This is a genomic window from Enterobacter cloacae complex sp. IR5412 (assembly GCF_049237385.1).
Lineage (GTDB): Bacteria > Pseudomonadota > Gammaproteobacteria > Enterobacterales > Enterobacteriaceae > Enterobacter > Enterobacter intestinihominis.
Map to the genome: position 1 here is coordinate 222,056 of NZ_JBMKHQ010000003.1, position 57,510 is coordinate 279,565.

Consider the following 57,510-nt stretch of genomic DNA (forward strand, 5'->3'; position numbering starts at 1 on the left):
CTCAGCAAAACCGCATAAGGAGCGACGATGAGCAACGTTGAAACCATAAAAGTGGTCCCGGCACGTTATCCGCTGCGCGCTGCTGGCGCCGTGGTGGCGCTGTTTGTGCTGGCGGTCGTGATCCAGTCCGTGGCCTTTAATCCGCGCTGGGAGTGGGCGGTATTTGCCCGCTGGTTCTTTGACCCGGTGATCCTCGAAGGCGTCGGACAGACGCTGCTGCTGACGTTGATAAGTACCGTACTGAGCGTGGTGATTGGCGGCATGCTGGCGCTGGCTCGGCTCTCGTCATCATGGCTGTTGAACAGCCTGGCGTGGGGTTACATCTGGCTGTTCCGATCGCTGCCGCTGATCGTGGTACTGATTATCCTCTATAACTTCTCCTATCTCTACGACACGCTCTCTCTCGGCGTGCCTTTTACCGGCATTACCTGGGGCAGCTTTGAAACCATCAACGTTCTCGGGCAGTTTTCTACCGCCATCGTGGGGCTGACGCTGGTGCAGAGCGCCTATACTGCGGAGATCATTCGCGGGGGCTTCCTTGGGGTCGACCACGGTCAGTATGAGGCGGCCGCTGCGCTGGGTCTGCCGGCGTGGCGTCGCACCGTGCGCATAATTCTCCCCCAGGCGCTGCGCACCATCCTGCCGTCCGGGTTTAACGAAATCATCAGCCTCGCCAAAGGGACGGCGATGGTTTACGTGCTGGCGATGCCGGAACTGTTCTACACGATCCAGATGATCTACAACCGCACCCAGGAGGTGATCCCGCTGTTGATGGTGGGGGCCGTCTGGTATCTGGTGATCACCACCGTACTGTCTGCCATCCAGCATGTTATTGAGCGTGGACTCGCCCGCAGCGAGCGCCGCTCCGCCGTAAACCAGAGCCGGGCGACCAGCCGCGCGCGTTCCGTCACCACTTCGTCAGCACAGGAGCCCGTTCATGCAAGCCTCTCCTGAAGGACACATTTCCATAACCGGCGTCAGTAAGTTTTTTGGCCGACATAAAGCGCTCGATAACGTCACGCTTGAGATCCCACCGGGCTCCGTGACGGTGATCCTCGGACCCTCTGGATCGGGAAAATCGACGCTGCTGCGCACTATTAACCATCTGGAGCGCGTAGACGAAGGCTTTATCCAGATTGACGGGGATTACATCGGCTATCGCCGTCAGGGTGACAAACTCTACGAGCTCAAAGAGAAAGAGATCCTCAAACAGCGCGTCAACGTTGGGTACGTGTTTCAGAACTTCAATCTTTTTCCGCATCTTACGGTGCTGGAAAACCTGGTTGAAGCACCCATCGCGCATAAAAAGTTCAGTAAAAAAGAGGCTATTGAAAACGCCTACAGCCTTCTGGATGTGGTAGGTCTGCGCGATAAAGCCGATGCCTGGTCGCGTCACCTCTCCGGCGGCCAACAGCAGCGCATTGCCATTGCCCGCGCGCTGGCGCTGCGCCCGCGCGTGATGCTGTTTGATGAACCAACCTCGGCGCTGGATCCGGAACTGGTTGGCGAAGTGCTGGACGTGATTAAAAAGCTCGCCCGCTCCGGCACTACGCTGGTGGTGGTCACCCATGAGATCGGCTTTGCACGGGAAGTGGCGGACCAGGTGGTATTTATGGTCGACGGTAAAATTGTGGAGCAGGGCAGCAGCGACGACGTGTTAAACCGACCGTCGCATCCGCGAACGCGCCAGTTCCTCTCAAAAGTGCTGTAAGGAGCGCAGATGAAATATGGACTCCTGGCGGGGCTGGTCTTCACGACAGCGAGCCACGCCAGCATTGATTTAAAGGCCAACGAACAGCCGCTGCCAGTGACGGTTGATCAACAGGCAGTGGCGAAAATCCCGGCGAACTATAAATTTGTTGAGCCGGGTACCCTCACGGTGGCGATTTCAGCCCTGAATTCTCCGCCGCTGGCGCTGCTGGCCAGTGATAACCGCACCCGTATTGGCAGCGACCCGGATATCGCCCGGTTACTGGCGGGCAGTCTGGGGCTGAAGCTGAAGCTGGTGCCAACGGCGTGGGAAGACTGGCCGCTGGGGATCACTTCCGGGCGCTATGACGTGGCGTTGGTGAATATCGCCGTCACCGAGCAACGTAAGGAGAAGTTCGATTTTGCAACCTATCGCGTCGATTCCCTGGCCTTCTCGGTGAAATCCACCAGCAACGTACAGTCGATCACCAGTGCGAAAGATCTGGCCGGTAAAAAGGTGATTGTCGGGTCAGGCACCAATCAGGAACGTATTCTGCTGGGCTGGAACGAAGAGAATAAAAAGGCCGGACGCGAGCCTGCGTTGCCGGTTTATCTGACCGACGACGCCTCAGGCAATCTCTATATTCAGTCCGGCAGGGCGGATGTCTTCTTTGGACCGCAGTCCGTTTCGGCCTACAAAGCCGCGTTAACCGGCAAAACCCGCGTCGTGGGATTAGGCCCGAAGAAAGCCTATGTCGCCACCACAACCAAAAAAGGCAATGGGCTGGTGTATGCGTTGCAGGCTGCGCTGGACGGTGCGATTAAGCGCGGGGATTATCAAAAGGTGCTGGCGCGCTGGGGGGAAGCGGGCGAAGCAGTGACGTCTTCAGACGTTAATCCACCCGGGATAACCTACTAATGGTGCTCTATACCCTAAATAATTCGAGTTGCAGGAAGGCGGCAAGGGAACGAATCCCCGGGAGCGTACATAAGTACGTGACTGGGGTGAGTGAATGCAGCCAACGCACCTGCAACTTGAAGTATGACGGGTATACACTTAGGGTTTTCATCCCTGAGGAGGCAACATGATCAAACTCTATGGCGTACCCGGCTGGGGATCGGCAATCAGTGAGGTGATGCTGACTCTGGCAGACATCCCGTATCAGTTCGTCAACGTGGATGGGTTTGACCAGCCCGGCCCGCAGCGCGAATTGCTGTTGAAACTGAACCCGCTGTGCCAGGTGCCGACGCTGGAGCTGGAAAATGGGGCGATCGTGACGGAAACCGCGGCGATCGCCCTGATGGTGCTCGACAGACGACCCGACCTCGCGCCGCCCGTTGGGCAGGCCGAGCGCCAGCAGTTTCAGCGCCTGCTCATCTGGTTTGTGGCGAACGTCTATCCCACCTTTACGTATGCAGATTACCCGGAACGCTGGGTGCCTGATGCCCCGGAACAGCTGAAGAAAAACTGTATTGAGTACCGGAAATCCCTCTATCTGTGGTTTGACAGCCAGCTCAGCGCCTCGCCTTATGCCTTTGGCCAACAGCTAACGCTGCTTGACGTCTATATTGCCGTCGTGCGTACCTGGGGGCCAGGTCATGAGTGGTTTACCACCAACGCACCTAATATCACCGCCATCGCGGATGCCGTCTGCGCGTTGCCAGAACTGCACAAGGTGCTAAAAGCTAACGACATAATCTGATAACGTGGAACGCTAACCTATAAAAGGAGCCCTGCCCATGCCTCACGTTGATATCAAATGTTTTCCACGCGATCTGACTGACGAACAAAAAACGGCCCTGGCGGCGGATATCGCCGAAACAATAGTCCGTCATCTGAACAGCAAAGATCGCTCAATCTCCGTGGCGCTTCACGAAGTCCAGGAAGCTGACTGGAAGGCGCAGGTCTGGGATACCGAGATTGGACCTAAACTGGATGAACTGATTAAGAAGCCCGGCTATTCGATGTAACTCGCCTGCCGGGTGGTGCAGTATCACCCGGCGATCCCCGCCTTTCATTCCTTTCGCAAAAATCGATAATAAACAGCACAACGTTTCCGCTACAATTCACTCCTCCAAACAATATTCGTTAAATCAGCAGGTAAGCACTACAACTGCACCAGATTAAGTACAGATAGTAAAAGGATAATTTTTTCATGACAAAATTACCTCGGTTTTCACTCGCCTTTATGCATCCTCGTTACTGGCTCAGTTGGGCAGGCATTGCTGCGCTCTGGGGCACGGTTCAGCTTCCGTATCCGCTTCTGTTAAAAGCAGGGCACGGACTCGGGCGTCTGGTCATGCGTCTGCTTCCACGCCGCGTGGAAATCGCCAGACGAAATCTTGAGCTTTGCTTTCCGGAGATGAAAGAGGGTGAGCGCGAGCGTTTGCTTGAGCGTAATTTTGAATCGGTTGGAATGGGCGTCATCGAAACGGGCATCGCGTGGTTCTGGCCTGACTGGCGCGTGCGCAAACACTTCAGCGTGACCGGCTACGAACATATGGAACAGGCAAGGGCGCAAGGAAGGGGCGTGGTGCTCATTGGCATGCATTTTCTCACGCTGGAATTAGGCGCACGCATCTTTGGCATGCTCAACGCGGGTATTGGCGTCTATCGTCCCAACAACAATGCATTGCTCGACTGGCTACAGACGCGCGGTCGTCTGCGTTCCAATAAAACCATGCTCGACCGTTACGATTTGAAGGGCATGATCCGCGCGCTTAAGCAAAATGAGATCCTGTGGTATGCCCCGGATCACGACTATGGAAAAACGAATAGCGTGTTTGTGCCGTTTTTTGCCGTCCCGGACGCCGCGACAACTGCCGGGAGCTATATGCTGGTGAAGAGTGCCAGACCGGCCGTGATCCCGTTTGTACCACGCAGAAAAGCAGACGGCACAGGGTATGAGCTGATTATCCTGGACGATATTAGCGATACCTTGCAGGGAGGCGATAAAGTGGCCGTGGCTACGCAGATGAACAGGGCGATTGAGCGTGCGGTGATGATGGCACCCGAGCAATATATGTGGCTGCATCGTCGCTTCAAAACGCGTCCTGAAGGGCAACCGGACCGGTATGCGCGAAAAAAACAGGTCCAGTCCTCAGTCAGAACTTTCTCTGCCAGCGATATGTCGGATCGGTCGAGTATCCAGCAGTAACACAGGGGGCGGATGCCGTTGCGCTCCGCCCTTTATAAAATCTGCGCCGCTGGATAGAATTACCGCATCCACCTTGTCGGGATGCAAAATATGACCGGAAGAGTCGACTATCACCTTGAAAAATATCTCCTCACCGAAGTCGCCGAGCCAGAACGTCTGACCCGCCAGTGGGCAGAAGTGATGCGCGAGTGTCGCGAGCAAAAATCCGGTGCGGAAGAGCGTTTGCGTCTCGCGCTGCTGAATGTGGATTATGTGACCAGCTTTGAGCTTCCCTTCCGGTTACTCCTCACCCGCGCCCCGCAGTTGATTGATGGGATCAGAAATGAGTTCCAGCTCAGTCAAAAAAATGTCCTGTTCAATGGCAAGCGGTTTGGCTGCGTTTACAGCCTTAAACAGGACCTGGAAGGCGTTCCTGACGAATTTACCTATCACCTGAAAACGCGAATCCAGCGAAGCGACAGCACTGGCGGAAGTGAAGTACCTTACCGGCAAATTGCACAGCAGGTGAAAGCGCCCAGGGAACGACTCAAACTGGCACTCGAAAATGGACTATCTGTAACGGCGCTCGACGGGCTTTTCTGGTTTGGCATTCAGCGTATCGCGGCCGATGTGCAGAGGCTAAGAAAAACGGGCACGAGGATTGTGACGTCAGAGACTGAGGTGTTTGATACGCTAACGATGACAACCCGGCGGATCCCTGTCTACAGCCTGACGCAGCCGGAATGAGCCTCGGTCGCTGAATCGTCGAGCGTCTCAGAGAAAACAAAAAAAGACGGTAAGCTCTTTCTCAGATATACCGTGCTTCAGCAACGCTTTCATTGACATTATGCCCCTTAGAAAGAGGGGCGTTTCACGCGATGGCATTGCTACTCAGCAAATGCCCGCAATGCCTCGCCATCAAGACGATAGCGTACCCATTCGGACTGCGGTACCGCGCCGATGCTCAGATAAAAATCAATTGCAGACTGGTTCCAGTCAAGCACGCTCCATTCCAGCCGGCCGCAGTGACGTTCCACTGCGCATTGCGCGATATTTTTAAGCAGTGCTTTTCCCGCACCCTTGCTGCGGTATTCCGGGGAGACATACAAATCTTCCATATAGATGCCGTTGCGGCCAAGCCAGGTGGAATAGCTGGTGAAAAAAACGGCATACCCCACAGCATGGCCTGCATATTCGGCAACCAGCGCTTCGGTTTTACTGTCTGCACCAAACAGCGTTTTACGGATTTCGTCCGGCGTGGTGACCACTTCTTCTGGCGCTTTTTCATAGACTGCGAGTTCGTAAATCATATCGTATATTGCCGCTGCATCTTCAGGTCGCGCCTGACGAATCGTAATGCTCATTCCTTTCCCTTTATCTTTGTTTGTAGTTGATGGGGATAAGCATAAAGGCTAATGTCAGAAGAATTAAGTGCAATGAAATCAATAAATGATGAATATTATGCATCCAGCCTTAAGGCGCCTTGATTTAAACCTTCTGCCGGTTTTTGACGCGATTTATCGCCACAGTTCCGTTCGACTTGCGGCAGATGAGCTGGCGATGAGCACCTCGGCGCTCAGCCATGCCCTGTCACGGCTGCGTGTTTCGCTCAACGACCCGCTGTTCTACCGGGAAGGACATCGAATGTGTCCCAGCGTCTATGCCACCCAGCTTGCGCCAGTTATTGCATCGGCCCTGAAATATCTCGACCAGGAGCTGTCGCCGCAGCCGGAATTTGATCCTGCTATTAGTACAGCGTGTTTGCAGATCGCGATAACGGACTTTACCGCGTTCTGCATATTCCCTGCGCTCATGAATACGCTTCAACAAGCGGCGCCTGGCTTGCGTCTGGAATTACGATATTTGCCGCACAGCCCGGCGTTGACGGAATTACTGGCAGGCGAGGTGGATCTGGCCCTGGGATTCAGCACCATTGAGGATCGCCGGTACCCGGAGCTGGAAGAGATCAGCTGGTTCGAAGATGAATATGTGGTGATTAGCAATGCGAGCCGGAGCGCGCTCACGCTGGAGGATTATCTCGCCGCCCGGCATCTTGTGGTTACGCCGTGGAATGAGAAGCAGGGGGTGCTGGATTTGCAGCTGGAACGCATGGGTTATACCCGACACATTGCGATCAAAACCCCGTCTATGCTCAGCGCCCCGTTTGTTATTGCAGAAAGCGATCTGCTGATGGCGTTACCTCGATTCGCCGCTGAAAAGCTGCTGCCAGCTACCCGTATTAAAATTTTTGATTTACCGTTCCACATCAGTCCGTTTGAAGTAAAAATTTATTCGCACAAGCGCAGCGGGAAACGAGGCGTCACGAACTGGCTCAAAGCTACGCTGCGCGCGCTGGCCGAAGGGCAACAGTCAGAGCGCTTATGATTTCGACTGTAACAGGATCGCCATCAGCCCCGGAAAGCGGGCGTCCAGATCTTCTCTTCTCAGTGAAATCATATTCTCGCGCCCCTGCGGGCGCTGCCAGATCACGCCGCTGTCGCGCAGTACACGCCAGTGGTGAGTCATGGTTGATTTCACCACCTCGTCCGGGCGCAGCGCGTTGCAGCTCAGCTCACTGCCGTCGGCCAGCCGTCGAATAATCGCCAGCCGCAGCGGATTGCCGAGGGCGAATAGCACATTTTCCAGCAGTATTTGTTCTGGTTCCGGGTGGTTTGGGATCATCGTTTTCCTGCGTCTCGCGTGAGATTGAGCTATATCAACAATAGGTCAACCGTTAAAAAATAGTTCGATAATACTCGTACAATAGGACTATTATAACAAACGAACAAACTCGCGACTATCCTGGTCGTCACAAACCCGTCATGAAGACGTAAGGAAATATCATGCCCCGACCCATTCCACTCGAACGTTATCGCAACATCGGTATCTCCGCGCATATCGATGCGGGCAAAACAACCACCACTGAGCGCATCCTGTTTTACACCGGGATGAGCCACAAGCTGGGTGAAGTACACGATGGCGCGGCAACCACCGACTGGATGGCGCAGGAGCAGGAGCGCGGGATCACCATTACGTCGGCGGCGGTGAGCTGTTTTTGGCCCGGCATGGACAGAGGCTTTGAACCGCACCGCATCAATATTATCGACACCCCCGGGCATGTGGATTTCACCATTGAGGTGGAACGTTCCATGCGTGTGCTCGACGGCGCGGTGATGGTTTATGACTCCGTCGGCGGCGTGCAGCCGCAGTCGGAAACCGTCTGGCGTCAGGCGAATAAATATCACGTCCCGCGTCTGGCATTCGTCAACAAAATGGACCGCCCGGGTGCGGATTTCTTCCGCGTGGTGCGGATGATGCAGGAGCGGCTGAAAGCTAATCCGGTCCCGATTGTGATCCCCGTGGGCGCAGAGGAACACTTCACCGGCGTGGTTGATCTCATCAAGATGCGCACCATTCTTTGGGATGATGCGACCCAGGGCATGGCGTTCACCTACGCGCCGGTGCCCGACGATCTGCTGAGCACCGCCCAGACGTGGCGAGAAAAAATGGTCTCGTCTGCGGCAGAAGCCAGCGATGAGCTTATGGATAAGTACCTTGAGACGGGCGAACTGGATGAAGCTGAAATCATCAAAGGGCTACGGATCCGGACGATCTCCGGTGAAATACAGCCCATGCTGTGCGGCAGCGCTTTCAAGAACAAGGGTGTGCAGCGCATGCTCGACGCGGTGATTGAATTGATGCCGTCTCCACTGGACGTGCCCGCTATTGATGGGGTAGACGAAGATGGACAGCACGCCGAGCGCCACCCAAGCGATGATGAACCATTCTCTGCGCTGGCCTTCAAGCTGATGAGCGATCCGTACGTCGGACAGTTGACCTTTATTCGCGTCTATTCCGGCATACTGCGCAAAGGCGACGCGGTTTATAACCCGGTGAAGGGCAAAAAAGAGCGAATCGGGCGCATCGTGCTGATGCATGCCAACGACCGCCATGAGGTGGACGAGTTGCGCACAGGGGATATCGCAGCCTGTGTCGGGCTGAAAGACGTCACCACCGGTGACACGCTGACCGACCCGAATGCGGTGATCACCCTTGAACGGATGGAGTTCCCGGACCCGGTTATTTCGCTGGCGATTGAGCCGAAAACCAAGGCCGATCAGGAGAAAATGGGGATCGCCCTACAGCGCCTGGCGGCGGAGGATCCGTCTTTCCGTCTGCACACGGACGAAGAGTCCGGTCAGACCATTATCTCCGGGATGGGCGAACTGCATCTCGAAATCATCGTTGACCGCATGAAGCGTGAGTTTGGCGTTGAGGCAAACATTGGTCGTCCGCAGGTCACCTACCGTGAAACCCTGCGTAAAGCGGTGAAGGATATTGAAGGTAAATTTGTCCGACAGTCCGGCGGGAAAGGGCAGTACGGTCATGTGGTCCTGAGTCTGGAGCCGTTAGCAGCCGGAAGTGGTTTTGTGTTTGAAGATGCCACCAAAGGCGGGGTAGTGCCGCGGGAGTACATCCCGTCGGTGGAAAAAGGCTTGCGAGAAGCCATGAATACGGGTGTGCTGGCGGGCTATCCGGTTGTCGATGTGAAAGCGACCCTGACGTTTGGTTCCTACCATGACGTTGACTCCTCGGAGATGGCCTTCCGCATGGCGGCGATCCTCGGCTTCAAAGAGGGCGCGCGGCGGGCGGATCCGGTTATTCTTGAGCCGGTGATGCACGTTGAGGTGGAAACGCCGGAAGAATATGCCGGGAACATTATGGGCGATCTCTCCTCCCGCCGCGGCATGGTGCAGGGGATGGCAGAGCAGTACGGCAGCCAGATTATTCGCGCTGACGTCCCGCTGGCTGAAATGTTTGGCTACGCCACCACGCTGCGCTCGATGTCCCAGGGGCGCGCGACGTATACGATGGAGTTCCATCATTTTGCGGAAGCTCCGCGGAATGTGGCGGATGAGATTATTGCGAAGCGCGTTAAGTAATAAAAAGCCCTCTTCCTCAGGAAGAGGGCTTTTCTTTTTTGAGATGCGTTAATCCAGCGCCTTCACCATCTTCCCACTCGTCACAAACGTCCCGGCCCCCAGATGATGCAGCGTATTCAGCTTATCCCCGTCAAACTGCCAGCGTCCGGCGACAAATGCGCGTTCATCTGCCGCGGCGGAAACCACTTCGCCAAACAGGGTGTCATATTTCTCGGCCGCAGAAGTGACAGGTAATAACCGACACTCCATCCACGCCAGACATTTCTCTTCTATAACCGGCAGACCAAGCTCAGGGCCATGAATAACCGGGATCCCGTAGCAGTTAAATTTATCCTCGTCGCGTCCGCTGACGCTGCCGACCGCCCAGGTCCAGTTGGCTGCCGCCACGCCGGGGATCACAATGCCGAATTTCCCGCTGCGTTCGATCAACTCCCGTGACCACGCGCTTTTGTCTACCACAATCGCGATACGCGGGGGTTCAAATTCCACCGGCATAGACCATGCGGCGGCCATGACGTTGCGACGATCGATGGTCTCATCCCGACTGGTGATGAGCACGGTTGGACCGTGATTCAGAAGACGGCTGGCATGACGTAATTCAACAGGACGAAAGTGGCTCATAGGATCTCCTCATGTACACGATGAGTATGCCGAAAAAGCACTTTTGCGCATATGCATAAGGGAAAATAGTTTATAAACAGGGGATATCACATCATGGAGCAAATCATGTCCCCATTTCTGAGTGCTTATTTTGCCCGCACGGGCTGGCAGCAGCCCGTACAGGTTAATATCGATACCCTGCGGGGGCTCCATTTACACCATAACTGCGCGATCCCTTTTGAAAATATTGACGTCGTTTTGCCGCGGGAAATCCATCTGGACGACGGGTGTCTGGTGGATAAACTGGTCACCGCGCGTCGGGGGGGATATTGCTTCGAGCAAAATGGCCTGTTTGAGCGGGTGTTGCGCGAAGTTGGGTTTACGGTACGCAGCGTGCTGGGGCGGGTTGTACTGGCGAATCCGTCGCAGATGCCGCCGCGCACGCACCGGTTGCTCCTGGTTGAGCTGAACGGCGAGCGCTGGATCGCCGATGTGGGATTTGGCGGACAAACGCTGACGGCGCCGATTCGTTTGATCGCCAACGAGGAGCAGAAAACCCCGCACGGGAGTTATCGTTTGCTGAGCGAGGGTAACGACTGGGTACTGCAATTCCGCCATCACGAGCACTGGCAGTCAATGTACCAATTTGACCTGGGGACGCAGTACTTCAACGATTACGTGATGGGTAACTTCTGGTCGGCGCACTGGCCTCAGTCCCATTTTCGTCATCACCTGCTGATGTGTCGCCACCTGCCGGACGGGGGCAAGCTGACGCTGACCAACTTTAATTTTACCCACTGGCAGAACGGTCATGTGGAGGAGCAGATCCATTTGCCGGATGCGGAGGCGCTATATAAGCTGATGCAGGACCGGTTTGGCCTGGGCGTTGATGACCCGAAGCACGGCTTTACACTGGCAGAGCTGACGGCCGTGATGGAGGGGTTTGATACGCATCCGCAGGCGGGGAAATAGCCCGGTGGCGGCTACGCCTTACCGAGCCTACGGGAGTATACGTAGGTCGGGTAAGGCGTAGCCGCCACCCGACAAATCAACGGCGCGATCTCACCACCTGATACCGACGCGTGAAGTACTCAAACGGCGCGCTCCACACGTGCACCAGGCGGGTGAACGGGAAGATGAGGAAGATCGTCATCCCCAGCACCAGATGCACGCGGAAGATCGGCGCGACGCCGCTCAGCATTTCCGACGAGCCGCCCCTAAACGTGACGATCCCCTGCGCCCAGCCGACCAGCTTCATCATCTCGCTTCCGTCAGGGTACTGAGCGGAGAAAGGAATGGTCGACAGCCCAAGGATGCACTGAAGCAGCAGGATACTCATGATGATAATATCCGGCGTGGTGGACGTGGCGCGCACCCGCTGGTTGAACAGGCGTCGGATCAAAAGCATCGACCCACCGATCAGCGTCAGCACCCCGCAAATACCTCCTGCAATCATGGCTAACTGCTGTTTAACCGCGACGGGTAAAAACCAGGCGTACATCCAGTGCGGGGTTAACATGCCGAACAGGTGCCCGAAGAAGATCCCCAGAATCCCAATATGAAACAGGTTCGAAGCCCAGTTCATCCCGCGCTTGCTGAGCATCTGGCTTGATGACGCCCGCCAGGTGTACTGCCCATAGTCGTAGCGCAACCAACTGCCGAGGAAGAAGACGGTGGCGCAGATGTACGGATAAATGTCATAGAAAAACACGTTCAGGTAATGAGTCATTTTGGGCCTCCGGCGCTCACGTCCACGTACTGCGGCGCGACGTCCTGGCTAAAGCGTCGTTGATATTGCTGCATCGGCGAACTGTCGCACGATGTGGCGTTGTCTTCGATAAACTTGACCTGTTCCTCTTCCCACACGGCGTCCAGCGCCTGACGGGTATCATCACGTTTTTCACCGGATACCTGTTTCGCCACGCTGTCGCTGGAAAGCCGTGTTTCCGCCAGCGACAGCAGGGCGTCAAACAGCTGGTAATGCGCTACCTCGCGCTGTTTCAGGCGGCCTCCAATCAGCGCCAGTATAGGCGCGACGTTTTGCAGCCCTTCACGCGCCTCGTCGTCGCTGACGATACTGAGATATTCCAGATAGAGCGGCAGATAGTCCGGCAGCTCGCGGCAATCCAGCTCCAGCCCGGCTTTCTCATACTGGCTCATCAGGTCGACCATCGCCTGACCGCGATCGCGCGACTCGGCGTGAACGTGCTCGAACAGCAGCAGCGACGTTGCGCGTCCCCGCTCGAAGACTTCACACCATTCGGCCTGCTTATCCAGCAGCGGGGCGCTCAGGTGCTGCTGCGCAAACGGCAGCAGCATGGGCGCATCCTGTTCCACCAGGGAAAGCGCTTCGTCACGGTTTTCCCACAGCAGCTCATCGGGATACTCAATGAGCAGCGCGATGATTTTGAGGATTTGCATTACTCTCCCTCCCCGTGATCGCGCACTTCGGTGATGTTGATCGCGTCGATGCGGCTGCTGTTGAAGAGGTTGAATTTGGTGTCGGAGCCGTGACAGCCGTCACCGAAGGTGAAGCCGCAGCCGTTTTTCTCCGGGAAGGCGTCGCGCGCCATTTCGCGGTGGCTGGTCGGGATCACGAAGCGGTCTTCGTAGTTAGCGATGGCCAGATAGCGGTACATCTCCTCAACCTGCGCTTCGGTCAGGCCCACTTCCTCAATGGCGCGGGTATCGGTCACGCCTTCCACGGTCTGGGAGCGTTTGTAGTGGCGCATCGCCATCATGCGCTTCAGAGCGCGCAGCACCGGGCCGGTATCGCCCGCGCTGAGCATATTTGCCAGGTATTGCACCGGGATGCGCAGGCTTTCGACCGCAGGCAGTACACCGTCGCTCTGCGGCAGACCACCCGCGTCCGCGTAGGACTGAATCGGTGACAGCGGCGGCACATACCAGACCATCGGCAGGGTGCGGTATTCCGGATGCAGCGGCAGGGCGAGCTTCCAGTCCATCGCCATTTTGTAAACCGGGGAACGCTGCGCTGCGTCGATGACGTTCTGCGGGATGCCCTGCTTCAGGGCTTCTTCAATCACCGCCGGATCGTTCGGGTTAAGGAACACGTCGCACTGGCGCTCATACAGATCGGTTTCATGCTCGGTGCTGGCCGCCTCTTCAATACGGTCCGCGTCATACAACAGCACGCCAAGGTAGCGGATGCGTCCAACGCAGGTTTCTGAGCAGACGGTCGGTTGGCCGGACTCGATGCGCGGATAGCAGAAGATGCACTTCTCTGACTTGCCGCTTTTCCAGTTGAAGTAGATTTTCTTGTACGGACAGCCGCTAATACACAGACGCCAGCCGCGGCATTTGTCCTGGTCGATCAGCACAATGCCGTCCTCTTCGCGTTTGTAAATCGCACCGCTCGGGCAGGTGGCAACGCAACTCGGGTTGAGGCAATGCTCGCACAGGCGCGGCAGGTACATCATGAAGGTGTTTTCGAACTGGCCGTACATCTCTTTCTGGATCTTCTGAAAGTTTCGGTCGCGGGCGCGTTTTTCGAACTCGCCGCCCAGCAGCTCCTCCCAGTTTGGTCCCCAGACGATCTTATCCATCCGCTTACCGTCAATCAGCGAGCGGGGGCGGGCGGTAGGGAGGTGATCCCCCTCCGGGGCGCGGTGCAGATCCTGGTAATCGAAGGTGAAAGGTTCATAGTAATCGTCAATCTGCGGCAACACGGGGTTGGCGAAAATTTTCGACAGGACGCCGATTTTTCCGCCGAGGCGCGGGGTCAGCTTGCCGTGAATACTGCGGATCCATCCGCCTTGCCACTCATCCTGATCTTCCCAGTTTTTCGGATAGCCGATACCCGGTTTGGTTTCGACGTTATTAAACCACGCATACTCCATCCCTTCGCGCCCGGTCCAGACGTTCTTACAGGTGACCGAGCAGGTGTGGCAGCCAATGCATTTATCGAGATTCAGTACCATGCCAACCTGTGAGCGTATTTTCATTTTTTCGCCTCCTGAACCTGATCCCGACCTTCGCCGTCCAGCCAGTTAATGTTTTTCATTTTGCGGATCATAATGAACTCGTCGCGATTCGAGCCGACGGTGCCGTAATAGTTAAAGCTGTACGCCAGCTGCGCGTAGCCGCCAATCATGTGGGTCGGTTTCGGACAGACGCGGGTGACCGAGTTGTGGATCCCGCCGCGCCGTCCGGTCACTTCTGACCCCGGAATGTTCAGAATGCGCTCCTGAGCGTGGTACATCATGGTCATGCCCGGCGGCACGCGCTGGCTAACCACCGCGCGGGCGGTGAGGGCGCCGTTGGCGTTGAAGGCTTCGATCCAGTCGTTGTCCTCAATCCCCAGCTCGCGCGCGTCGGTTTCGCTGATCCAGACGATTGGCCCCCCGCGTGACAGGGTCTGCATCAGCAGGTTTTCGCTGTAGGTGGAGTGAATGCCCCATTTCTGGTGCGGCGTCAGGAAGTTAAGCGCTTTTTCCGGGAAGCCGTTCGGCGGGATCTCGCGCATATGGGTGACGCTGCGGGTATCAATCGGTGGACGATAGGCCACCAGACTTTCACCGAAGGCGCGCATCCAGGTGTGATCCTGATACAGCTGCTGGCGGCCGGAAATCGTGCGCCACGGGATCAGCTCGTGAACGTTGGTATAGCCTGCGTTATACGAGACATGCTCGCTCTCAAGGCCGGACCACGTTGGGCTGGAGATAATTTTGCGCGGCTGCGCCTGAATATCGCGGAAGCGAATTTTCTCGTCTTCTTTGTTCAGCGCCAGATGGGTGTGATCGCGCCCGGTCAGTTCGCCGAGGGCCTCCCAGGCTTTGACCGCGACCTGACCGTTGGTTTCCGGCGCAAGAGCGAGGATCACCTCTGAAGCATCAATGGCGGTTTCAATGCGTGGTCGGCCTTTGGCCGGTCCGTCGAGCTTGACGTAATTGAGCTTGCCGAGGAAATCGACTTCGTTTTGCGTGTTCCACGATATGCCTTTTCCGCCGTTGCCGAGTTTGTCCAGCAGCGGACCGAGAGAAGTGAAGCGCTCGTAGGTTTCCGGATAGTTGCGCTCGACGACCGCAATGTTTGGCGCGGTTTTACCGGGGATGAGATCGCACTCGCCTTTGCGCCAGTCCAGAATATCAAAAGGCTGCGACAGTTCCCCCGGGGAGTCATGCTGTAGCGGCTGTAGCACCACGTCAGTTTCGGTGCCGAGATGCCCGACGCACACTTCAGAGAAGACTTTGGCGATGCCTTTGTAGATCTCCCAGTCGCTGCGGGACTCCCACGCCGGGTCAACGGCGGCAGAGAGCGGGTGAATAAACGGATGCATGTCCGAGGTATTCATATCGTCTTTTTCATACCAGGTGGCGGTCGGCAGGACGATATCGGAGAACAGGCAGGTGCTGGACATACGAAAATCGAGCGTCACCAGCAGATCCAGCTTGCCCTCAATGGCGGCGGTTTGCCATTCCACCTCTTCAGGTTTGACATCATCCGTTGAGCCTAAATCTTCGCCCTGAATCCCGCTCTCGGTGCCAAGCAGGTATTTGAGCATGTACTCATGGCCTTTTCCGGACGAGCCAAGCAGGTTAGAACGCCAGACAAACAGGTTGCGCGGGTGGTTCTTGCCGTTGTCCGGCTGTTCGCAGGCAAAGCGAATATCGCCAGATTTTAACGCCTGCACGGTGTAATCCTGCGGCGACATCCCGGCGGCGTCGGCGCGGGCCTTAACGTGCAGCGGGTTGAGGTTGAGCTGCGGCGCGGAAGGGAGCCAGCCCATGCGCTCGGCGCGGACGTTGAAATCAATCAGGTGACCGGTGAATTTCGACGCGTCTGCAAGAGGAGAAAGCAGCTCCTGTGCGGTGAGCTTCTCATAGCGCCACTGGCTGGCGTGGTTGTAGAAGTAAGAGGTGCTGTTCATCTGGCGCGGCGGACGGTTCCAGTCCAGTGCGAAGGCCAGCGGCAGCCAGCCGGTTTGCGGGCGCAGTTTCTCCTGGCCGACATAGTGCGACCAGCCGCCGCCGCTTTGCCCGACGCAGCCGCAGAAGACCAGCATGTTGATCATCCCGCGGTAGTTCATGTCCATGTGGTACCAGTGGTTCACACCGGCCCCGAGGATGATCATCGAACGACCATGGGTTTTGTGCGCCGTGTCGGCAAATTCACGGGCGATTTTTTCTATCAGGTAAGCGGGTACGCCGGTAATTTGTTCGCCCCAGGCCGGGGTGTAGGCTTTGATCTCGGCGTAGTTTGCCGCCGCGTTACTGTCTTCCAGACCGCGATCGAGGCCGTAGTTTGCGAGCACCAGATCGTACACGCTGACCACGCGTCTCGGGCTGCCGTCGGCCAGCGTCAGGGTTTTACTCGGTACGCGGCGCGTCAGCACCGGCTCCTGCTTCACGCTGCGGAAATGCGGGTTCTCGTTGCCCCCGAAGTAAGGGAAGGCCACGTCTGCCACACTGTCGTGGGTGATGAGCAGGGAAAGCGTCAGCTCGGTCTCCTGTCCCGCGGCCAGCGACTCCAGGTTCCATTTGCCTTTTTCGCCCCAGCGGAAACCGATAGAGCCGTTCGGCGCCACCAGATTTCCGGCGACGTCAAAGGCGATGGTTTTCCACTCCGGATTATTGGTTTCACCCAGCCCGTCGGCCAGATCCGACGCGCGCAGCATGCGGCCCGGCACCACGCGACCATCAGCCTGTTCATCCAGCAGGACCAGCATCGGCATGTCGGTGTAGCGGCGGCAATAGTTGAGGAAGTAATCGCTCGGGTTATCAAGGTGGAACTCTTTGAGGATCACATGCCCCATCGCCATGGCGAGGGCGCTGTCGGTACCCTGTTTGGGGGCCAGCCACTGGTCGCTGAGCTTCGCCACCTCCGAGAAGTCCGGCGTAATGGCGACGGTCTTGGTGCCTTTGTAACGCACTTCGGTAAAGAAGTGGGCGTCCGGGGTACGCGTCTGCGGCACGTTCGAGCCCCAGGCAATGATATAGCTGGAGTTGTACCAGTCCGCCGATTCCGGCACGTCGGTCTGCTCGCCCCAGGTCATCGGCGATGCCGGAGGCAGATCGCAGTACCAGTCATAGAAGCTCAGGCAGGTGCCGCCGAGCAGGGAGAGATAGCGCGTACCGGCGGCATAAGAGACCATCGACATGGCCGGGATGGGGGAAAAACCGGCTACCCGATCCGGGCCGTAGTTTTTGATGGTCCAGACGTTGGCGGCAGCAATCAGCTGGTTAAGCTCTTTCCAGTTTGAGCGGATAAACCCGCCTTTACCCCTCGCCTTTCTGTAGCTTTGCGCTTTTTGCGGATCGTTCTGAATGGCATCCCAGGCCAGCACCGGATCGGTATGCTGCGCCAGCGCCTCGCGCCAGAGCTCGATCAGCCTGCGGCGTACCAGCGGGTACTTGAGACGGTTGGCGCTGTAGAGATACCAGGAGTAGCTTGCGCCACGCGGGCAGCCGCGCGGTTCGTGGTTAGGCAGGTCGGGGCGGGTACGCGGGTAGTCGGTCTGCTGGGTTTCCCATGTCACCAGGCCATTTTTGACATAAATCTTCCAGCTACAGGAGCCGGTGCAGTTAACGCCGTGGGTGGATCGCACAATCTTGTCGAACTGCCAGCGCTGACGGTAGCTGTCCTCCCAGTCGCGGTTGGTGTGGTACACCTGGCCGTGCCCATCGGCGAAACTGTCGCCTTTTGTTTTGAAGTAACGGAAGCGGTCCAACAGTTTGCTCATGACATTTCTCCTGCTTCGATAACATGGCCGGAGGGTGAGGCATCACGCTCCGGCGAAGAGGTAGTTATTATTTTTGTGAGGATTTGCGGCCGTACACCAGCCAGGTGACGAGCACGCAGACGATGTAAAACACGAGGAAGACTTTCATGGCGCCCACCGGGGAACCGGTCATCGCCAGGGAGGTGCCAAAGGCTTTGGGAATAAAGAACCCGCCCACCGCACCGATGGCAGAGATAAAGCCCAGCGCCGCAGCCGTTTCGGTCACCGCTTCATGCTGTGCCTGTTCATCGCTCCCGCCCTGTTTTTTCACGCGGTCGAGGGTGATTTGGCGAAAGATAATCGCGATCATCTGGAAGGTCGAGCCGCTACCCAGGCCTGCGGTCAGAAACAGGCCCATAAAGACCAGATAGAAGGCGATAAAGCTGCCTGAACCAGACCCGGGGAGCGTCAGGAAAATCAGGGCGCTAAAGATGGCCATAAAGACGAAGTTGATCAGCGTCACCCTTACGCCGCCCAGTCTGTCCGAAATCATTCCGCCAGCCGAACGCGCCAGGGCGCCGATCAGTGGGCCAAAGAAGGCGAGGTGGAGGATATTAACGTCCGGAAACTGGGTTTTCGACAGCATGGCAAAGCCTGCCGAGAAACCGATAAACGAGCCGAAGGTTGCCAGATAAAGCAGGCTCAGCAGCCAGAGATGAAAGCGCTTAAGCACCGGAAGCTGGCTGGCAATGGACGCTTTCGAGCTGGCGATGTCATTCATGCCAAAAAACGCCGCAATGGTGGCCAGAATCAGCAGCGGCGCCCAGATCCACGCCGCGTTCGCCAGCCACATCGTCGAGCCATCCTCCTGCGGTACGCCGTGCACGCCGAGGAAGGTAAACATCGGCAGGAAAATCACCAGCGGCGCAACCAGCTGCATCACACTCACGCCCAGGTTACCCAGCCCGCCGTTAATGCCCAGTGCGCTGCCCTGTCTGGCTTTCGGGAAGAAGAAGCTGATGTTTCCCATACTGGAAGCGAAGTTGGCGCCGGCAAAACCGCAAAGCAGCGCGATGATAATGAAGATCCAATAGGGCGTGGCGGTATTCTGGATGGCGATCCCAAGCCAGACACAGGGTACGACCAGGATAACGGTGCTTAACACGGTCCAGTAACGCCCGCCAAATATCGGCACCATAAAAGAGTAGGGGACACGCAATATCGCGCCGGAGAGAGAAGGTAATGCCGTTAGCATAAAAAGCTGATCGGTGCTGAAATTAAATCCGACCTTATTAAGATTTACCGCAATAGCGCTAAACAACATCCAGACGCAAAACGCCAGAAGCAAACATGCCACGGAAATCCACAGGTTTCTTCGTGCGATATGTTTCCCTTTATTCTCCCAAAATTGCGCGTTTTCCGGTTTCCAGTTACTCAACAGATGCTGATTACTCTTCTCGCTTTGATGTGACATATCACCCTCTTGCTTACCGAAGTGGAGAGAAAAAAGAAGGAAAAACAGAAAGATACCTGTCAGTGGCGTATGAAATTTATAGGATGTTATGGGATACATCTGAAAGGATAGATAAAAAAGCGAATCCCTGAGTTTGGAATGGGAATCAGGGTTCGCTTTATGTGTTACTAATTGTAACTCTTTGCGGAAATTAATACTCCGATGGGAGTATTAAAACAATTCGAGGGAGATAAGTTTATCCAGATGCTTATTAAATGCCGCGTCGTCCATTTCAGGCATATTTAAGACGTATATGCCATCCAGGCCACATACCAGACCAATTAAACGCCAGGCGATATTTTCCGGCTGATCAGCAAGCGTAAAGGCGTTGGCCTCCGCCCCGGCGCGGATAATTGCGACCGTTTCCTGGTGCCACATCTCCATGGTCAAAACGTAGGCGCCTTTGATATCGCTATCCCGGCTGGCGAGAATTTGCGCCTCCCGCCACAGTCGAATGTAGGGCTCAAACCCGCCGTCATCGCTGCCGAGCATGGCATGCAGGCGCTCGCGCCAGCCTGCGTTTTCGCCAACGATTTCAGCATCCAGCAAATCGCGGATCAGCCTGACAAACGCCAGCGATTTAAGCTCGCCCGCCGACGCAAAGTGGTGATGCACCTGCCCGGTGGCGACGCCCGCTTCGGTAGCGATTCGGCGCACGGTCATCGCAGCGAATCCTTCGGTCAGCGCCACGCGCATTGCGGCCTGTAGGATCTCTTCCCGCCGCTCGTCCTTGCTTAGATAACGCATAATTTCTCACTCTCAATGGCAACGAAACGAGTGTAACAAAGAGCTGGACAAGTGTTCAACTTTACGTAGGATCGCAATCTGGACATGTGTCCAGTTTTTAACTGAAAAGGAAATTTATGTTTCGTCAGTGGTTAGCGTTAGTGATTATCGTGCTGGTGTATATCCCGGTGGCGATTGACGCGACGGTGCTGCACGTGGCGGCGCCAACATTGAGCATGACGCTGGGTGCCAGCGGCAACGAATTGTTGTGGATTATTGATATTTACTCGCTGGTGATGGCGGGGATGGTGCTGCCGATGGGCGCGCTGGGCGATCGCATAGGTTTTAAGCGCCTGCTGATGATCGGCAGCGTGCTGTTTGGCCTGTCATCGTTAGCGGCGGCTTTTGCGCCGTCCGCGGGCTGGCTGATTGCCGCCCGCGCGTCGCTGGCGATTGGCGCGGCGATGATCATTCCGGCTACGCTTGCAGGGATCCGCACGCTGTTTATTGACGTGCGGCACCGTAACATCGCCCTTGGCGTCTGGGCTGCCGTTGGGTCGGGCGGCGCGGCGTTTGGCCCGCTGATTGGCGGCATGCTGCTGGAGCACTTTTACTGGGGTTCGGTCTTCCTGATTAACGTGCCGATCGTGCTGATCGTGGTTTCGCTTGCTGCGCGCTTTGTGCCTGCTCAGCAGGGTCGGCCCGAGCAGCCGCTCAATATCAGCCATGCCATTATGCTGATTGTCGCCATTTTACTGCTGGTCTACAGCGCCAAAACCGCCCTGAAAGGGGTGCTGTCGCCGTGGATGGTGGCCTCTACGCTGCTTACCGGGGCGGTGATGCTGTTTATTTTCGTCCGTATCCAGCTGCGCGCGCGCGTGCCAATGATAGACATGCGTCTGTTTTGCCATCGCATTATTTTAAGCGGCGTGGTCATGGCAATGACCGCCATGATTGCGCTGGTGGGCTTTGAACTGCTGATGGCGCAGGAGTTGCAGTTCGTGCATGGTTTTACGCCGTTTGAAGCAGGGATATTTATGCTGCCGGTGATGGTGGCGAGCGGATTTAGCGGGCCGATCGCGGGTGTGCTGGTCGGGCGTCTGGGGCTGCGCATTGTCGCGGCCGGAGGCATGGGGCTAAGCGCGATCAGTTTTATCGGCCTGTCGACGCTCGATTTCAGCACCCAACAGTGGCAGGCGTGGAGCCTGATGGTGCTGCTGGGCTTCAGTGCCGCCAGCGCACTGCTGGCATCGACGTCAGCGATCATGGCTGCCGCGCCGAAAGAGAAAGCGGCCGCGGCAGGCGCGATCGAAACCATGTCCTACGAGCTGGGCGCTGGTCTCGGGATCGCCATTTTCGGTCTGCTGTTAACCCGCAGCTTTTCGGCGTCAATTGTACTGCCGCAGGGGCTGAGCGCGTCGCTGACCGATAAAGCCTCGTCGTCCATCGGTGAAGCGATGAAGGTCGCGCAGGAGCTGACGCCGTCACTGGCCGAGCCGGTGATGACGGCGGCGAAAACCGCGTTCATCACCTCGCACAGCGTGGCCCTGGGCAGTGCGGGAGCCATGCTGATGATTCTGGCGATCGGGATCTGGTTTAGTCTGGCGAAGGTCGGAGGGCAGCAGTAAAAAAAAGGCCAGCCGCGAGGGCTGGCCTTTTGAACTAACACCTCTTAGAACTGGTAGGTCAGACCTACAGCCACGATGTTGTCGGTAGCCACTTTGGCATCTTTGGTGAACTGGCTGTCATCCACGAGATTGATTTTGTAATCAACGTAGGTGGACATGTTTTTGTTGAAGTAGTAGCTCGCGCCAACGTCAACGTATTCAACCAGGTCCTGGTCGCCATAAGAACCGATGTCTTTACCTTTGGATTTCAGGTAAGCGATGGATGGACGCAGACCGAAGTCAAACTGGTACTGAGCCACAACTTCGAAGTTCTGTGCTTTGTTGGCAACGTGACCGCTACCGAACGCCGTCATGTTGCGGGTTTCAGAGTAGGTGGTTGCCAGGTAGATGTTGTTCGCATCGTACTTCAGGCCAGCAGCCCAGACTTCTGCGTTTTCGCCACCGGCGTTCAGGTTGCTTGCAGCACGAACCTGACGGTCAGTACGGTCAGATTTCGCGTAGGTCGCACCCACACCGAAGCCGTCGTATTCATAGGTAGAAGACAGACCCCAGCCGTCACCGTTGGATTCGGTGATCTCTGAACGGTCGTTTTTACCCTGGTACTGGGCAGCCACGTTCAGGCCGTCAACCAGACCAAAGAAGTCGGTGTTACGGTAGGTGGCAACGCCAGTGGTACGACCGGTCATGAAGCCGTCAGTCTGCGTCCAGGTATCGCCACCGAACTCTGGCAGAACGTCAGTCCATGCGCCGATGTCATAAGCAACACCGTAGTTACGACCGTAGTCGAAGGAACCGAATTCATCGAATTTCAGACCAGCGAAGGCCAGACGGGTTTTGTTGCCGTCGGAACCCTGAGCTTCAGAGCGGTTGCCCTTGAACTCATATTCCCACTGGCCGTATCCGGTCAGTTGATCGTTGATCTGAGTTTCACCTTTGAAGCCCAGACGAACGTACGTTTTGTCGCCGTCGCTACCAGCATCATCAGAAAAATAGTGCAGACCAGTAACTTTGCCGTACAGATCCAGTTTGTTACCGTCTTTGTTAAAAACTTCAGCCGCGTTAACAACGCCAGCCGCCAACATGGAAGTCACTGCCACTGCAACTAATTTAAGTTTCATCTTAACTAACCCTTATAATTTTATTTAGGTATTTCCTAAGCCACCTGAGCGATTTTTAAACGAGGCTTATCGTCAATGGCAGACTATTTTTAAAATTCCGTAGACTGCTTTCAATAATAAGTTTCAAAATATTAAAGATAATTTCAATTAGTGTGATCCTGATCCGATAAATTTCCCTTAAATCGCTCAATAAGGTTAATTAATATACATAAATTGATTATTAACAAAACACGATAATAAGGCTGGAAATAGTTGCCATGCGTTTTTGTTTTTAGAGAGAGATAAAAGGGCTTGGCAGATAATGTCAAGGAATGGGGCGCGTTATTGACTTTTAAAACAGTGGTTTGTGGATTTATCCGGAAGCCAGCAACTGCTTTTTAAAAGAAACATCCAGAAATAAACTATTGCACTATGTGCTATATAGCGCGGGAATATTGGGGTTGAATTAATTACACGCGTTGTCAGTTTATGTCAATTTCCACAACGGATCTGACTTTCTATGAGTACTCTATACAGAAATAGAAATACATACGAATGTTATAAATAATATTCTTTATTGTGATCACATATTAAAATAATGTTAATTTTTACCGGGCATGATTCGTGCCCGGTAAAATTAAAATACTATTAGCGGGTGGCATACCAGCAAAGTAATGATCCGGCGCAAACCATTAATGCCCCTTGCCAGAATGAGAATGAAAGCGGAGAGCTCAGCATAATAGCCGCCAGCGCGGCAGAGAGTACCGGGGTGAAGTAGGAGACGGCCGCAAGCACAGTGACGTTACCGTGGAGGATCCCAATGTTCCAGGCGGCGTAGCCAAAGCCAAGGGCAACACCACACATCAACAGTTTCACGACTACCGGCACGCTGAATACCATTTCGGGCTGATCGCTGACGGCATATTTGACCCACAGGCTCAGGGCGGTCAGCAGGACGAAAAGAGTAATGCCATTTTGCCCTCTGGCATACCTGCTGGTGACGGTGCAGTAGGCGGCCCAGATAAAGGCACCGGCAAATGCCAGCCCGTAGCTCAGCGGGCTGGAAACGATGTTTAGCATGATGTCGTGAACGTGCAGCCCGTTTTCGCCGCCTAAGACCCAGCCCACGCCCAACAGGGAGATCGCTAAGCCGGGGATCACCCACAGGGTGGATTTTTGTCCGTTGAACAAAATGGCGAACACAATCGTCAGGCTTGGCCAGAGATAATTGACCATGCCCACCTCAATTGCCTGCGAGCGCGTCGCGGCAAAGCCAAGCGACAGGGCAAGGCACATTTCATAGCTGACAAACAGGACGCTGCCCGCAATGAGATAGCCTTTCGAAAACCGTTTAATATCAGGGAAACCTACCGTCGCCAGACACAATAATCCGCTGACGGTGTAGATCATCGCTGCGCCCCCCACCGGGCCAAGTCCCTCACTGACGCTGCGGATGAGACCAACCATGGTACTCCACAGCAGTATGGCCACCAGGCCAATCAGCGTTGCTCTTTTTCTGTCCATTACCCTGCCAGTCTCATAAAAATCAAAGGGTAAACTTATAGCATCTAACCCATTCACCAGGCGAATTTTCTGTTTCGCGGTTAACCCGAAAGGAGTAATAAATCATACCGGCGGTGACTATTAAGGGGGCGAAGTTCGGCGACCTTGATTTGACGCAAAAAAAACAGGGGCTTTGCTGTTAGTTTGCGGCGCGAAGTCTTATCAGATAACGAGGACAGCAATGGACGTCAGCCGCAGACAATTTTTTAAAATCTGCGCGGGCGGTATGGCCGGAACAACAGCCGCAATGCTGGGATTCGCTCCCAAAATGGCGCTGGCTCAGGCACGCAACTATAAACTGCTGCGCGCGAAAGAGATCCGTAACACCTGCACATACTGCTCCGTGGGTTGTGGGCTATTAATGTATAGCCTGGGTGATGGCGCGAAGAACGCCAAAGAAGCGATTTATCATATTGAAGGGGACCCGGACCATCCGGTGAGCCGCGGGGCGCTTTGCCCGAAAGGGGCGGGGCTGCTGGACTACGTCCACAGTGAAAACCGTCTGCGCTATCCGGAATATCGTGCGCCGGGCTCTGATAAATGGCAGCGCATCTCCTGGGACGAGGCCTTCTCACGTATTGCAAAACTGATGAAAGCGGATCGCGACGCCAACTTTATTGAAAAGAACGAGCAGGGCGTTACGGTTAACCGCTGGACCTCCACCGGGATGCTGTGTGCGTCTGCGGCAAGTAATGAGACCGGCATGCTGACGCAAAAATTTGTGCGCTCCCTCGGCATGCTGGCGGTTGATAACCAGGCGCGCGTCTGACACGGACCAACGGTAGCAAGTCTTGCTCCAACATTTGGTCGCGGTGCGATGACCAACCACTGGGTTGATATCAAAAACGCAAACGTCGTGGTGGTGATGGGCGGTAACGCCGCTGAAGCCCATCCGGTGGGATTCCGCTGGGCGATGGAAGCGAAAAACAACAACGATGCGACGCTGATTGTCGTCGATCCACGCTTTACGCGTACGGCATCGGTGGCTGATATTTATGCGCCGATCCGCTCCGGTACGGATATTACGTTCCTTTCCGGCGTGCTGTTGTACCTGATCGAAAACAATAAGATTAACGCGGAATACGTTAAGCATTACACCAATGCCGGCCTGCTGGTGCGGGAAGATTTCGCCTTCGAAGATGGCCTGTTCAGCGGCTATGACGCAGAGAAACGTCAGTACGATAAATCGTCCTGGAACTATCAATTCGACGAAAACGGCTACGCGAAACGCGATGAGACCCTGACCGATCCGCGCTGCGTGTGGAACTTGCTGAAACAGCATGTTTCCCGTTATACGCCAGACGTGGTGGAAAACATCTGCGGTACGCCGAAAGCAGACTTCCTGAAAGTATGTGAAGTGCTGGCCTCCACCAGTGCCGCCGACAGAACAACCACCTTCCTGTACGCGCTGGGCTGGACGCAGCATACCGTGGGCGCGCAGAACATCCGTACCATGGCGATGATCCAGCTGCTGCTCGGCAACATGGGGATGGCCGGTGGTGGTGTGAACGCCCTGCGCGGACACTCCAACATTCAGGGCTTAACCGATCTCGGCCTGCTGTCGACCAGCCTGCCGGGTTACCTGACCCTGCCGTCGGAGAAGCAGACCGACTGGCAAAGCTGGCTTGACGCCAATACGCCAAAAGCGACGCGTCCGGACCAGGTGAACTACTGGAGTAACTATCCGAAGTTTGCCGTCAGTCTGATGAAATCGTTCTACGGCGATGCGGCGCAGAAAGAGAATGACTGGGGCTTTGAGTGGTTGCCGAAATGGGATCAGGCTTACGATGTCATCAAGTATTTCAACATGATGGATAAGGGCGACGTCACGGGGTATATCTGCCAGGGCTTTAACCCGGTGGCGTCATTCCCGGATAAAAACAAAGTCGTTCGCAGCCTGAGCAAGCTGAAGTACATGGTGGTTATCGATCCGCTGGTCACCGAAACGTCTACGTTCTGGCAGAACCACGGCGAGTCTAACGATGTTGATCCGGCATCCATTCAGACCGAGGTGTTCCGCCTGCCATCGACCTGCTTTGCGGAAGAGGACGGTTCTATTGCCAACTCTGGCCGCTGGCTACAGTGGCACTGGAAAGGTCAGGATGCGCCGGGTGAAGCGCGTAATGACGGCGAAATTCTGGCCGGGATTTACCATCGTCTGCGCGAGATGTACCGCACCGAAGGCGGCAAAGGCGCTGAGCCGCTGCTGAAGATGAGCTGGGACTACAAGCAGCCGGATCATCCTGAGTCCGAAGAGGTGGCAAAAGAGAACAACGGCGTGGCGCTGGCCGACCTGTACGATGCCAACGGCAATCTGGTGGCGAAGAAAGGCCAGTTGCTCAATAGCTTCGCGCTGTTGCGTGACGACGGCAGCACGGCCTCGTCCTGCTGGATCTACACCGGCAGCTGGACGGAGCAGGGTAACCAGATGGCCAACCGTGATAACGCCGATCCGTCAGGCCTGGGCAACACGCTGGGCTGGGCATGGGCGTGGCCGTTGAACCGCCGCGTACTGTACAACCGTGCCTCCGCAGACGTGAACGGTAAGCCGTGGGATCCGAAACGCATGCTGATCGAGTGGAACGGCACGAAGTGGACGGGGAACGATATCCCGGACTTCAGCACCGCCGCGCCGGGCAGCAACACCGGGCCGTTTATCATGCAGCCGGAAGGGTTGGGACGTCTGTTTGCCATCGACAAGCTGGCGGAAGGGCCGTTCCCGGAACATTACGAGCCGATGGAAACGCCGCTCGGCACTAACCCGCTGCACCCGAACGTAGTTTCCAGCCCGGTAGTGCGTATCTATGAAGATGACGTGCTGCGTTTAGGTAAAAAGGACAAGTTCCCGTATGTCGGAACTACCTACCGCCTGACCGAGCATTTCCATACCTGGACCAAACATGCGCGGCTTAACGCCATCGCGCAGCCGGAACAGTTTGTGGAGATAAGCGAAACGCTGGCGAAGGCGAAAGGCATTGCCAATGGCGATCGCGTGACGGTGAGCAGCAAGCGCGGCTTTATTCGCGCGGTAGCGGTGGTCACCCGTCGTCTGCAAAGTCTGAACGTACACGGCCAACAGGTAGAAACCGTCGGCATCCCGCTGCACTGGGGCTTTGAAGGGGTGGCGCAGAAAGGCTACATCGCCAATACCCTGACGCCAAACGTCGGCGATTCCAACTCGCAAACGCCGGAGTATAAAGCGTTTCTGGTCAACATCGAGAAAGCGTAAGGAGCGATTAAATGGCGATGGAAACACAAGACATTATTAAACGCTCCGCGACCAACCCGATAACGCCCGCGCCTCGCGCGCGGGACTACAAGGCAGAAGTCGCCAAGCTGATCGATGTCTCCTCCTGTGTGGGCTGTAAGGCCTGCCAGGTGGCCTGCTCGGAGTGGAACGATATCCGCGACGAGGTGGGGCACTGCGTTGGCGTTTACGATAACCCGGCTGATCTGAGCGCCAAGTCCTGGACGGTGATGCGCTTTAGCGAAACCGACCAGAACGGCAAGCTGGAGTGGCTAATCCGTAAAGACGGCTGTATGCACTGTGAAGATCCGGGCTGCCTGAAGGCATGCCCGTCTGCCGGTGCAATTATTCAGTACGCCAACGGGATCGTCGACTTCCAGCAGGATAACTGTATCGGCTGCGGCTACTGCATCGCAGGCTGTCCGTTTAATATCCCGCGCCTCAATAAAGAAGATAACCGGGTCTATAAATGCACGCTGTGTGTCGATCGCGTCAGCGTCGGACAGGAGCCTGCCTGCGTGAAGACCTGTCCTACCGGGGCTATCCACTTCGGCACCAAAAAAGAGATGCTGGAAGTGGCGCAGCAGCGGGTGGATAAGCTCAAAGCGCGCGGCTATGACAAGGCCGGAATTTATAACCCGCAGGGCGTGGGCGGTACGCACGTCATGTATGTTCTGCACCACAATGACCAGCCGGAGCTGTATCACAATCTGCCGAAGGATCCGGCGATCGATACCTCAATCAACCTCTGGAAAGGGGCGCTTAAGCCGCTCTCAGCGGCGGGCTTTATCGCCACCTTTGCCGGGCTGATTTATCACTACATCGGTATCGGGCCGAATAAAGAGGTGGATGACGACGAGGAGGAGCATCATGAGTAAGTCGAAAATGATAGTGCGCACAAAATTTGTCGATCGCGCCTGTCACTGGACGGTGGTCATCTGCTTCTTCCTGGTGGCGGTATCCGGCATTTCGTTCTTCTTCCCGACGCTACAGTGGCTAACGGAAACCTTCGGGACACCGCAGATGGGGCGCATACTGCATCCGTTCTTCGGCGTACTGATTTTCGTGGTGCTGATGTTTATGTTTGTACGTTTCGTTCATCACAACATCCCTGACAAGCAGGATATTCCGTGGCTAAAAGGGATTGTTGAGGTTCTGAAAGGCAACGAGCATAAAGTCGCGAAGGTGGGCAAATATAACGCCGGGCAGAAGATGATGTTCTGGACCATCATGAGCATGATTTTTGTGCTGCTGGTGACCGGGGTGATCATCTGGCGTCCGTATTTTGCGCACTATTTCCCGATTCAGGTAGTGCGTTATGCGCTGCTGATCCACGCGACCTCGGCCATTATTCTGATCCACGCCATTCTGATCCATATGTATATGGCATTCTGGGTGAAAGGATCGATTAAAGGCATGATTGAAGGGAAGGTGAGCCGCCGCTGGGCGCAGAAGCACCATCCGCGCTGGTACCGCGACATTGAGCGTCTTGAAGCGCAAAAAGAGAGTTCGGAAGGGTTGAAGTAAACCTCGCGCCGTCGGCATTGTCCGGCGGCGCTGCGCTTGTGCTGGTCTGCTTCCCTGTATCAAAACCGCTCTGCAATATACCGGAAGGGATATTTTGTTGGCTTCACTTTGCCGATCTTGCGTTTCGGTAAATCCACCTTGTCAACGTGAATTTCTTTATAGGGGATCTGTGAAAGCAGATGCGAAATAATATTCAACCGCACCCGTTTTTTATCTTCTGAGCGCGCCACAAACCACGGCGCCCAGGCGGTGTCGGTTGCTTTAAACATCGCATCACGGGCGAGGGTATATTCATCCCACAGATTGAAAGATTTTATGTCCATTGGAGACAGCTTCCAGATCTTGCGACCATCATTAATGCGATCGCGCAGGCGGCGTTCCTGCTCTTTTGGCGTTACTTCAAGCCAGTATTTCAACAATATGATACCGGCATCGACCATCGCTTTTTCCATTACCGGCGTTCCATCAAGAAATTTGTCGGCCTGCTCTTCGGTACAGAAACCCATTACTCTTTCCACGCCTGCGCGGTTGTACCAGCTCCGGTCAAAAATGACGATTTCACCGGCAGAGGGCAGATGGGGAACGTAACGCTGAAAATAGAGCTGACTTTTCTCTTTATCGGTGGGGGCCGGTAACGCAACAACGCGAAACACCCGGGGGCTGACGCGTTCGGTGATGGCTTTGATGGCGCCGCCTTTACCCGCGCCGTCTCGCCCTTCAAAAACAATACAGACCTTTAACCCTTTGGCGACCACCCATTGCTGGAGCTTAACCAGTTCAACATGGAGGCGGCGAAGCTCTTGCTCGTACGCTTTGGTTTTGAGCGGCGCGTTTTTAACGACATCATCAACAACACGGGTTTTCTTCTTACTGACCATGGCGGGTCTCCCTATGGGTCCGGTCGCGGGATCGAGGCCGTACTAAGCGTGTAATCGGCCTGAATGAATGGATTAATGTGTCAGAAAGCTGATTTGAACTGGTTCACCATACAAGTTTAATCAATAATGCACGCTGCGTATTTTTTAACAGTGGTCGCGGTATGAAAAAAACAATTTTTTCGTTAGCACTGGCTACCTTTGGCCTGGGAATGGCTGAATTTGGCATCATGGGCGTGCTGACAGAACTGGCTCATGATACGGGCATTTCGATTCCCTCCGCCGGAAATATGATTTCGTTTTACGCTTTTGGCGTAGTGATCGGCGCGCCGATTGTGGCGCTGTTCTCCAGTAAATTTTCGCTGAAAACAACGCTGCTGTTTCTGGTGGCGATGTGCGTCGTCGGTAACGCGCTCTTTACCTTCTCTGACACCTACATAGGGCTGGCGGCGGGGCGCTTAATCTCTGGTTTCCCGCATGGCGCGATTTTCGGTGTGGGGGCGATAATCCTGTCAAAAATTGCGCCACCGGGTAAGGTGACGGTTGCTGTAGCAGGGATGATTGCCGGGATGACCGTTGCCAATTTGCTTGGCGTCCCGCTCGGGACCTGGCTGGGACATGAATTTAACTGGCGCTACACCTTCTTTTTGATTGCCGTCTTTGATGCGCTGGTGATCCTCTCTGTTCTGCTGTGGGTGCCAGACATTCACGACACGACAACCACCCGGCTGACAGAACAATTCCACTTCCTGAAAAAACCGGAACCGTGGCTAATTTTTGCCGCAACGATGTTTGGCAATGCCGGGGTGTTTGCCTGGTTTAGCTTCGTGAAGCCGTTTATGGTCAACGTGTCAGGCTTTTCCGAGGGCGTCATGACCGCGATCATGATGCTGATGGGGCTGGGCATGGTGCTGGGTAATGTCTTCAGCGGCAAGCTGTCGTCGCGCTTTAGCCCGCTGCGCATTGCTGCCACCACCGACATGGTGATTGTGGCTTCGCTGCTGTTACTGTTCGCGTTTGGCGAGCTTAAAACAGCTTCACTGGTAATGGGGTTCGTCTGCTGCGCCGGGCTGTTTGCGCTCTCTGCGCCGCTGCAAATACTGCTGCTGCAAAATGCGAAAGGCGGCGAGATGCTGGGCGCCGCAGGCGGGCAAATGGCGTTTAACCTCGGCAGCGCAATAGGCGCGTATTTCGGTGGAATGATGATTACGCTCGGCTTTAGCTGGAGCTATGTCACGCTTCCGGCAGCGATCTTATCCTTCTCAGCAATGACCTCTCTGTTGATGTACGGTTTTTTATGTGCCAAAAAGCGTCAGGCCAACGCAGGAGCGCTGGCCTGATTTCACGCTTTGCCCGCTGGTCGCGGGCACAGGAGGGGACTACACGAATTTCGCCAGCGGGTCAGCGGCGGCAAATGCGACTGCTTTGTCTGCTGCTGGCGGGTAAATCAGTTCGTTGGTGATGGCGACTTTGATCTTTTTGCCTTCCTCGCGCACGGATTTAACACGCTGTTCCCAGCCCTCGGTGTACACCGCGCCCCAGCCACCCAGATCCAGACAGGTGACGTAATTCACCTGACGGTAAGGGTACGGCTCCAGATTTAACAGGCTGGCAGCTGCGTTATGTCCGGCGAATTTCCCCAGCTGGATCGCGTGCTGGCAGGTCATCAGTGCCGTGTTGCCCGCATCGTCCGTTTTGGCGTGCGCCATATCACCCGTCGCGTAAACCTCCGGATGCGCAGGGACCTGCAACGTGTCGGTGACGATAAGGCGTCCCTGAGTGTCGCGTTCCCCGTCAATTTGCAGGCTGAGGGGGTTAGCTTCTACACCTGCCGTCCACACTACAGTCGCGCTGGCAATGCGCTCTCCGTTTTTCAGCGTCACGCCGCTGGCATCAATAGCTTCAATTTCACTGTTTAAACGCCATTCAACGTCCAGCGCGTTGCTTGCTTCTTCAATGGTGTTACGCAGCGCTTCGCTGTAACGCCCGCCAATGGTTGGACCTCTTTCAACTACGATCACTTTAGTCTTTGTATCGGCGCCGAAGCGGGTGCGAAGACGAGCAGGGAGTTCCGTTGCCAGCTCAATGCCGGTAAAACCGCCGCCACACACGACCACGGTATTGCGTTCTGGGGTGGAGGGGCGCGAAACCAGCGAATCAAGATGTTGCTCGAACAGCCTGGCGGAGTCGAGTTGGTCGATCTCAAATGCGTATTCAGTCAGACCGGCAATCGGCGGACGTTTAGTCTGGCTACCGGTTGCGAGGATCAGACGTTCCCAGTTGACTTCGGCAATGGCGCCGTTTGAATCGCGATACAAAACGGTTTTAGATGAGGTATCAATACGTTGTGCTTCGCCCGAAATAAAGGCAATACCCAGTTCAGCAAACAGTTCGGTCAGTAGCGCGACCATCGTCGACACGTTCTCTTCATAAAAACGTGGACGAACGCGCAGTTCCGGCACCGGGGCCAGCACGGCAATGCTGAGGCTATTATTACCTTCCAGAGCAGAAAGACGCGCGGCGCTGACCGCAGCCCACATACCGGAAAACCCACTACCCACAATTAAAATCTGCTTTTTCATTCTCGATCCTTTTGTTCGTCAGGCTGTGTGTCTGACATAACTACCACTATACTTGTCGGAGTTAACTGCGACAACTTCTTTCTGAGTTAAAATTCGTTATAATGCAGCGAACAATGACCCGGAGTGAGCCATGGCGTTTTACAGTTCTGGTGTGGAATATGGCATTCATAGCCTGATGTGTATGGTGGATGCAAAAGGCAATGAGCGTGAGATGAGCGTCCGGGAGATGGCGGCCTTGCAGGGCGTACCGTACGACTATCTTGGGAAGATTTTCACTCGTTTGTCACGCGCGGGGCTGGTTATCAGCACCGAAGGCAAGGGGGGAGGATTCCGGCTGGCGCGTCCGGCAGAGCTGATCAGCGTGCTGGACGTGGCGCACGCCATCGACGGCGATAAGAATATGTTCGAATGTCGGGAAGTGCGTCAGCGCCTGGCGGTATTTGATGAAACGCCACCGGCCTGGGTCTGTGACGGACCGTGCGGGGTGCGATCGGTTATGGACAGCGCGCAGCAGCGGATGGAAGAGGAGTTAGGACGCCATACCATCCTGGATCTGGCGCGGAAGATGTATCGAAAAGCGCCGGACACGTTCCAGATCGAGGTTCAGGAGTGGATTTCCGATCGCCGTTTGTCTACGTGACAGGCCGGGCAGGGCAAACCCGCTACCCGGCCACCGCGGTTAAGAACGTAAATCAATCACCATACGGCCACGGATCTGGCCCTGTTCCATCTCTTTAAAGATGGCGTTGATATCTTCCAGTGGGCGCAGCGTGACTTTCGGAACCACCTTACCTTCAGCCGCAAACTGGAAGGCTTCGAGCAGATCCTGACGAGTACCCACCAGAGAGCCCACCACCTGAATCCCATCCAGGACCAGACGTGGTATATCCAGGCTCATCGCTTCCGGCGGCAGGCCAACAGCCACCACGCGGCCTCCGGCGCGAACTGCATCAACGGCAGAGTTGAAGGCCGCTTTCGCTACCGCCGTCACCACTGCCGCATGTGCGCCGCCGGTTTTCTCCTGAATCACTTTTGCCGCATCTTCACTGCGGGAGTTCACGGTTAAGTCTGCGCCCATGCTGGCAGCGAGCTTCAACTGCTCGTCATTCACGTCAATGGCGATAACTTTCGCATTAAAGACATTTTTGGCGTATTGCAGTGCGAGGTTGCCCAGACCGCCAAGGCCATAGATCGCAATCCACTGGCCGGGTTTGATCTCAGAGACTTTTACCGCTTTGTAGGTGGTGACACCGGCGCAGGTGATGCTGCTGGCCGCCGCAGAGTCCAGCCCCTCCGGGACTTTAACCGCGTAATCCGCGGTCACGATGCACTCTTCCGCCATGCCGCCGTCGACGGAGTAACCCGCGTTTTTTACGTCACGGCACAGAGTTTCGTTGCCGGTATTACAATATTCACAGTGGCCACAGCCTTCGAAGAACCACGCCACGCTTGCACGATCGCCAACTTTCAGTGACGTGACGCCCGGACCAATCTCTTTGACAATACCAATCCCTTCATGGCCGAGGATCACCCCGGTCTTGTCGCCAAAATCGCCATTTTTAACATGGAGATCGGTATGGCAAACGCCACAGCACTCCATCTTCAGCAGCGCTTCACCATGTTTGAGCGCGCGTAAGGTTTTCTCTGTAACGTTAACCTGATGATCCTGAGTGACAACAGCAGCCTTCATGTGTTTCTCCTTTTACTAATGAGTATCTGCATAGCAGGTGTAATACCCATTAAGGATTAATACTTTGGCGGTGTAATGCAAGGCAACCGCAACATAATGTCATCAATTAATTCAGTTTCAGATTAAGAATACGGTGATCCTCTAATAATCAGTAGGGGAAAACGCTAACGTAAAAAACCCGGCGTAACGACCGCCGGGTACAGATTTATAGTTGGGCTTCTATCTCCTCAATCTCTCTTCGCCATTGCGCCTGCAACTGCGGTTTTTGGTGTTTTGGCTTGCGCGCCAAATCCTCTTCCAGCAGCATTTCCAGGGCAACCAGGCGTTCGAGCAGATCGTTAGACGCTGAAGGTGGTGCCTTCGATGCAGTCTTCGACGCCTCAGGCACCACCGGACCGGTGCTCGCACGCAGGCGCTCAAACACCGCCTCCGCATCGTGCCATTCGCTAAGCCTGCCGTCCTCAATCAGCCAGTAGCGGTTACAACTCTGGCTAATTAACTGACGATCGTGGCTCACCAGCAGCACTCCGCCTTCAAACTGTTGCAGTGTTTCCGCCAGCGCCTCTTTGCCTTCCATGTCCAGGTGGTTGGTTGGCTCATCCAGCATCAGAAGGCTATAGCGAGCAAGCGTCAGGCCGATGAACAGCAGGCGCGAACGTTCCCCACCGCTCAGCGTACTGACTTTTTGTCCGTGTCGCGCCCACGGGAACCCGGCACTGATGAGGGCCATTTTACGGGTCTGCGGATCTGGCGCGAAAGGCTCCAGCGCGTCAAAGATTGTTGCCTCCTCCGAAAGCTGATTCAGCGTCTGATCGTAATAGCCTGGCGACACGCGAGGATGAAGTTTCAGGCCAGTCTCTGAAGGTTCACCTGAGAAATGCCGCCAGATAAGCTTCATCAGTGATGATTTGCCGCAGCCATTACGCCCGACGATAGCCACGCGATCGCCACTTGTAAGCCGCGCAATGTCGACGTGAAACAGCTCAGACAGGCCAGGCTCAGGCGCTACGCTTAGGTTTTCCATCTCCAGTAGCCGGTCTGCCCGCAGGGCGTCACCGCGCAGGGTTAATGTCCACGGACTGCCTGCGGTGAGCTCTGTCTGACTCTCCTTAAGCCGTTCGACCTGCTTTTCCATCTGTTTGGCTTTGCGGGCCAGATCTTCGTTATCGTAGACCTTGCCCCAGGTGGCCAGCCGTCTGGCACTGGCGGTTACGCGATCAATCTCCTTTTGCTCCGCCTTATGCCGCAGCGCATCACTTTCGTCTTTGGCTACCAGCGCCTGACGCGCGGCGGTGCAGGGAAGGGCGAAGTAGTGCAACATCTTATCGCGCAGGATCCAGCTGCCGTTGGTGACGGCATCCAATAGTTGCCTGTCGTGTGAGACCAGCACAAAGCTGCCGGACCAGTTCTGTAAAAACTGTTCCAGCCAGAGCAGGGTCGGCAAATCGAGGTGGTTACTCGGTTCGTCCAGCAGTAACAGATCTGGATCGCCGATCAGCGCCCGCGCCAGCAGGAGACGCGTGTGCTGCCCGCCGCTCAGCGTTGCCGACGTTAAGGCCATGTCCTGCGGTGTAAAGCCCATACCCGCCAGCAGCGTTTCAGCTTTCCAGTGCAGACTCTCGCGTTCAGTCGCGGGCAGTTGCGCCAGCACGGCATCCAGCATGGTCAGGGGATAAATGGCTTCTGGCAGGTGTTGCTCAACGCGCGCCATCAGACAGTATCCGGCCAATGCGACGGTTCCGGCAGCAGGGGAGTCTGTGCCGTCCAACACCTTCAGCAACGTACTTTTGCCGCAGCCGTTGTCGCCCAGCAGGCCAATGCGGTCGCCTTTTTTCAGCGTAAAGGAGAGGGAGTCGAACAGCGTGCCAAACGCCGTATCAACACGTAAAGATTGTGCAGTGAGTAAAGTGCTCATTGTTGCTTACCCAAGAGTTACAGGCATGTTTATGCCTCGTCAAACATCGCTGACGATAACTCAGTAAGCCCGAGAGAAGGGATTTCAGGGGTTGGTGTCTTCGCTCAAGCGGAAGTTATCGCAGCACGATACCGATAACGCTTGAGCTGGTGCGATCACCAAATGTATGTGAAACATTGAAAATTTCACAGTACAGCATAATTGGCCTCCTTATAAGTTAAGTGATTATTAGTAACCATCACTATACAACATTTTCATAGTATGAACATACTACTGCGGCAAAAAGCGATATCTTCGGTTGCGGATACAGAACTAAGCGCGTGATGTGATAAAAGGAAGGGCAGCGTCGCTGCCCAGAATCATCTTTTTCGTATAAGCAAATACAGGGATAGCGTGATTACAGACGCAATGAATATGGCCATGCCGAAGAAAACATACAAAACAAAATCCATTATCCTTTCGTCGCCATATATTCCAAAAAGCTCCACAAAATCGTACTGCGTTTCTGGTGGAACAATCTTGTAGAGTGTGAACATTGATAGAAACACGGCTATACACCACAACAACACAAGGAATGCCGCCTTCATTAATAGACCTGCACAACGCCATGTGCAATGATGTAGTTTCCCAATTGCTGCCCTCCAGTTCGAAGTAAGGCTGATGCCAGAATCTTAAAATCGCTCTGACTATAAAGTGTAATACAACCCTTACTTATGCCAGATGGCCCGATAGGGTGTAACCGGAATTCACCTCGCCTTACGCCTTTCACAAAAGTCTCATCATTTATCAATCCGTCATCGCGATATAATGCAAACCATTCGTTCCGATTCGAACCGGTGAAAAATGCGTTAACACTATCCTTAGTTTGAGTATACCAACCCCCTAATCCACGTAAAAGTATGTAATAGCGACCAGGTGGGAGTGGGCCGATATCAGGTATATTTGCGCTTTCTGCACGGTTCGTCGCGTCACCATTCCCTGAAAATGCAGGAAAAAAGCCAACTCCGGGCACAGACAAAGTAGCGTACGTACCTCCGTTGAGGTGGAAAAAGCACTGTATGAGATTCATAATCTGTCATTCCAGGAATCAGCAAAGATGATATTACCGTCACAGTGTCGCCATGTGATCTTCTCGTAACGGAGGGAAATATTTTCTAAATGATTATGTTTTTCCATTGCTGGATTTTTTACGTCATGCATCACCGGGCATATTGAGACCACTTTAACGTTCTCAAGGAACATGTTGAAGTATTCGACCTCTTGACCAGCATCATTGATTTTGTACCACTTAAACTCGGCACTTTTTAGCGTTTGGCCTTTTGCTACAGCCTTGTATAAGTAAGGGCTGGAACTGTCGAACTCCTTTTCAAAAACCAGAGCGCTATGCATGCGCGTACCCGTGATTTTTCCTGTCATATTATCTGTCGGTAGATGCAGTCCATGACCGAATCCTAATACTTCAATACTGCCCTCGCGATATTGCACATCAACCGCGCCTTTGATATCTGCGCCGCCGTCATCTTTCAGCCATAGATATGCTGGGATTGCCATTTCAAAACTCCTTTTTCAATAAATGAATTTAGTGATGCAAAACGTTACTAAACTCTTAAGAAAAACTATTTGTTAGGCAAGAAGTGTTATGTAAAATTTATATATTTTAAAAGGATATAGATTTTTGATTAGGTATGCATTTTTCAAATGATCGATCCTGCTGCATTTTTAAAGCCAAATTATCATGAGTGACTTTCAACAAAGCATTTATAGGCAGGATTAAGGGAATTAGAGGAAAAAGGAAGAAGGGACTTCACGTTCCCTCTCCCTTGTGAAGAGAGGGAACGTTCAAAACTCCGATTTAAATCGAAGTACGACGATAGCTACGGTATTCCGGCATCCAGAAGTTATCATCAATCGCCTGCTGCAACGCATCGGCAGAGGTTTTCACCGCGACGCCTTGCTGCTGCGCCATTTTGCCTACCGCGAAGGCAATTGCGCGGGACACTTTGTGAATGTCTTTCAGCTCCGGCAGTACCAGGCCTTCACCGTTATTCACCAGCGGAGAGTGACCTGCCAGCGTTTCGCTCGCGGACATCAGCATTTCGTCGGTGATGCGGGACGCGCCGGAGGCGATAACTCCCAGACCAATACCCGGGAAGATATAGGAGTTATTGCACTGCGCGATGGGGTAGAGTTTGTCCTTCCACACCACCGGATCAAATGGACTGCCGGTTGCGACCAGTGCCTTACCTTCGGTCCATGCGATGATGTCCTGCGGCGTTGCCTCCACGCGTGAAGTCGGGTTAGACAGCGGCATCACGATAGGGCGTTCACAGTGCTTGTGCATCTCGCGAATAATCTCCTCCGTGAAGAGGCCGGTCTGCCCGGACACGCCGATCAGAATGTCCGGCTTCACGTTGCGCACCACGTCAAGAAGCGAGAGCACTTCGTTATCCGTATCCCAGTTTTTCAGGTTTTCGCGCTTCTGCACCAGTTTGGTCTGGAACGGGAGCAGGTTTGGCATGCCGTCGGTCAGCAGGCCAAAACGGTCCACCATAAAGACGCGGGAGCGGGCCAGCTCTTCGCTTAAGCCTTCGCGCTGGGTCTGGGCAATAATTTGCTCGGCGATGCCGCAGCCCGCGGAGCCTGCACCCAGGAAGACAATTTTCTGATAGCTGAGCTGGCTGCCTGCCGCACGGCTCGCAGCAATCAGCGTACCGACGGTCACTGCCGCAGTGCCCTGAATGTCATCGTTGAACGAGCAGATCTCATCGCGGTAGCGGTTCAGCAGCGGCATGGCGTTTTTCTGTGCGAAGTCTTCGAACTGCAACAGCACGTCAGGCCAGCGGTGCTTCACGGCCTGGATGAAATCATCCACAAACTGATAGTACTCGTCGTCGGTAATGCGCGGGTGACGCCAGCCCATGTACAGCGGATCGTTCAACAGTTGCTGGTTATTGGTCCCCACGTCAAGTACCACCGGCAGGGTGTAGGCCGGGCTGATCCCGCCGCAGGCGGTATACAGCGAGAGCTTACCGATGGGGATCCCCATCCCGCCAATGCCCTGGTCACCGAGGCCCAGAATACGTTCGCCATCGGTCACCACGATCACCTTGATGTTGTGGTTAGGCACGTTTTGCAGAATGTCATCCATGTTGTGACGGTTCTGATAAGAGATGAACACACCGCGGGAACGACGGTAGATCTCTGAGAAGCGTTCACACGCCGCGCCGACGGTGGGGGTGTAAATGACGGGCATCATCTCTTCAAGATGGTTCTGCACGAGGCGGTAGAAGAGGGTTTCGTTGGTGTCCTGAATATTACGCAGGTAGATGTGTTTATCGATTTCGGTTTTAAAGCCCTGATACTGGATCCAGGCACGTTCTGCCTGTTCTTCAATGGTCTCAACCACTTCAGGCAGCAGGCCCAGCAGGTTAAAGCTGCTGCGCTCTTCCATGCTAAAGGCGCTGCCTTTGTTCAGAAGGGGGAACTCCAGTAAAACCGGACCGGCGTAAGGAATATAAAGGGAACGATGTTTTTTCAGTTTGTTGTCCATGTCACTCACTCTTTTTAAGAAGATCCGTCCCTGACACTGCTGTTTGTCATCTTTCTGGCCTGTGCTACGGGGTGCGGTCGGGCGGTATTATAAAGGAGCTGAATATTAATTACCGCAACACATAAACAAAAACACCATCGGGATTACCGATGGTGTTGTGAATATCGTGCCGGAACTTACTTGCCGGAAGGGCGTTTTCTGCCGGTAGCGTGGGTAACCTGCGTTTCGCTCCCCTCCTCAATAACCACTTTACGCTGGTTAGAGAGCTTGTAGTTCAGTCCCAGAATATGGCGTGCCTGACGGTTCGATTTCATGTTAACTCCTCAATCCTGTTGATAGTTTTAAGGACAAGCTTGCTTACGCAAACGAAATGTAACCCCTTAGGTTGCAGATCCAGCTTAGCAGGTTTTTACAGAGGTGCGTTTCGCCCACTAACCACATAGTTGATGGTTTGCTGGTAGATGTCACTGAGGATGTCATTGTCCGTGGCTTCCACCCACTTGGTCAGTTCCATCAAAATGTCATCTTCAGTAACAACACCGTGCTCGGCGTGAAGACCTTGTGCGATCGCGTTAACAAGTTCCGGTTGTGCTGCTGTGGTATGTGCCGGGTAATAAGTAAACATGCTGCCTCCGTGTCGTTGTCTGTTTAATGTTACGGCGTGCAAAATCGTAATTCACATTCAGATTGGCAAATATTTTTGCCGTTGTGGTTCAGATTCGTCCTGGAATTAAAAATAACATCTCCCGTAGCACAGAAATAAAACTCAGGGTTTCCAGCGGCGTAAATTTGTCGTTTTTTCATAAGGCATGGGCGTCGGCCAGGAGATCAATTCCACAATGCTGCCCCAGGGGGTTTGACCATAGCAGAAAGCATTGCCTTCACCTTGCTCATCCGGAAAGCTAAGCGGCTTCGGCGCGGTGAACATCTCACCGCCGGCGGCGGTGAAAGCCGCGATGGCACTATCAAAATTATCAACATAAACAGCAAAATGCTGAAGTCCAAAGTCGCTGGCGCGAGCGGGCATTCCCTGTTCAGGGCCATGCATTTCGAAAAGTTCTATGCCGGGTCCGTGCGGCATAACAAGCATGCGAATGGCATGAATTTTAGTGCCGGGAAATAATTTTAAGGTGTGCTGCTGGGCGGGCTGATCGATATTATCGGTTTCTGCATCGACAGAATGATATAAAACCTGTGCGCCGAAAGCGCGTTCAAAAAATAGGGTGGCTTTTTCAATGTCGGGCACCGTAATACCGATATGGTCAATACCCCTTACTGATGATTGCATAGTAAACTCCTGCTATAAAAAATTTAAATATAGCAGGAGATAATCAGGCTATTACCACTTCATTTCGCCGGTATTCACTTTGGCACTCAGTTCGAGCGAACTTTCTTCCGCAAGGTTCGGCCACTGTTTTTTCATCGCGATGATGACGTCGGTAGACGCTTTATGTGTCGTGAGAGCCTGTTCAAACTGCTGTAGATAGCGACGGGTAAAGTCGATAGCGCCGGTACCCGCTGGCGGTGTCCCAAGGTAGTGGCCCGGAATAACGCGTTCGGGCTTTAGGGCAGCCATGCTATCCAGCGTCTGCTGCCACTGTTTATGGCTTTCCGGCGTTTGGGTATCCGCGGTCCAGACGTGAATGCCCCATGAGACGCCCGTGCCGCCGAGGATGGTTTTGGCGGATGGGATCCAGACGTACGCCGCATAGCTTTCAGGCTCTTCAATGCTTACTCTCTCACCGTCAATCATAAAGGTGGTTGAGGCAAGCACTTGCGGCACGTAGAGCTGCGTCGGCGCGCCATCTTTCATCTGTGGCCCCCAGAAGGCGAGCTTCGCGTCTTTTGTGGCCCTGATATGGTCCACCACCTGTTGCGTGGCGACAACTTTGGCATTAGGGAAGGCTTTCATCAGCGGTTGCAGGCCGAAATAGAAATCCGGATCGCCGGAAGTGATCACGATTTTGTTCAGCGTTTTACCGCTGTGGCGAATTTTTTCTACCAGCGCTTCGCCATCTTTCACGCTGAACTGGGCGTCAAACAGTACCGCCTCTACCGGACCAGATACCAGCGTGGAAGAAACGGCAAAAATGCCTTTTTCCTGCGGGTTATACGTATCAACGGCCAACGGCGCGGCAAAGACGGCCGGAGTGAAAAGGGTTGTCAGCAAAGCAAGGCGGGCGATTGTCATGGTCAGGTCTCTGTTCTTCAGGAAAGTCTCTATTGTACGGATCTCTTCATTTGCCAGAATTCCTGAAACAGGAGATGCTTAGTTTCGTAGATCGAGCAAATGGAGGTCAAAATGGATCGCGTTATTGCCGCCCAGGTGTACAACCGCATCTGTGAGCTGGGGAGTTTAAGCGCGGCGGCGCGGGCGCTGGGGATTTCCCGTCCCATGGTGAGCCGTTATCTGGAGCAGATGGAGAAGTGGGCCGGGGCGCGGCTGGTTAACCGCTCCACCCGCAAGCTGACGCTGACGGCGGCGGGGGAGAAAGTCCTGCAAAAGACGCGCAAGCTATCGCAAATTTCTCAGGAAATTGAAGATCAGTCAGTGAAGGATTTACCCTCAGGCACGCTTCGTGTCGCCTGCGCGCATTTTACCGCGATGCAGATTATCGCTCCGGTGCTGCCCGATCTGTTGCAGCGTTACCCTCAACTGCGCATTGAGCTGGATGTTAACAACCATCCGGTGAGCCTGGTGGGCGAGCGAATTGACGTGGCGATCCGCATCACCGATAACCCCGAACCGGGTATGATCGCTCGCCGGTTGGGAGAGTGTCGGTCCGTGCTTTGCGCCTCGCCGCACTACCTTGTAAGCCGGGGCGTTCCAGAGGAGCTGGAAGACTTAGCCCGGCACAACTGCCTGCATTACAGCTTTTTTGCCGGTCAGTCGTGGCGTTTTTTTACGCCGGCAGGGGAGCCGGTCACGACGGCGGTCAGCGGCAATCTCAGCGCCAGCATCTCATCTCTGCTGATGGAGGCGGCGATAAATCACTGTGGTATTGCCATGCTGCCCGAGCGCGAGGCCGACGCGGCGCTACGGCAGGGAAGCCTGGTGCCGGTGCTCAGCGCCTATACGCCAAAACCGATCGGCATTTTTGGTATTTATCAGTCGCGAGACTATCAGCCTGCGGCGCAGCGTGTGTTCCTCGACGCGCTGGCAAACCACCTTGCCACGCGATCGGACTAGTCTGTCTTCCCTGCAAAATAGATTATGCGTCCTATACTTATCCCTTTGTAAGCCAAAAGGAGAGCAAGAATGACGATTCATAAGCACGGTTCAGCACACTGGTCTGGCGACATCAAACGCGGCAAAGGGACGGTATCGACCGAAAGTGGCGTCCTTAACCAGCAACCTTACGGCTTTAACACCCGCTTCGAGGGCGAGAAAGGGACTAACCCGGAAGAGCTGATTGGCGCAGCGCACGCGGCATGTTTCTCTATGGCCCTGTCGCTAATGCTGGGCGAAGCGGGTTATACCGCCGATTCCATCGATACCACGGCGGATGTCTCGCTGGATAAAACCGACAGCGGTTTTGCCATCAGCAAAGTCGCGCTGCAAAGCAAGGTGACGGTACCGGGTATCGATCCGCAGCAGTTCGACGGCATTATCCAGAAAGCCAAGGCCGGTTGCCCGGTCTCGCAGCTGTTGAAAGCGGAAATCACGCTGGATTACAAACTGAACTGATATCGGGCCGGGCGCATGCCCGGCTCATTTTTAACGGTTACGCCAGCAGCGCACGTTTCGGCTTGCGGAAGAGGGCTGGAGTTGTTGCGGCTGTTCACATCCCTGCGTCGCCAGCGAACAGCGGTCGCGGAAATAGCACCCAACGGGCAGGTGGCGATTACCCGGAAGATCGGTTTTTCGCAACGCCAGATCCTCATCCAGCGGTTCTCCGGTCCGGGGAACGGAGTCAAGCAGCAGCTGCGTATACGGATGGCGCGGCTGACCCAGCACCTGGTTCGCCGGACCCAGTTCCACGATTTGCCCCAGATACATTACCGCCACCCGGTCGCTCATGTGCCGGACCACCGAGACGTTGTGCGAGATTAGCACGTAGGTCAGATTTCGCTGCTGTTGCAGGGCAACCAGCAAATTGAGGATCTGTGCCTGGACGGAAATATCCAGCGCGCTGGTGGGTTCATCCAGCACGATGATGTCCGGATCCGAAGATAGCGCCCGGGCAATAGCGATTCGCTGGCGCTGTCCGCCCGAAAACGCATGCGGCAGACGGTCAAGATATTCCGCTCGAATCCCAACCTGCTGCGCCAGCGTTTCAGCCAACTGACGACGCTCCCGTTCGCTGCGACGTTGCTGTATCCACACCGGCTCGGTGATGGTGCGCCAGACGGGTAAACGTGGATCAAGGGACGAGAGCGGGTCCTGAAATACCATCTGCATACCACCCGCCGCATTCGCGCGCTGACAGGCACCGGTACTCGGTTTGAGCATGCCCATCAGCAGCTGCGCCAGCGTGCTCTTTCCACAGCCGGATTCCCCCACAACGCCCAGCGTTTCGCCGCGATGGATCCGGAGATCCATGCCGTTAAGGGCGTGTACCTGTTCCGTCACGCGCCCCAGCCAGTTTTTGCGCGCAGGAAAATTCACATGCACGCTATCCAGTTCCAGCAGTACCTCAGACATGGCGTCTCTCCTGTTGTGGGTACCAGCAGGCAGCCTGCTGGCCTTCTGCGCCCGTGGAAATTAAGCGCGGCGTTTCGCTGCATTTCGCCCCGGCAGCAAAACAGCGTTCGCGAAAAGCACATCCGCGCGGGAGGTGGCTGAGGTTAGGTACCGTGCCGGGAATGGCCGGGAGGATCTCGCGCGGTTCACCATTTTCCGGGGCACACCGCAGCAGGCCAATCGAATAGGGGTGCACAGGATGGTGGATCAAGGTCTGCGTGCTGCCGCTTTCGATCACGCTGCCCGCGTACATAACGTACATCCGGTCACAAAGCTGCGACACCACCGCCATATCGTGACTGATAAACAGCACCGACGTTCCGCTGGCGCGCGCTTTATGTTTCAGCAGACGCAGCACCTGAAGCTGGACGGTCACATCCAGCGCGGTAGTGGGTTCATCAGCGATGATCAGCTCCGGCTCGCAGGAGAAGGCAAGGGCGATCATGACCCGCTGGCGCATACCGCCGGAAAGCTCAAACGGATAGCGATCCATTACCTGCGCCGCATCCGGGATTTGCATCTCGCCCAGCAGGGAGATCGCCTTCTGCTGCGCGTCGCGGCGGGAAAGCGACTGATGCTGGCGGATCACCTCCACCATCTGCCTGCCAATCCGGCGCGTGGGGTTAAGCGCCGTCATCGGCTCCTGAAAAATCATCGCCACCCTGGCGCCGCGCCACTGACGAAGCTGTTTTTCCGACGCGTTCAGCACATCTTCCCCGAGCAGCGTGACCCGGCCATGGTGAACATGGTAACTGCCTTCCGGCAGCAGGCGCATCGCCAGCATCGCGGTGACCGATTTTCCCGAGCCGGATTCGCCCACCACGCCGACAATTTCACCCCGGCCAATCTCCAGCGAGACGTGGTTGAGCGCGTGGACGTCACCGCGAAAAATGGGGAAGCTCAGGTGCAAATCTTCAATCGATAATACGGAATCACTCATGACTGCTTCCCTCCTGATTTGGGATCCAGCAGGTCGCGAAGACCATCGCCAAACAGATTAAAGCCAACCGCCGTGATCAGAATTGCCGCCCCCGGAAACGCGCAGTACCACCACTGGTCAAGCACGTAGTTACGCCCCACGGCCACCATTGCCCCCCATTCGGCGGTCGGCTGCTGCGCGCCTAATCCAATAAAGCCCAGCGTGGCGGCCATCAGAATGGCGCTGCCGATATCCAGCGACGCTTGTACGATCAGCGGCGGCAGGGCGTTACGCAGGATATGCCAGCTGATCAGGTGCCAGCGCGATGCGCCAAAGGTGCGGGCGGCCAGCACGTAGGTGAACTGGCGCACCACCAGCGTTTGCCCGCGTGCCAGCCGCACGTAAAACGGAATGCGTACAATCGCAATCGCCAGCATCGCGTTAAACAGGCTTGGGCCGAGCGCGGCGGCCAGGGCCATCGTCAGCACCAGCGAGGGGATGGAGAGCATAATGTCCATGATGCGCATAATGATGGCGTCGCCGCGCCCGCCAAGTACGCCGGACAAACAGCCGAGCAGCGAACCGATGCCGCCCGCAATCACCACCACCGCCAGCCCCGCTGTGATGGACTGCTGGCTGCCCACCAGCACGCGGCTGAACAGATCCCGGCCCACCTCATCGGTGCCGAACCAGTGCTGGGCTGACGGTGCCTGCAAGCGCGCGGTCAGATCCAGCGCGTTCGGATCGTGCGGGACTATCCACGGCGAGACCACCATCATCAGCAGCATCACGATCATAATGACCCCGCCGATCAGCGTGAGCGGGCTTTTGCGTAACATCCAGAACAGCTTTGCCCAGTTGATGCGCTGTTTAGCGGTGCTGACAGGGACGGGCGTTTCCTGAGTTAACATCATTCGGCACCTCCGCGCCCAATTCGCGGGTCGATCCACAGATACAGCAGATCCACCACCAGATTGACGAAGACATAGGCCAGCGATACCACGACCGCGAAGCCCATGACGGCGGGGAAGTCCAGCGCCTGAATGGAGGTCACCACCCAGGCCCCCATTCCCGGCCAGGCAAACACGGTTTCGGTAAGCACCGCCCCGTACAGCAGATCGCCCAGCGCCAGCCCGAGCACGGTAATGGAGGGGATCATGGCGTTGGGTAAGGCGTAGCGCAGGACGATGTACCAGCCCGGCAACCCGCTCGCGCGGGCGGTACGAATATAATCCTCGCTCAGTTGCTCCAGCATCGCGGAACGTACCTGACGCGCCACAATACCCAGATGCACGAAGGCCAGGGTCAGGGAGGGTAAAATCAGGTGCTGCAGGGCGTTGAAAAACACCTCGCCGTTGCCTTCCAGCAGAGCGTCCAGCAGATAAAAACCGGTAACGTGGGCGGGCGGATCGAGCCAGTCGTCCAGCCTGCCGCCGCCGGGCAGAATTTGCAGTTGACCGTAGAACAGAACGATAACTCCCAGTCCCAGCCAGAAGGCAGGCGTCGAGATGCCCGTCATCGCCATCAGTCGCACCAGGTGATCCAGCCAGCGGTTACGGTACACCGCCGATAAAATACCCAGCGGCACGCCAATCACCAGCGCCAGCAGCAGGGAGCAAAAGGCAAGCTCCAGCGTGGCGGGGAAAAAAGCTTTCAAATCTTCCGCAACGGGGCGACCGGTGCGAATAGACGTGCCCAGATCGCCATGTGCCAGCGCCTCAACGTAGCGGCCAAACTGAATATAGAGTGGTTGATCCAGCCCCAGCTGCTGGCGGATGCCCTGCACGATTTCATCGCTGGCGCGATCACCGGCCAGCAGGCGGGCCGGATCGCCGGGGATCAGGTGTGAAATAATAAAAGTAATAATACAGACACCGGCCACCACCAGGATTAACCCCCAGCAGCGCTGGCGCACAATGCTCCAGAACGTCATACACTTCCCCCCGGCGTGGGCCGTTACTTACTCATGGTGGCGATGTTAAAAACCTGCTCAAGCATCGGATTAAAGGTGAAGCCTTTGACCTCTTTGTTCATCGCCAGCTGGTAGTTCTTCTGGAACAGATAAACGTAAGCCGCCTCGTCAATCACCACTTTCTGCGCCTGCTGGTAATCTTTGGTGCGTTCCGCCTGATCGGTGGTTTTCAGTGCCGCCTGCAACAGCGCATCGACCTCTTTGTTCTCATAGAATGAGCGGTTACCCGGCAGCCCTTTTTTGTCCGATTCGAACCAGTAGTTCATGAACATGTACGGGTCAGCGAAGTCCGGGCTCCAGTTACCAATCGCAATGTCATAATCACCTTTGCCGACGCGGTCGCGCATGGTGGCGTTCGCCAGTTTCTCGAGCTTGACGTTAATCCCCAGCTTGCCGAGGCTCGCCTGCGTGGAGAGGGCGATAGGCTCCCAGTTCGGGTCGTTATCGGAGTAGAGGAACGTCAGGCTGGCAGGTTTATCTTTGACTTTCTCCAGCGCCGCTTTGGCTTTGGCCTCGTCAAAGTTGTACCGCATGGCGTTCGCATCGAAGCCCCACATGCCCTCCGGGATCGGGCCGCGCATCTGCTTGCCGTTCCCGCTGAGAATGCCTTTCACCATCCCCTGGTAATCGGTCGCCCAGGAGACCGCGCGGCGCAAATCCACCTGATTCATTGGAGGCTTACTGTTGTTCAGATAGAGGTAGGTCACCCGCAGGGACGGGTATTCCGCCACGGCCACTTTGCCTTCCTGCTTCAGAGCAGCAAGCTGATCCACCGGCAGGGCGTCGGCGATATCCAGATCGCCACGGGAAAGTTGCAGGCGACGCGAGGCGCTTTCACCGATAATCTTCACCGAGACGCGCTTAAAGTGCGGCTTTTCACCTGGCCAGTGTGGGTTGGGCACCATCACCAGCTGTTGACCTTTCCGCCAGCTTTTTAGCATAAACGGTCCGGAACCCGCGGTGTTTTGCGCCAGGAAACCGCGTGCGTCGTCGGCGGCATTGGCCTTCAGCACCGCCGGGTTGACGATCGACGCGCCGTCATTGGCCAGCGTGTAGAGGAACGGGGCAAACGGCTGGCTGAGGGTGAATTTCACCGTATGCTCATCCACCACGTCCACTTTCAAATCTTTCGGGAACGCTTCGGAAGGTCCCTGGTTGATTTTAAGCAGACGTTCAAACGACAGCTTGACCGCTTCGGCGGTCACCGGCGTGCCGTCGGCGAATTTTGCATTATCTGCCAGGGTGAACGTCCACACTTTCTGGTCGTCTGACGCCTTCCAGCCCGTCGACAGATCGCCTTCCACCTCCGTGGTGCCAGGCTTGTATTTCACCAGACGCTGGTACGAGGGGTAGGTCACCGTCCAGTCGTTGTTATCGATAGTGACCGCCGGATCCAGCGTTTGCGGATCGGCAGCTTTCCCTATCACCAGCATATCTTTTGGCACCGCCGCCAGAGCGGGAAGGGTGCTCAGGGCGAGCGTAGCGGCAATCAGGGTAGTAAGCAGCGTTGTTTTCATGGCCGGGCTCCAGAATTACAGTGAGTGTGTGGTCGGATAACAGGCGAACTGGTCATCTAACAGCGGATAGCTGGCGGCGTTCGGCAGCTCGAAATGCCACCACTCGCTGCTGATGCCCACAAAACCGCCGCCGTACATAACGGCGTTCAGGAGCAGACGATTTCGCTGCGCCTCGGGCGGAACGGAAGGGTGCCAGGCATGAGAACGGTCGTGCATTTCGTCAAACCCGGCGCCCATATCCAGCACGTTGTCGTGTTCATCCATCAGCGTGACGTCAATGGCAGTGCCCCGGCTGTGGTTCGAGCCAATCGCGACATCCACCACGTATTCCGGATTGGGGCAGGCATCCCAGAGTTGCGCCTGTGCCTGCTGCGGGCGATAGGCGTCGTAGACCACCAGCTTCAGACCGGCCAGCGCGGCGATACTGATCGATTTCGCCAGCGCGGTGGCGGCATCCGTGTGCAGCAGGCACGCGGCGTGCTGATAGATCGGGCGGCCGGTAATGTTATCGGCGGTCGCGTATTTCAGATCGATATGCAGCGTGGGAAAAGTTTTCGCCACATCAATCAGTTGACTCTCTTCAGGCATAGCTCCGCTCCTTTAGCGTTCAAATTGACCAAATTCTTGTTGTAGTTGTCGGTTGATTGCCAGACGTTCCGGCAGCGCTTCCCCCAGCGCCGCCACAACGCCCGACAGCAGCAGGTTGAACAGACAGCTCACCGGCGCCAGCGAGTCCCAGAAATGGCCGGTATCGGTCTTCACCTGGAGTAAATCAATCGGGTAATCCCGCGCCCACGGGCACCAGATATCGGTGATCAGCGCCATCGCCAGGCCTTTTTCGCTCGCCACGCGGCAGTACTGGCGGGCAATGGCGGAGTAGGCGCGGGTATCGGTCAGCACGATATACGGGTTAGCAAAGCCGGAGTTAAGCGACTCCACCCAGCTACCGGAGAGCCCTTCGGAATAGCTTACCCGCGGGCGCAGATACTCCAGATGGCTGAAGAACGCATTGGCGATCCCGCGCGTGGACTGGATCCCCAGCACGAAGACGGCGTCGGCATGGGAAAGTTGCTGGACCACCTGCCTGAACGTTTCGCTTTGCGCCAGCTGGTAGACATGGGCAATGGCGTCCACCTCCAGCGACAGGGAGTGCTGAAGGCGATCCGACAGCGGCTGTTGCTGTTTCCAGGAGTCCAGACGCTCGTTTATGCCCCAGGGCTGATGGGGAGCGCGCAGGCTTTTTTTGGCGTCATCAAGGTTGCGATAGCCCAGCTTGCGCAGAAAGCGTCCGACGGTGATCCCGCTGGTGGCCGTGGCCAGCGCCACGCTCTCAGCCGTTTCAAAAGGGATCTGTCCGACGTGCGCCAGCATCCAGCTTGCCACCCGCTTTTCGCTCGGGGTGAGCTGGCTGAAGGTCGCTTCGATACGGCTTAACACCTCAGGTTTGGTCGTCATACCGCCTCGCTGTTAACTGGCTGTCAAAGGCCGGGTTTCTGTTATCGGATTAACAATGCAGGACGCGTGCCATGTTCACATTGCGGCGAAAACGCGCTGTGCAGCAAAGTTAATGCAATATTTGTTTAACAGATGCTCAACATTTGTGCAGCGTAGTTCACTTTTGGTGCAGTGTCCGGCCTGAGCGATATCTATTTGGTGAATACGACAGCCTCTTCACATTTTTTGGTAAGATGAAAGCTCTGTGGATAAGAGAGGGAGCCTTACATGGCGAATTTGCCCTGGCGGGTCAGCGTGCGCCTGATGGCTCTCGCAAAAAAAATAGCGATGGTCATCGGGATCATTGTGCTCGTTCTGCTGGCGGTGCGGGTTTATCTTTCGCAGCAGGGGCCGGCCCTGCATCACTGGCATACATGGCGGGCTGACGAAATGTCCGTGCAGGAGATGGATAACGCGACCTTCGCAGCTTATGTCGCGCGGGAAAACGCCATCTTCACCGCTCTTGATGCTGAGGTGACGGCGAAAGTCACCCCCGCAGAGCGCACGCCGCTGAACCGCTATTACCGTCAGAGCCTGGTGTGGCCAGGACACTTTACTCCGGATGCAAACCGGTCGTTTGTGCTGATGCCTGCCGGAAAGCCGCGCGGGGCGGTAGTGTTGTTGCACGGTCTGACGGATTCGCCCTACAGCGTCAGGCGTCTGGCTGTGAATTATCAAAAGCACGGCTTTGTGGCCGTAGTGCCTCGTTTGCCCGGACACGGCACGGCGCCGGGCGCGTTGACAGACGTTGACTGGGAGGCGTGGCTGGCAGCTACGCGCCTTGCGGTTCGTGAAGCAACACGCCTGACAGGGAACGATCTCCCCCTGCACCTGGTGGGCTATTCCAACGGCGGGGCGCTGGCGATGAAATACGCCCTCGACGCCCTTGATGCGCCTGAACTGCGTAAACCTCAGCAGATCGTTTTGCTCTCACCGATGATTGGCGTCACGGCGTTTGCGCGCTTTGCCGGATTCGCCGGGCTACCGGCTATGTTACCGGCGTTTGCCAAAGCCGCGTGGCTCAACATTTCGCCGGAATATAATCCTTATAAATACAATTCGTTCCCGGTGAATGCGGCACGTCAGTCCTGGCTGCTTACCCGGGCTCTGCATGAGCAGATAAACCGCGATGTTCATGATCACAAACTAACGCAGCTCCCGCCGGTACTGGCGTTTCAGTCGGTCATGGATTCAACGGTCAGTACCCGCGCCGTAGTCAGCGGGCTGTTTGACCAGCTTCCGGCAAATGGCAGCGAACTGGTGGTATTTGACATCAATCAGGCCGGGAGTTTCCGTCCACTGTTCAGGCCATCATCCTGGACGGCGGTGGCTGACCTGCTGCCCGAGGCGAAAAGACGTTACAGTGTCACAATCGTGACCAATGCCAGCCCTGACAGGTTTGATATGGTGGCAAAGACAACGCCTGCGGGCAGCACCCGGGAAACGGTGACGCCGCTGTCGGTCTCGTATCCGCAGGAGGTTTATTCCCTGTCGCATATTGCCATTCCGTTCCCGCCTGAAGACGATCTGTATGGCCGCCATCCTGAGGTGAAAAACCGCTATGGAATCAGTCTCGGGACGATAGCCCTGTGGGGAGAAACCTCAGTTCTGAGCGTCGGTAAAGATGCGTTAATGCGCGTAACGTCGAATCCTTTCTACGACTATATGCAGACGCGGATCGACAGCCGTCTCGGGGAGAATCAACCCCGAAGTGGAATAGACTAGGCCACCACAGGGAACTATGTTAAACAGTACCGTTCAGGCGTATACCCCATACCGGACCCCGTTTCTGTGCTGACAACTCTCATTTATCGAAGCCAGCTGAGCTTAACCTGCACCTCCGCAGCGTTAAGCGCGCTGGTTGAAAAGGCCAGGATCCGTAATACGGAGCAGGGCATCTCAGGCATTCTTCTCTCCAGTGGACGTGACGTTCTGCAAATTCTCGAAGGCACGGAACAGAACGTCGTCGCGCTTTTTAACACCATCCGTGCGGATGACCGGCATACCGGCGTGGTGGAGCTGATGCGCGATTACGGCCCGCGCAGACGTTTCGAAGACGTGGGAATGCTGCTGTTTGACCTGGATGTTCAGACCCCGAAAGCGGTTCTGGCGTCGGTTCTGCATTACAGCAAGCTGGAAAGCTATCTGACTTCTGAGGATCGGGTCTTCAAATTTATTCAGACCTTTATCACCGGCAAAACCGCTATCCCACCCGCTTCGGACTATGAGCCTGATAAATGGACGCTTTCGCGAGAGCGCGCGCCGTTTGGTAAAGGGTTAGGTCTGCTGGCGGGACAGCCCTGCCAGTTTGCGCTGCAACCCATTGTCGAGCCGTCCGAAGGCAAAATCAGTTCTCTCGAAGCGCTTATACGCGGAAACGACGGCGGCAGCCCGGAGCATTTCTTCCATAGTCTCGATCGTGAACAGATTTACGAAGTCGACCTGCAAACCAAAGCCTGGACCTTTGCGCTGGCGCAAAAGCTCGGCATCGGCAGCCACAAACTGGCGGTGAACCTGCTGCCAATGTCGCTGGTTAACGTGCCGGGCGCGGTAGAGTTCCTGGTAACGCAGATCAAAAAGCACAATCTACAGCCAGAGCAGGTGATCATTGAAGTCACTGAGAACGAGATGATATCTGGCTTCAACCAGTTTAACAGCGCCATTAAACAGCTGCGCGCGGAAGGGGTTGGGCTGGCGATAGATGATTTTGGTTCCGGCTATGCTGGTCTTTCACTGCTCACGCGGTTCCAGCCGGATAAGCTCAAAATCGACAGAGAGATCGTCAGCGATATCCACCTGAGCGGGCCCAAGCAGGCGATTGTGAAGTCGATAATCAGCTGCTGCACCGATCTGGAGATTACGCTGGTCGCAGAAGGCATTGAGAAGATAGAAGAGTGGTGCTGGCTTGAATCCGCCGGTATTCGCCGCTTCCAGGGCTTTTTGTTCGCCCGCCCGCAGCTCAATGGCGTGGGTGATATTCACTGGCCCCATCGGGTGGGTTAAGCAAATTGTCCCTCGCCATATTTCCCCGACACCCTGCCTGTGCTTAAATAGCTAAACCGGTTTAACATTATTTAGCTAAGAAGGTGATATGGAGACGATCTGGGTACTTGGCGATGCAGTGGTGGATCTGTTGCCCGACGGAGAGGGCAAACTGCTGCAATGTCCTGGCGGCGCACCGGCCAACGTTGCGGTAGGGGTAGCGCGTCTGGGAGGCAGAAGCGCCTTTATAGGCCGGGTGGGCGACGACCCCTTCGGGCGTTTTATGCAAAAAACGCTTGCGGATGAGCAGGTTAATACAGAATTGCTGAGACGGGATCCGCGGCATCGCACCTCCACGGTGGTGGTGGATCTCGATGACGACGGGGAACGTTCATTTACCTTTATGGTTCGCCCGAGTGCTGATCTGTTCCTTGACGCCGCCGATCTCCCGCCATTCCGCGCCGGGGAGTGGCTGCACGTCTGCTCTATCGCGCTTAGCGCCGAACCCAGCCGTTCCGCGACGTTTCAGGCGATGGCCGCTATCAGACAGGCGGGCGGTTTCGTCAGCTTTGACCCCAATATCCGCGCCGATCTCTGGCACGATGAAGTCGAGCTGCGCCAGTGTCTTGAGCGGGCATTAGCCTGTGCAGATGTGGTGAAAATCTCGGTGGAAGAGCTGGCGTTCTTGACCGGAAATGCGCAGGTCCATGAGGGGCTGGCGGCGCTGATGCGCACCTGTCCGGCCAGGCTGGTGCTGGTGACGCAGGGAAAAGAGGGCGTGACCGCCTGGCAGGGAGGCGCGTTGACGCACTATCCTGCATCACCCGTGGAATGCATTGATACCACCGGTGCGGGGGATGCTTTCGTCGCCGGGCTGCTGTTCGGTCTGGCACGTCATGGCCAGGCCCGTCTCTCAGAGGTCATCACGTTAGCGCAGCGCTGCGGAGCGCTGGCGACAACCGCAAAAGGGGCAATGACCGCGCTGCCTTATCATCACGAACTGTAATTCACCTCTCCAGGCCTCCGGTCGGCGGCCTGAATTGTCGCCTCGATCACACTTACTAAAACGGTTTAGCAAAAAACGTTGCCGATTCAAAATTCAACGGTTTAGTATCATCAGCCTAAACCGGTTTAGCAATTTAGCACTTTTACCGATAGTTATTAGGGATGCGACAAAATGTATAAAAAACGCAGACTTGCCGTGATGATAGGCATGCTGGCCGGCTGTACCTCTGTTTTTGCCCAGACGGATATGACCCGTATCGAAGCGCGCCTGGCAGCGCTGGAGCAGCGTTTGCAGGAGGCGGAAACCCGTGCGCAGGTTGCTGAAAAACGCGCCACGGCAGCGGAACAGAAAACGCAGCAACTGGTGGCTGCGCAGCAGGAAGCGCAAACCTCCACACAGGCGGTGGCGCAACGTACCACTGCGCTGGAAGAGAAAGCCGATCGGACAGGCGGTTTTGAGTTTCACGGTTACGCCCGTTCCGGGCTGCTGATGAACGACGCTGCCTCCAGCAGCAAAAGCGGTCCTTATCTGACACCCGCCGGGGAAACGGGTGGGGCCATCGGGCGTCTGGGGAACGAAGCGGATACCTACGTTGAGCTGAATGTTGAGCACAAACAGACGCTGGAAAATGGCGCGACGACGCGCTTTAAGGCGATGCTGGCCGACGGTCAGAAAACCTATAACGACTGGTCGGCAGACAGCAGCGACCTGAACATTCGTCAGGCCTTTGCCGAGCTGGGCACTTTGCCGGACGTTACCGGCGCGCTGAAAGGCAGCACCTTCTGGGCGGGTAAGCGTTTTGACCGCGACAACTTCGACATTCACTGGCTGGATTCCGACGTGGTATTTCTCGCCGGGACCGGCGGCGGCGTCTATGACGTGAAGTGGAACGATACGCTGCGCAGTAACTTCTCCCTTTATGGCCGTAACTTCGGCAGCGAAGAGGAGATCGACAACAACGTCCAGAACTACATCTTAAGCATGAACCACTTCGCCGGGCCGGTGCAGTTGATGGTCAGCGGCTTACGGGCAAAAGATAATGACGACCGTAAGGACAGCAACGGCGATCCGATTAAAACCGACGCGGCCAATAACGGGGTACATGCGCTGGTTGGTCTGCATAACGAGAGCTTCTACGGCCTGCGGGAAGGTTCCGCCAAAACGGCGCTGCTTTACGGCCACGGTCTGGGGGCCGAGGTGAAAAGCATTGGTGCAGACGGCGCATTGCTGTCAGAAGCCGATACCTGGCGTTTTGCAAGTTACGGTGTCACGCCGCTGGGCGGTGGCTGGCACATTGCGCCCGCCGTGCTGGCGCAAAGCAGTAAGGACCGCTACGTGAAGGGCGACAGCTATGAGTGGGTCACGCTCAATACGCGTCTGATCAAAGAGGTGACCCAGAATTTCGCCCTCGCGTTCGAGGGCAGTTATCAATACATGGATTTAAACCCGGAAGGCTACAAGGATCGCAATGCGGTTAACGGTAGCTTCTACAAGCTAACCTTTGCCCCGACGTTAAAGGCGGGCAAGATTGGCGATTTCTTCAGCCGTCCGGAGCTGCGCCTGTTCGCCACCTGGATGGACTGGAGCAGCAAGCTGGATAACTACGCCAGCGATGACGCCTTTGGCAGCAGCGGCTTCAATGCGGGTGGGGAATGGAACTTTGGGGTGCAGATGGAAACCTGGTTTTAACCCTTCACGCTCCCGCATTGCGGGGGCGTTTCGAACATCATAAAAAGAGGTCAGGAAGAGGTATCTATGGATTTTAATCATATTGCGCGCGAGCTGATTCCGCTGCTCGGTGGCAAAGAGAACATTGCCAGCGCGGCACATTGCGCCACGCGCCTTCGTCTGGTGCTGGTCGATGATGCGCTTGCCGACCAGCAGGCTATCGGCAAGGTTGAAGGCGTGAAAGGCTGTTTTCGAAATGCCGGGCAGATGCAGGTGATCTTCGGCACAGGGGTGGTGAATAAGGTTTACACCGCGTTTATTCAGGCGGCAGGGATTAGCGAGTCCAGTAAATCGGAAGCGGCGGATATTGCAGCCCGCAAGCTGAACCCGTTCCAGCGCATCGCGCGTCTGCTCTCCAACATCTTCGTGCCGATTATTCCGGCGATCGTGGCCTCGGGTCTGCTGATGGGCCTGCTCGGGATGGTTAAAACCTACGGCTGGGTTAATCCGGATAACGCGCTCTATATCATGCTGGATATGTGCAGCTCGGCGGCGTTTATTATTCTGCCGATCCTGATTGGCTTCACCGGCGCGCGGGAGTTTGGCGGCAACCCGTATCTGGGCGCAACGCTCGGCGGCATCCTGACTCATCCGGCGCTGACCAACGCCTGGGGCGTAGCGTCCGGCTTCCACACCATGAACTTCTTCGGTCTTGAAATCGCCATGATTGGCTATCAGGGAACCGTCTTCCCGGTACTGCTGGCGGTGTGGTTTATGAGCATTGTGGAAAAACAGCTTCGCCGGGCGATCCCGGATGCGTTAGATCTGATCCTGACGCCGTTCCTGACCGTCATTATCTCCGGCTTTATCGCGCTGTTGATTATTGGCCCGGCGGGACGCGCGCTGGGCGACGGGATCTCCTTTATTCTTAGCACCCTGATTGCCCACGCGGGCTGGCTGGCCGGGCTGTTGTTTGGTGGGCTCTATTCGGTGATTGTCATTACCGGCATTCACCACAGCTTCCACGCTATTGAGGCCGGACTGCTGGGTAACCCGTCGATTGGCGTGAACTTCCTGCTGCCGATCTGGGCGATGGCGAACGTGGCGCAGGGCGGGGCATGTCTGGCGGTGTGGTTCAAAACCCGTGATGCCAAAATCAAAGCCATTACCTTACCGTCGGCGTTTTCCGCGATGCTGGGCATCACCGAAGCGGCAATTTTTGGCATCAACCTGCGTTTCGTGAAGCCGTTTATCGCGGCGCTGATCGGTGGCGCAGCGGGCGGTGCCTGGGTAGTGTCGGTGCAT

Annotated in this window: 52 protein-coding genes (1 of these 52 running past the window's edge); 23 read left to right on the top strand and 29 right to left on the bottom strand. The window is 55.7% G+C overall.

The annotated features are described in order from the left end of the window. Window positions 1–27: 27 nt before the first annotated feature. From ACOTX2_RS07355 to ACOTX2_RS07385, 7 genes are all read left to right on the top strand, one after another. On the top strand, window positions 28–954 hold the full coding sequence (locus tag ACOTX2_RS07355) for an amino acid ABC transporter permease (RefSeq protein WP_023300190.1): 927 nt from the start codon (window positions 28–30) through the stop codon (window positions 952–954). Beyond that, window positions 938–1,711 carry an amino acid ABC transporter ATP-binding protein gene (locus ACOTX2_RS07360; RefSeq protein ID WP_022648226.1) on the top strand — a complete coding sequence of 258 codons (774 nt, stop codon included), beginning with the start codon at window positions 938–940 and terminating at the stop codon, window positions 1,709–1,711. Before ACOTX2_RS07355 ends, ACOTX2_RS07360 begins: the two co-directional genes overlap by 17 nt. Before the next feature lie 9 nt (window positions 1,712–1,720). After that, entirely contained in the window at window positions 1,721–2,608 is an 888-nt protein-coding gene (locus ACOTX2_RS07365) for a transporter substrate-binding domain-containing protein (RefSeq protein WP_022648225.1), read from the top strand. 166 nt (window positions 2,609–2,774) lie between these two features. After that, entirely contained in the window at window positions 2,775–3,392 is a 618-nt protein-coding gene (locus tag ACOTX2_RS07370) for a glutathione S-transferase family protein (RefSeq protein ID WP_022648224.1), read from the top strand. A gap of 37 nt (window positions 3,393–3,429) precedes the next feature. Further along, window positions 3,430–3,660, top strand: coding sequence for a tautomerase PptA (gene pptA / locus ACOTX2_RS07375; RefSeq protein ID WP_022648223.1), 231 nt, complete (start codon window positions 3,430–3,432; stop codon window positions 3,658–3,660). Between the two features lie 185 nt (window positions 3,661–3,845). Beyond that, window positions 3,846–4,847 (top strand): Kdo(2)-lipid IV(A) acyltransferase, encoded by a 1,002-nt coding sequence (locus tag ACOTX2_RS07380; RefSeq protein WP_063147281.1) that lies wholly within the window; start codon window positions 3,846–3,848, stop codon window positions 4,845–4,847. A 90-nt stretch (window positions 4,848–4,937) separates the two neighbouring features. Then, window positions 4,938–5,573, top strand: coding sequence for a helix-turn-helix domain-containing protein (locus ACOTX2_RS07385; protein ID WP_022648221.1), 636 nt, complete (start codon window positions 4,938–4,940; stop codon window positions 5,571–5,573). Window positions 5,574–5,713: 140 nt separating this feature from the next. On the opposite strand, the gene ACOTX2_RS07390 is transcribed toward ACOTX2_RS07385, so the two are convergent. Then, window positions 5,714–6,190 (bottom strand): GNAT family N-acetyltransferase, encoded by a 477-nt coding sequence (locus ACOTX2_RS07390; protein WP_022648220.1) that lies wholly within the window; start codon window positions 6,188–6,190, stop codon window positions 5,714–5,716. Between the two features lie 85 nt (window positions 6,191–6,275). Here ACOTX2_RS07390 and ACOTX2_RS07395 point away from each other — a divergent pair, with 85 nt between their 5' ends. Further along, window positions 6,276–7,211 carry a LysR family transcriptional regulator gene (locus tag ACOTX2_RS07395; RefSeq protein WP_063147282.1) on the top strand — a complete coding sequence of 312 codons (936 nt, stop codon included), beginning with the start codon at window positions 6,276–6,278 and terminating at the stop codon, window positions 7,209–7,211. Here the strand turns inward: ACOTX2_RS07395 and ACOTX2_RS07400 are convergent. Continuing rightward, window positions 7,206–7,508, bottom strand: coding sequence for an ArsR/SmtB family transcription factor (locus tag ACOTX2_RS07400; RefSeq protein ID WP_022648218.1), 303 nt, complete (start codon window positions 7,506–7,508; stop codon window positions 7,206–7,208). The two genes, ACOTX2_RS07395 and ACOTX2_RS07400, sit on opposite strands and share 6 nt — an antisense overlap. Before the next feature lie 161 nt (window positions 7,509–7,669). Between ACOTX2_RS07400 and fusA the strand changes: the two genes are divergently transcribed. Continuing rightward, window positions 7,670–9,769, top strand: coding sequence for an elongation factor G (gene fusA, locus ACOTX2_RS07405; protein WP_023330144.1), 2,100 nt, complete (start codon window positions 7,670–7,672; stop codon window positions 9,767–9,769). A 48-nt stretch (window positions 9,770–9,817) separates the two neighbouring features. On the opposite strand, the gene ACOTX2_RS07410 is transcribed toward fusA, so the two are convergent. Continuing rightward, window positions 9,818–10,390, bottom strand: coding sequence for a flavin reductase family protein (locus ACOTX2_RS07410; protein ID WP_023300182.1), 573 nt, complete (start codon window positions 10,388–10,390; stop codon window positions 9,818–9,820). Window positions 10,391–10,495: 105 nt separating this feature from the next. Between ACOTX2_RS07410 and nhoA the strand changes: the two genes are divergently transcribed. Continuing rightward, a complete protein-coding gene (nhoA, locus tag ACOTX2_RS07415; protein WP_421625897.1) occupies window positions 10,496–11,341 on the top strand; it encodes an N-hydroxyarylamine O-acetyltransferase in 846 nt (281 codons plus the stop codon). Between the two features lie 76 nt (window positions 11,342–11,417). On the opposite strand, the gene narI is transcribed toward nhoA, so the two are convergent. The 6 genes from narI to ACOTX2_RS07445 form a co-directional block, all read right to left on the bottom strand. Then, the gene (gene narI / locus ACOTX2_RS07420; RefSeq protein WP_023306265.1) at window positions 11,418–12,098 is read right to left on the bottom strand and encodes a respiratory nitrate reductase subunit gamma; all 681 of its coding nucleotides are present in this window, start codon (window positions 12,096–12,098) and stop codon (window positions 11,418–11,420) included. Then, a complete protein-coding gene (gene narW, locus ACOTX2_RS07425) occupies window positions 12,095–12,790 on the bottom strand; it encodes a nitrate reductase molybdenum cofactor assembly chaperone (RefSeq protein ID WP_022651230.1) in 696 nt (231 codons plus the stop codon). Before narW ends, narI begins: the two co-directional genes overlap by 4 nt. Beyond that, window positions 12,790–14,334, bottom strand: coding sequence for a nitrate reductase subunit beta (narH, locus tag ACOTX2_RS07430; RefSeq protein WP_063147283.1), 1,545 nt, complete (start codon window positions 14,332–14,334; stop codon window positions 12,790–12,792). Before narH ends, narW begins: the two co-directional genes overlap by 1 nt. After that, window positions 14,331–18,071, bottom strand: a complete 3,741-nt coding sequence (locus ACOTX2_RS07435) for a nitrate reductase subunit alpha (RefSeq protein WP_063147284.1) — start codon at window positions 18,069–18,071, stop codon at window positions 14,331–14,333. Before ACOTX2_RS07435 ends, narH begins: the two co-directional genes overlap by 4 nt. A gap of 67 nt (window positions 18,072–18,138) precedes the next feature. Further along, complete coding sequence (locus tag ACOTX2_RS07440; protein ID WP_058646716.1) at window positions 18,139–19,524, bottom strand: NarK family nitrate/nitrite MFS transporter; 1,386 nt, start codon at window positions 19,522–19,524, stop codon at window positions 18,139–18,141. Window positions 19,525–19,734: 210 nt separating this feature from the next. After that, window positions 19,735–20,310 (bottom strand): TetR family transcriptional regulator, encoded by a 576-nt coding sequence (locus tag ACOTX2_RS07445; RefSeq protein ID WP_015570471.1) that lies wholly within the window; start codon window positions 20,308–20,310, stop codon window positions 19,735–19,737. A gap of 116 nt (window positions 20,311–20,426) precedes the next feature. On the opposite strand from ACOTX2_RS07445, the gene ACOTX2_RS07450 reads away from it, so the two are divergent. Next, on the top strand, window positions 20,427–21,917 hold the full coding sequence (locus tag ACOTX2_RS07450) for an MFS transporter (RefSeq protein ID WP_023306260.1): 1,491 nt from the start codon (window positions 20,427–20,429) through the stop codon (window positions 21,915–21,917). A gap of 44 nt (window positions 21,918–21,961) precedes the next feature. On the opposite strand, the gene ompC is transcribed toward ACOTX2_RS07450, so the two are convergent. Together ompC and yddG are read right to left on the bottom strand one after the other, a co-directional pair. Continuing rightward, window positions 21,962–23,035, bottom strand: coding sequence for a porin OmpC (ompC, locus tag ACOTX2_RS07455; protein WP_063147286.1), 1,074 nt, complete (start codon window positions 23,033–23,035; stop codon window positions 21,962–21,964). A 627-nt stretch (window positions 23,036–23,662) separates the two neighbouring features. Continuing rightward, a complete protein-coding gene (gene yddG / locus ACOTX2_RS07460) occupies window positions 23,663–24,538 on the bottom strand; it encodes an aromatic amino acid DMT transporter YddG (protein ID WP_022648206.1) in 876 nt (291 codons plus the stop codon). Window positions 24,539–24,758: 220 nt separating this feature from the next. Between yddG and fdnG the strand changes: the two genes are divergently transcribed. From fdnG to fdnI, 3 genes are read left to right on the top strand one after another with little or no spacing between them, the layout of a single operon-like run. Further along, a complete protein-coding gene (fdnG, locus tag ACOTX2_RS07465; protein ID WP_100148801.1) occupies window positions 24,759–27,806 on the top strand; it encodes a formate dehydrogenase-N subunit alpha in 3,048 nt (1,015 codons plus the stop codon). An 11-nt stretch (window positions 27,807–27,817) separates the two neighbouring features. After that, window positions 27,818–28,702, top strand: coding sequence for a formate dehydrogenase subunit beta (gene fdxH, locus ACOTX2_RS07470; RefSeq protein WP_003857048.1), 885 nt, complete (start codon window positions 27,818–27,820; stop codon window positions 28,700–28,702). Further along, window positions 28,695–29,351 (top strand): formate dehydrogenase-N subunit gamma, encoded by a 657-nt coding sequence (fdnI, locus tag ACOTX2_RS07475; RefSeq protein WP_023300174.1) that lies wholly within the window; start codon window positions 28,695–28,697, stop codon window positions 29,349–29,351. Before fdxH ends, fdnI begins: the two co-directional genes overlap by 8 nt. Window positions 29,352–29,410: 59 nt before the next feature. Here fdnI and ppk2 read toward each other — a convergent pair whose 3' ends face one another. Continuing rightward, window positions 29,411–30,229: a polyphosphate kinase 2 gene (gene ppk2, locus ACOTX2_RS07480; protein WP_022648203.1), complete on the bottom strand. Its 819-nt coding sequence runs from the start codon at window positions 30,227–30,229 to the stop codon at window positions 29,411–29,413. A 161-nt stretch (window positions 30,230–30,390) separates the two neighbouring features. Between ppk2 and araJ the strand changes: the two genes are divergently transcribed. Then, window positions 30,391–31,566, top strand: a complete 1,176-nt coding sequence (gene araJ, locus ACOTX2_RS07485; protein ID WP_023306256.1) for an MFS transporter AraJ — start codon at window positions 30,391–30,393, stop codon at window positions 31,564–31,566. A 39-nt stretch (window positions 31,567–31,605) separates the two neighbouring features. Here the strand turns inward: araJ and ACOTX2_RS07490 are convergent, their stop codons facing one another. Further along, window positions 31,606–32,808 (bottom strand): NAD(P)/FAD-dependent oxidoreductase, encoded by a 1,203-nt coding sequence (locus tag ACOTX2_RS07490; RefSeq protein WP_063147288.1) that lies wholly within the window; start codon window positions 32,806–32,808, stop codon window positions 31,606–31,608. Window positions 32,809–32,938: 130 nt separating this feature from the next. On the opposite strand from ACOTX2_RS07490, the gene ACOTX2_RS07495 reads away from it, so the two are divergent. After that, a complete protein-coding gene (locus ACOTX2_RS07495; protein WP_038416099.1) occupies window positions 32,939–33,448 on the top strand; it encodes an RrF2 family transcriptional regulator in 510 nt (169 codons plus the stop codon). 39 nt (window positions 33,449–33,487) lie between these two features. On the opposite strand, the gene adhP is transcribed toward ACOTX2_RS07495, so the two are convergent. The 9 genes from adhP to ACOTX2_RS07540 all read right to left on the bottom strand — a co-directional run bounded on the left by adhP (window position 33,488) and on the right by ACOTX2_RS07540 (window position 42,154). Beyond that, a complete protein-coding gene (adhP, locus tag ACOTX2_RS07500) occupies window positions 33,488–34,498 on the bottom strand; it encodes an alcohol dehydrogenase AdhP (protein WP_022648199.1) in 1,011 nt (336 codons plus the stop codon). Between the two features lie 205 nt (window positions 34,499–34,703). After that, the gene (locus tag ACOTX2_RS07505) at window positions 34,704–36,413 is read right to left on the bottom strand and encodes an ABC-F family ATP-binding cassette domain-containing protein (RefSeq protein ID WP_063147289.1); all 1,710 of its coding nucleotides are present in this window, start codon (window positions 36,411–36,413) and stop codon (window positions 34,704–34,706) included. Between the two features lie 586 nt (window positions 36,414–36,999). Then, window positions 37,000–37,482, bottom strand: coding sequence for a DUF2778 domain-containing protein (locus tag ACOTX2_RS07510; RefSeq protein WP_063147290.1), 483 nt, complete (start codon window positions 37,480–37,482; stop codon window positions 37,000–37,002). After that, on the bottom strand, window positions 37,479–37,964 hold the full coding sequence (locus ACOTX2_RS07515; protein ID WP_063147291.1) for an Hcp family type VI secretion system effector: 486 nt from the start codon (window positions 37,962–37,964) through the stop codon (window positions 37,479–37,481). The genes ACOTX2_RS07510 and ACOTX2_RS07515 overlap by 4 nt, the downstream gene beginning before the upstream one ends. 301 nt (window positions 37,965–38,265) lie before the next feature. Further along, complete coding sequence (locus tag ACOTX2_RS07520; RefSeq protein WP_022648194.1) at window positions 38,266–39,963, bottom strand: NAD-dependent malic enzyme; 1,698 nt, start codon at window positions 39,961–39,963, stop codon at window positions 38,266–38,268. A 176-nt stretch (window positions 39,964–40,139) separates the two neighbouring features. Then, window positions 40,140–40,277, bottom strand: a complete 138-nt coding sequence (gene sra, locus ACOTX2_RS07525; protein ID WP_023300167.1) for a stationary-phase-induced ribosome-associated protein — start codon at window positions 40,275–40,277, stop codon at window positions 40,140–40,142. Between the two features lie 95 nt (window positions 40,278–40,372). Further along, a complete protein-coding gene (gene bdm / locus ACOTX2_RS07530; protein ID WP_022648192.1) occupies window positions 40,373–40,588 on the bottom strand; it encodes a biofilm-dependent modulation protein in 216 nt (71 codons plus the stop codon). 141 nt (window positions 40,589–40,729) lie between these two features. Next, a complete protein-coding gene (locus ACOTX2_RS07535; protein ID WP_063147292.1) occupies window positions 40,730–41,251 on the bottom strand; it encodes a VOC family protein in 522 nt (173 codons plus the stop codon). Between the two features lie 51 nt (window positions 41,252–41,302). After that, window positions 41,303–42,154 carry a Vmh family MBL fold metallo-hydrolase gene (locus ACOTX2_RS07540; RefSeq protein ID WP_063147293.1) on the bottom strand — a complete coding sequence of 284 codons (852 nt, stop codon included), beginning with the start codon at window positions 42,152–42,154 and terminating at the stop codon, window positions 41,303–41,305. Window positions 42,155–42,265: 111 nt separating this feature from the next. Between ACOTX2_RS07540 and ACOTX2_RS07545 the strand changes: the two genes are divergently transcribed. Together ACOTX2_RS07545 and ACOTX2_RS07550 are read left to right on the top strand one after the other, a co-directional pair. Then, entirely contained in the window at window positions 42,266–43,153 is an 888-nt protein-coding gene (locus ACOTX2_RS07545; RefSeq protein ID WP_074136308.1) for a LysR family transcriptional regulator, read from the top strand. A gap of 69 nt (window positions 43,154–43,222) precedes the next feature. Then, window positions 43,223–43,651: an OsmC family protein gene (locus ACOTX2_RS07550; protein ID WP_003857069.1), complete on the top strand. Its 429-nt coding sequence runs from the start codon at window positions 43,223–43,225 to the stop codon at window positions 43,649–43,651. A 30-nt stretch (window positions 43,652–43,681) separates the two neighbouring features. Here the strand turns inward: ACOTX2_RS07550 and ACOTX2_RS07555 are convergent, their stop codons facing one another. From ACOTX2_RS07555 to ACOTX2_RS07585, 7 genes are read right to left on the bottom strand one after another with little or no spacing between them, the layout of a single operon-like run. Further along, on the bottom strand, window positions 43,682–44,608 hold the full coding sequence (locus ACOTX2_RS07555) for an oligopeptide/dipeptide ABC transporter ATP-binding protein (RefSeq protein WP_063147295.1): 927 nt from the start codon (window positions 44,606–44,608) through the stop codon (window positions 43,682–43,684). Then, window positions 44,601–45,587 carry an ABC transporter ATP-binding protein gene (locus tag ACOTX2_RS07560; protein ID WP_063137770.1) on the bottom strand — a complete coding sequence of 329 codons (987 nt, stop codon included), beginning with the start codon at window positions 45,585–45,587 and terminating at the stop codon, window positions 44,601–44,603. The genes ACOTX2_RS07555 and ACOTX2_RS07560 overlap by 8 nt, the downstream gene beginning before the upstream one ends. Beyond that, window positions 45,584–46,480, bottom strand: coding sequence for a D,D-dipeptide ABC transporter permease (gene ddpC, locus ACOTX2_RS07565; RefSeq protein WP_022648185.1), 897 nt, complete (start codon window positions 46,478–46,480; stop codon window positions 45,584–45,586). Before ddpC ends, ACOTX2_RS07560 begins: the two co-directional genes overlap by 4 nt. Next, the gene (locus ACOTX2_RS07570) at window positions 46,477–47,499 is read right to left on the bottom strand and encodes an ABC transporter permease (protein ID WP_003857077.1); all 1,023 of its coding nucleotides are present in this window, start codon (window positions 47,497–47,499) and stop codon (window positions 46,477–46,479) included. The genes ddpC and ACOTX2_RS07570 overlap by 4 nt, the downstream gene beginning before the upstream one ends. A gap of 23 nt (window positions 47,500–47,522) precedes the next feature. Beyond that, on the bottom strand, window positions 47,523–49,055 hold the full coding sequence (locus ACOTX2_RS07575) for an ABC transporter substrate-binding protein (RefSeq protein WP_063147296.1): 1,533 nt from the start codon (window positions 49,053–49,055) through the stop codon (window positions 47,523–47,525). Between the two features lie 15 nt (window positions 49,056–49,070). Then, the gene (ddpX, locus tag ACOTX2_RS07580) at window positions 49,071–49,643 is read right to left on the bottom strand and encodes a D-alanyl-D-alanine dipeptidase (RefSeq protein ID WP_022648182.1); all 573 of its coding nucleotides are present in this window, start codon (window positions 49,641–49,643) and stop codon (window positions 49,071–49,073) included. A 12-nt stretch (window positions 49,644–49,655) separates the two neighbouring features. Next, a complete protein-coding gene (locus ACOTX2_RS07585; protein WP_063147297.1) occupies window positions 49,656–50,510 on the bottom strand; it encodes a MurR/RpiR family transcriptional regulator in 855 nt (284 codons plus the stop codon). A 267-nt stretch (window positions 50,511–50,777) separates the two neighbouring features. Between ACOTX2_RS07585 and ACOTX2_RS07590 the strand changes: the two genes are divergently transcribed. The 5 genes from ACOTX2_RS07590 to ACOTX2_RS07610 form a co-directional block, all read left to right on the top strand. Continuing rightward, window positions 50,778–52,274, top strand: a complete 1,497-nt coding sequence (locus ACOTX2_RS07590; RefSeq protein WP_063147298.1) for an alpha/beta hydrolase — start codon at window positions 50,778–50,780, stop codon at window positions 52,272–52,274. 66 nt (window positions 52,275–52,340) lie between these two features. Continuing rightward, window positions 52,341–53,552 (top strand): diguanylate phosphodiesterase, encoded by a 1,212-nt coding sequence (locus ACOTX2_RS07595; RefSeq protein WP_063147299.1) that lies wholly within the window; start codon window positions 52,341–52,343, stop codon window positions 53,550–53,552. An 88-nt stretch (window positions 53,553–53,640) separates the two neighbouring features. Next, complete coding sequence (locus tag ACOTX2_RS07600) at window positions 53,641–54,537, top strand: aminoimidazole riboside kinase (protein WP_421625898.1); 897 nt, start codon at window positions 53,641–53,643, stop codon at window positions 54,535–54,537. A 171-nt stretch (window positions 54,538–54,708) separates the two neighbouring features. Then, window positions 54,709–56,226, top strand: coding sequence for a carbohydrate porin (locus tag ACOTX2_RS07605; protein ID WP_063147301.1), 1,518 nt, complete (start codon window positions 54,709–54,711; stop codon window positions 56,224–56,226). A gap of 66 nt (window positions 56,227–56,292) precedes the next feature. After that, window positions 56,293–57,510, top strand: partial view of a sucrose-specific PTS transporter subunit IIBC gene (locus tag ACOTX2_RS07610; protein ID WP_063147302.1) — the 5' portion only. It continues 153 nt past the right edge of the window; the window shows 1,218 of its 1,371 coding nt (coding positions 1–1,218); it begins with the start codon at window positions 56,293–56,295; the stop codon falls past the right edge of the window.

Coding starts and splice junctions, on each gene's coding strand:
- ACOTX2_RS07355 (WP_023300190.1), top strand. CDS start 28: ATGAGCAACGTTGAAACCATAAAAGTGGTCCCGGCACGTTATCCGCTG.
- ACOTX2_RS07360 (WP_022648226.1), top strand. CDS start 938: ATGCAAGCCTCTCCTGAAGGACACATTTCCATAACCGGCGTCAGTAAG.
- ACOTX2_RS07365 (WP_022648225.1), top strand. CDS start 1,721: ATGAAATATGGACTCCTGGCGGGGCTGGTCTTCACGACAGCGAGCCAC.
- ACOTX2_RS07370 (WP_022648224.1), top strand. CDS start 2,775: ATGATCAAACTCTATGGCGTACCCGGCTGGGGATCGGCAATCAGTGAG.
- pptA (WP_022648223.1), top strand. CDS start 3,430: ATGCCTCACGTTGATATCAAATGTTTTCCACGCGATCTGACTGACGAA.
- ACOTX2_RS07380 (WP_063147281.1), top strand. CDS start 3,846: ATGACAAAATTACCTCGGTTTTCACTCGCCTTTATGCATCCTCGTTAC.
- ACOTX2_RS07385 (WP_022648221.1), top strand. CDS start 4,938: ATGACCGGAAGAGTCGACTATCACCTTGAAAAATATCTCCTCACCGAA.
- ACOTX2_RS07390 (WP_022648220.1), bottom strand. CDS start 6,190: ATGAGCATTACGATTCGTCAGGCGCGACCTGAAGATGCAGCGGCAATA.
- ACOTX2_RS07395 (WP_063147282.1), top strand. CDS start 6,276: ATGATGAATATTATGCATCCAGCCTTAAGGCGCCTTGATTTAAACCTT.
- ACOTX2_RS07400 (WP_022648218.1), bottom strand. CDS start 7,508: ATGATCCCAAACCACCCGGAACCAGAACAAATACTGCTGGAAAATGTG.
- fusA (WP_023330144.1), top strand. CDS start 7,670: ATGCCCCGACCCATTCCACTCGAACGTTATCGCAACATCGGTATCTCC.
- ACOTX2_RS07410 (WP_023300182.1), bottom strand. CDS start 10,390: ATGAGCCACTTTCGTCCTGTTGAATTACGTCATGCCAGCCGTCTTCTG.
- nhoA (WP_421625897.1), top strand. CDS start 10,496: ATGTCCCCATTTCTGAGTGCTTATTTTGCCCGCACGGGCTGGCAGCAG.
- narI (WP_023306265.1), bottom strand. CDS start 12,098: ATGACTCATTACCTGAACGTGTTTTTCTATGACATTTATCCGTACATC.
- narW (WP_022651230.1), bottom strand. CDS start 12,790: ATGCAAATCCTCAAAATCATCGCGCTGCTCATTGAGTATCCCGATGAG.
- narH (WP_063147283.1), bottom strand. CDS start 14,334: ATGAAAATACGCTCACAGGTTGGCATGGTACTGAATCTCGATAAATGC.
- ACOTX2_RS07435 (WP_063147284.1), bottom strand. CDS start 18,071: ATGAGCAAACTGTTGGACCGCTTCCGTTACTTCAAAACAAAAGGCGAC.
- ACOTX2_RS07440 (WP_058646716.1), bottom strand. CDS start 19,524: ATGTCACATCAAAGCGAGAAGAGTAATCAGCATCTGTTGAGTAACTGG.
- ACOTX2_RS07445 (WP_015570471.1), bottom strand. CDS start 20,310: ATGCGTTATCTAAGCAAGGACGAGCGGCGGGAAGAGATCCTACAGGCC.
- ACOTX2_RS07450 (WP_023306260.1), top strand. CDS start 20,427: ATGTTTCGTCAGTGGTTAGCGTTAGTGATTATCGTGCTGGTGTATATC.
- ompC (WP_063147286.1), bottom strand. CDS start 23,035: ATGAAACTTAAATTAGTTGCAGTGGCAGTGACTTCCATGTTGGCGGCT.
- yddG (WP_022648206.1), bottom strand. CDS start 24,538: ATGGACAGAAAAAGAGCAACGCTGATTGGCCTGGTGGCCATACTGCTG.
- fdxH (WP_003857048.1), top strand. CDS start 27,818: ATGGCGATGGAAACACAAGACATTATTAAACGCTCCGCGACCAACCCG.
- fdnI (WP_023300174.1), top strand. CDS start 28,695: ATGAGTAAGTCGAAAATGATAGTGCGCACAAAATTTGTCGATCGCGCC.
- ppk2 (WP_022648203.1), bottom strand. CDS start 30,229: ATGGTCAGTAAGAAGAAAACCCGTGTTGTTGATGATGTCGTTAAAAAC.
- araJ (WP_023306256.1), top strand. CDS start 30,391: ATGAAAAAAACAATTTTTTCGTTAGCACTGGCTACCTTTGGCCTGGGA.
- ACOTX2_RS07490 (WP_063147288.1), bottom strand. CDS start 32,808: ATGAAAAAGCAGATTTTAATTGTGGGTAGTGGGTTTTCCGGTATGTGG.
- ACOTX2_RS07495 (WP_038416099.1), top strand. CDS start 32,939: ATGGCGTTTTACAGTTCTGGTGTGGAATATGGCATTCATAGCCTGATG.
- adhP (WP_022648199.1), bottom strand. CDS start 34,498: ATGAAGGCTGCTGTTGTCACTCAGGATCATCAGGTTAACGTTACAGAG.
- ACOTX2_RS07505 (WP_063147289.1), bottom strand. CDS start 36,413: ATGAGCACTTTACTCACTGCACAATCTTTACGTGTTGATACGGCGTTT.
- ACOTX2_RS07510 (WP_063147290.1), bottom strand. CDS start 37,482: ATGAATCTCATACAGTGCTTTTTCCACCTCAACGGAGGTACGTACGCT.
- ACOTX2_RS07515 (WP_063147291.1), bottom strand. CDS start 37,964: ATGGCAATCCCAGCATATCTATGGCTGAAAGATGACGGCGGCGCAGAT.
- ACOTX2_RS07520 (WP_022648194.1), bottom strand. CDS start 39,963: ATGGACAACAAACTGAAAAAACATCGTTCCCTTTATATTCCTTACGCC.
- sra (WP_023300167.1), bottom strand. CDS start 40,277: ATGAAATCGAACCGTCAGGCACGCCATATTCTGGGACTGAACTACAAG.
- bdm (WP_022648192.1), bottom strand. CDS start 40,588: ATGTTTACTTATTACCCGGCACATACCACAGCAGCACAACCGGAACTT.
- ACOTX2_RS07535 (WP_063147292.1), bottom strand. CDS start 41,251: ATGCAATCATCAGTAAGGGGTATTGACCATATCGGTATTACGGTGCCC.
- ACOTX2_RS07540 (WP_063147293.1), bottom strand. CDS start 42,154: ATGACAATCGCCCGCCTTGCTTTGCTGACAACCCTTTTCACTCCGGCC.
- ACOTX2_RS07545 (WP_074136308.1), top strand. CDS start 42,266: ATGGATCGCGTTATTGCCGCCCAGGTGTACAACCGCATCTGTGAGCTG.
- ACOTX2_RS07550 (WP_003857069.1), top strand. CDS start 43,223: ATGACGATTCATAAGCACGGTTCAGCACACTGGTCTGGCGACATCAAA.
- ACOTX2_RS07555 (WP_063147295.1), bottom strand. CDS start 44,608: ATGTCTGAGGTACTGCTGGAACTGGATAGCGTGCATGTGAATTTTCCT.
- ACOTX2_RS07560 (WP_063137770.1), bottom strand. CDS start 45,587: ATGAGTGATTCCGTATTATCGATTGAAGATTTGCACCTGAGCTTCCCC.
- ddpC (WP_022648185.1), bottom strand. CDS start 46,480: ATGATGTTAACTCAGGAAACGCCCGTCCCTGTCAGCACCGCTAAACAG.
- ACOTX2_RS07570 (WP_003857077.1), bottom strand. CDS start 47,499: ATGACGTTCTGGAGCATTGTGCGCCAGCGCTGCTGGGGGTTAATCCTG.
- ACOTX2_RS07575 (WP_063147296.1), bottom strand. CDS start 49,055: ATGAAAACAACGCTGCTTACTACCCTGATTGCCGCTACGCTCGCCCTG.
- ddpX (WP_022648182.1), bottom strand. CDS start 49,643: ATGCCTGAAGAGAGTCAACTGATTGATGTGGCGAAAACTTTTCCCACG.
- ACOTX2_RS07585 (WP_063147297.1), bottom strand. CDS start 50,510: ATGACGACCAAACCTGAGGTGTTAAGCCGTATCGAAGCGACCTTCAGC.
- ACOTX2_RS07590 (WP_063147298.1), top strand. CDS start 50,778: ATGGCGAATTTGCCCTGGCGGGTCAGCGTGCGCCTGATGGCTCTCGCA.
- ACOTX2_RS07600 (WP_421625898.1), top strand. CDS start 53,641: ATGGAGACGATCTGGGTACTTGGCGATGCAGTGGTGGATCTGTTGCCC.
- ACOTX2_RS07605 (WP_063147301.1), top strand. CDS start 54,709: ATGTATAAAAAACGCAGACTTGCCGTGATGATAGGCATGCTGGCCGGC.